The organism is Dyadobacter sp. SG02 (genome assembly GCF_900109045.1).
In the GTDB taxonomy this organism is placed as follows: Bacteria; Bacteroidota; Bacteroidia; order Cytophagales; family Spirosomataceae; genus Dyadobacter.
This window is the reverse complement of record NZ_FNYL01000007.1, coordinates 57672-115342: the sequence shown is the minus strand read 5'-3', so window position 1 is coordinate 115342 and position 57671 is coordinate 57672. Positions and strand designations below refer to the sequence as shown.

General features: G+C 51.5%; 47 protein-coding genes (2 of these 47 cut by a window edge). 17 read left to right on the top strand and 30 right to left on the bottom strand.

Annotation, left to right across the window (positions count from 1 at the left end; genetic code table 11):
• Both BMW93_RS17820 and BMW93_RS17815 read left to right on the top strand, forming a co-directional pair.
• A protein-coding gene (locus BMW93_RS17820) for a cytochrome P450 (protein WP_090379168.1) crosses the window boundary here: on the top strand, nt 1-1275 show its 3' portion. The gene continues 51 nt to the left of window position 1, outside the view; 1275 of the gene's 1326 nt are visible here — the last part of the coding sequence; the start codon falls outside the window, past its left edge; it ends in the stop codon at nt 1273-1275.
• A 20-nt stretch (nt 1276-1295) separates the two neighbouring features.
• On the top strand, nt 1296-2909 hold the full coding sequence (locus BMW93_RS17815) for a Na+/H+ antiporter (RefSeq protein ID WP_090379165.1): 1614 nt from the start codon (nt 1296-1298) through the stop codon (nt 2907-2909).
• Between the two features lie 11 nt (nt 2910-2920).
• On the opposite strand, the gene BMW93_RS17810 is transcribed toward BMW93_RS17815, so the two are convergent.
• From BMW93_RS17810 to BMW93_RS17795, 4 genes are read right to left on the bottom strand one after another with little or no spacing between them, the layout of a single operon-like run.
• A complete protein-coding gene (locus BMW93_RS17810) occupies nt 2921-3862 on the bottom strand; it encodes a metallophosphoesterase (protein WP_090379162.1) in 942 nt (313 codons plus the stop codon).
• Complete coding sequence (locus tag BMW93_RS17805; protein ID WP_090379159.1) at nt 3837-4589, bottom strand: 5'-nucleotidase C-terminal domain-containing protein; 753 nt, start codon at nt 4587-4589, stop codon at nt 3837-3839. The genes BMW93_RS17810 and BMW93_RS17805 overlap by 26 nt, the downstream gene beginning before the upstream one ends.
• A gap of 48 nt (nt 4590-4637) precedes the next feature.
• A complete protein-coding gene (locus BMW93_RS17800) occupies nt 4638-6227 on the bottom strand; it encodes a RagB/SusD family nutrient uptake outer membrane protein (RefSeq protein ID WP_090379156.1) in 1590 nt (529 codons plus the stop codon).
• A gap of 24 nt (nt 6228-6251) precedes the next feature.
• Nucleotides 6252-9815, bottom strand: coding sequence for a TonB-dependent receptor (locus tag BMW93_RS17795; protein ID WP_090379846.1), 3564 nt, complete (start codon nt 9813-9815; stop codon nt 6252-6254).
• A 365-nt stretch (nt 9816-10180) separates the two neighbouring features.
• Here BMW93_RS17795 and BMW93_RS17790 point away from each other — a divergent pair, with 365 nt between their 5' ends.
• Nucleotides 10181-10576 (top strand): hypothetical protein, encoded by a 396-nt coding sequence (locus BMW93_RS17790; RefSeq protein ID WP_090379153.1) that lies wholly within the window; start codon nt 10181-10183, stop codon nt 10574-10576.
• Between the two features lie 170 nt (nt 10577-10746).
• Here the strand turns inward: BMW93_RS17790 and BMW93_RS17785 are convergent, their stop codons facing one another.
• Nucleotides 10747-12888: a M43 family zinc metalloprotease gene (locus BMW93_RS17785; RefSeq protein WP_229240551.1), complete on the bottom strand. Its 2142-nt coding sequence runs from the start codon at nt 12886-12888 to the stop codon at nt 10747-10749.
• Between the two features lie 166 nt (nt 12889-13054).
• Here BMW93_RS17785 and dinB point away from each other — a divergent pair, with 166 nt between their 5' ends.
• Nucleotides 13055-14173, top strand: a complete 1119-nt coding sequence (dinB, locus tag BMW93_RS17780) for a DNA polymerase IV (protein WP_090379150.1) — start codon at nt 13055-13057, stop codon at nt 14171-14173.
• Here dinB and BMW93_RS17775 read toward each other — a convergent pair.
• Complete coding sequence (locus BMW93_RS17775; RefSeq protein ID WP_090379147.1) at nt 14168-15352, bottom strand: putative sensor domain DACNV-containing protein; 1185 nt, start codon at nt 15350-15352, stop codon at nt 14168-14170. The two genes, dinB and BMW93_RS17775, sit on opposite strands and share 6 nt — an antisense overlap.
• 263 nt (nt 15353-15615) lie before the next feature.
• On the opposite strand from BMW93_RS17775, the gene BMW93_RS17770 reads away from it, so the two are divergent.
• From BMW93_RS17770 to BMW93_RS17760, 3 genes are read left to right on the top strand one after another with little or no spacing between them, the layout of a single operon-like run.
• Entirely contained in the window at nt 15616-17439 is a 1824-nt protein-coding gene (locus BMW93_RS17770) for an ABC transporter ATP-binding protein (protein WP_090379143.1), read from the top strand.
• Nucleotides 17440-18375, top strand: a complete 936-nt coding sequence (locus tag BMW93_RS17765; protein WP_090379141.1) for a glycosyltransferase family 2 protein — start codon at nt 17440-17442, stop codon at nt 18373-18375. It abuts the gene before it with no gap.
• Complete coding sequence (locus tag BMW93_RS17760; RefSeq protein ID WP_090379138.1) at nt 18372-19418, top strand: glycosyltransferase family 2 protein; 1047 nt, start codon at nt 18372-18374, stop codon at nt 19416-19418. Before BMW93_RS17765 ends, BMW93_RS17760 begins: the two co-directional genes overlap by 4 nt.
• On the opposite strand, the gene BMW93_RS17755 is transcribed toward BMW93_RS17760, so the two are convergent.
• Nucleotides 19348-20262, bottom strand: a complete 915-nt coding sequence (locus BMW93_RS17755; protein ID WP_090379135.1) for a glycosyltransferase — start codon at nt 20260-20262, stop codon at nt 19348-19350. The genes BMW93_RS17760 and BMW93_RS17755 overlap by 71 nt on opposite strands.
• 127 nt (nt 20263-20389) lie before the next feature.
• On the opposite strand from BMW93_RS17755, the gene BMW93_RS17750 reads away from it, so the two are divergent.
• Entirely contained in the window at nt 20390-22345 is a 1956-nt protein-coding gene (locus tag BMW93_RS17750) for a sialate O-acetylesterase (RefSeq protein WP_090379131.1), read from the top strand.
• 30 nt (nt 22346-22375) lie between these two features.
• Nucleotides 22376-24505: a PQQ-binding-like beta-propeller repeat protein gene (locus tag BMW93_RS17745; protein WP_090379127.1), complete on the top strand. Its 2130-nt coding sequence runs from the start codon at nt 22376-22378 to the stop codon at nt 24503-24505.
• On the opposite strand, the gene BMW93_RS17740 is transcribed toward BMW93_RS17745, so the two are convergent.
• Both BMW93_RS17740 and BMW93_RS17735 read right to left on the bottom strand, forming a co-directional pair.
• Complete coding sequence (locus BMW93_RS17740) at nt 24506-25438, bottom strand: aldo/keto reductase (RefSeq protein WP_090379124.1); 933 nt, start codon at nt 25436-25438, stop codon at nt 24506-24508. It abuts the gene before it with no gap.
• A gap of 136 nt (nt 25439-25574) precedes the next feature.
• Nucleotides 25575-25997: a hypothetical protein gene (locus tag BMW93_RS17735; RefSeq protein WP_090379123.1), complete on the bottom strand. Its 423-nt coding sequence runs from the start codon at nt 25995-25997 to the stop codon at nt 25575-25577.
• Nucleotides 25998-26220: 223 nt separating this feature from the next.
• Between BMW93_RS17735 and BMW93_RS17730 the strand changes: the two genes are divergently transcribed.
• Both BMW93_RS17730 and BMW93_RS17725 read left to right on the top strand, forming a co-directional pair.
• The gene (locus BMW93_RS17730; RefSeq protein WP_090379119.1) at nt 26221-26838 is read left to right on the top strand and encodes a GDSL-type esterase/lipase family protein; all 618 of its coding nucleotides are present in this window, start codon (nt 26221-26223) and stop codon (nt 26836-26838) included.
• Between the two features lie 15 nt (nt 26839-26853).
• Entirely contained in the window at nt 26854-27579 is a 726-nt protein-coding gene (locus BMW93_RS17725) for an esterase family protein (protein WP_090379116.1), read from the top strand.
• On the opposite strand, the gene BMW93_RS17720 is transcribed toward BMW93_RS17725, so the two are convergent.
• From BMW93_RS17720 to BMW93_RS17675, 10 genes are all read right to left on the bottom strand, one after another.
• Nucleotides 27580-28485, bottom strand: a complete 906-nt coding sequence (locus tag BMW93_RS17720; protein ID WP_090379113.1) for a hypothetical protein — start codon at nt 28483-28485, stop codon at nt 27580-27582.
• Nucleotides 28486-28502: 17 nt separating this feature from the next.
• Nucleotides 28503-29207 carry a hypothetical protein gene (locus BMW93_RS17715; RefSeq protein WP_090379110.1) on the bottom strand — a complete coding sequence of 235 codons (705 nt, stop codon included), beginning with the start codon at nt 29205-29207 and terminating at the stop codon, nt 28503-28505.
• 34 nt (nt 29208-29241) lie between these two features.
• Nucleotides 29242-29604, bottom strand: a complete 363-nt coding sequence (locus BMW93_RS17710) for a hypothetical protein (RefSeq protein ID WP_090379107.1) — start codon at nt 29602-29604, stop codon at nt 29242-29244.
• 112 nt (nt 29605-29716) lie between these two features.
• Nucleotides 29717-31429, bottom strand: a complete 1713-nt coding sequence (locus BMW93_RS17705) for a PQQ-dependent sugar dehydrogenase (protein ID WP_090379104.1) — start codon at nt 31427-31429, stop codon at nt 29717-29719.
• Nucleotides 31430-31541: 112 nt separating this feature from the next.
• Nucleotides 31542-31886 (bottom strand): hypothetical protein, encoded by a 345-nt coding sequence (locus BMW93_RS17700; protein WP_090379100.1) that lies wholly within the window; start codon nt 31884-31886, stop codon nt 31542-31544.
• Between the two features lie 249 nt (nt 31887-32135).
• Nucleotides 32136-34016 (bottom strand): RagB/SusD family nutrient uptake outer membrane protein, encoded by a 1881-nt coding sequence (locus BMW93_RS17695; RefSeq protein ID WP_090379098.1) that lies wholly within the window; start codon nt 34014-34016, stop codon nt 32136-32138.
• A 10-nt stretch (nt 34017-34026) separates the two neighbouring features.
• A complete protein-coding gene (locus BMW93_RS17690; protein WP_090379840.1) occupies nt 34027-37191 on the bottom strand; it encodes a TonB-dependent receptor in 3165 nt (1054 codons plus the stop codon).
• Between the two features lie 643 nt (nt 37192-37834).
• Complete coding sequence (locus BMW93_RS17685) at nt 37835-38620, bottom strand: SDR family NAD(P)-dependent oxidoreductase (RefSeq protein ID WP_090379095.1); 786 nt, start codon at nt 38618-38620, stop codon at nt 37835-37837.
• Between the two features lie 5 nt (nt 38621-38625).
• On the bottom strand, nt 38626-39486 hold the full coding sequence (locus tag BMW93_RS17680; protein ID WP_090379091.1) for an esterase family protein: 861 nt from the start codon (nt 39484-39486) through the stop codon (nt 38626-38628).
• A 76-nt stretch (nt 39487-39562) separates the two neighbouring features.
• Entirely contained in the window at nt 39563-40942 is a 1380-nt protein-coding gene (locus BMW93_RS17675; RefSeq protein ID WP_090379088.1) for a Gfo/Idh/MocA family protein, read from the bottom strand.
• Between the two features lie 128 nt (nt 40943-41070).
• Here BMW93_RS17675 and BMW93_RS17670 point away from each other — a divergent pair, with 128 nt between their 5' ends.
• Complete coding sequence (locus tag BMW93_RS17670) at nt 41071-41553, top strand: DinB family protein (RefSeq protein ID WP_090379085.1); 483 nt, start codon at nt 41071-41073, stop codon at nt 41551-41553.
• A gap of 80 nt (nt 41554-41633) precedes the next feature.
• Here the strand turns inward: BMW93_RS17670 and BMW93_RS17665 are convergent, their stop codons facing one another.
• Complete coding sequence (locus tag BMW93_RS17665; protein WP_090379082.1) at nt 41634-42272, bottom strand: DUF1080 domain-containing protein; 639 nt, start codon at nt 42270-42272, stop codon at nt 41634-41636.
• Nucleotides 42273-42498: 226 nt separating this feature from the next.
• Here BMW93_RS17665 and BMW93_RS17660 point away from each other — a divergent pair, with 226 nt between their 5' ends.
• On the top strand, nt 42499-44901 hold the full coding sequence (locus tag BMW93_RS17660) for a PAS domain-containing protein (RefSeq protein WP_090379079.1): 2403 nt from the start codon (nt 42499-42501) through the stop codon (nt 44899-44901).
• Between the two features lie 11 nt (nt 44902-44912).
• Here BMW93_RS17660 and BMW93_RS17655 read toward each other — a convergent pair whose 3' ends face one another.
• On the bottom strand, nt 44913-45248 hold the full coding sequence (locus BMW93_RS17655) for a GNAT family N-acetyltransferase (protein WP_090379076.1): 336 nt from the start codon (nt 45246-45248) through the stop codon (nt 44913-44915).
• Between the two features lie 28 nt (nt 45249-45276).
• On the opposite strand from BMW93_RS17655, the gene BMW93_RS17650 reads away from it, so the two are divergent.
• Both BMW93_RS17650 and BMW93_RS17645 read left to right on the top strand, forming a co-directional pair.
• On the top strand, nt 45277-46278 hold the full coding sequence (locus BMW93_RS17650; RefSeq protein ID WP_090379073.1) for a phosphotransferase enzyme family protein: 1002 nt from the start codon (nt 45277-45279) through the stop codon (nt 46276-46278).
• 32 nt (nt 46279-46310) lie between these two features.
• Nucleotides 46311-46829: a hypothetical protein gene (locus BMW93_RS17645; RefSeq protein ID WP_090379070.1), complete on the top strand. Its 519-nt coding sequence runs from the start codon at nt 46311-46313 to the stop codon at nt 46827-46829.
• A 33-nt stretch (nt 46830-46862) separates the two neighbouring features.
• Here the strand turns inward: BMW93_RS17645 and BMW93_RS17640 are convergent, their stop codons facing one another.
• Nucleotides 46863-47780: a sugar phosphate isomerase/epimerase gene (locus BMW93_RS17640; protein ID WP_090379067.1), complete on the bottom strand. Its 918-nt coding sequence runs from the start codon at nt 47778-47780 to the stop codon at nt 46863-46865.
• Nucleotides 47781-47886: 106 nt separating this feature from the next.
• Between BMW93_RS17640 and BMW93_RS17635 the strand changes: the two genes are divergently transcribed.
• Nucleotides 47887-48384, top strand: coding sequence for a VOC family protein (locus tag BMW93_RS17635; protein WP_090379065.1), 498 nt, complete (start codon nt 47887-47889; stop codon nt 48382-48384).
• 4 nt (nt 48385-48388) lie between these two features.
• Here the strand turns inward: BMW93_RS17635 and BMW93_RS17630 are convergent, their stop codons facing one another.
• The 5 genes from BMW93_RS17630 to BMW93_RS17610 all read right to left on the bottom strand — a co-directional run bounded on the left by BMW93_RS17630 (nt 48389) and on the right by BMW93_RS17610 (nt 52665).
• The gene (locus BMW93_RS17630) at nt 48389-48724 is read right to left on the bottom strand and encodes a type II toxin-antitoxin system PemK/MazF family toxin (RefSeq protein ID WP_090379061.1); all 336 of its coding nucleotides are present in this window, start codon (nt 48722-48724) and stop codon (nt 48389-48391) included.
• Nucleotides 48724-48945 (bottom strand): hypothetical protein, encoded by a 222-nt coding sequence (locus BMW93_RS17625; RefSeq protein WP_090379057.1) that lies wholly within the window; start codon nt 48943-48945, stop codon nt 48724-48726. The genes BMW93_RS17630 and BMW93_RS17625 overlap by 1 nt, the downstream gene beginning before the upstream one ends.
• Before the next feature lie 56 nt (nt 48946-49001).
• Nucleotides 49002-50144 carry a glycoside hydrolase family 5 protein gene (locus BMW93_RS17620; protein ID WP_090379054.1) on the bottom strand — a complete coding sequence of 381 codons (1143 nt, stop codon included), beginning with the start codon at nt 50142-50144 and terminating at the stop codon, nt 49002-49004.
• 61 nt (nt 50145-50205) lie between these two features.
• Nucleotides 50206-52272, bottom strand: a complete 2067-nt coding sequence (locus BMW93_RS17615; RefSeq protein ID WP_090379051.1) for a M56 family metallopeptidase — start codon at nt 52270-52272, stop codon at nt 50206-50208.
• Between the two features lie 27 nt (nt 52273-52299).
• Complete coding sequence (locus BMW93_RS17610) at nt 52300-52665, bottom strand: BlaI/MecI/CopY family transcriptional regulator (RefSeq protein WP_090379048.1); 366 nt, start codon at nt 52663-52665, stop codon at nt 52300-52302.
• Between the two features lie 260 nt (nt 52666-52925).
• Here BMW93_RS17610 and BMW93_RS17605 point away from each other — a divergent pair, with 260 nt between their 5' ends.
• Complete coding sequence (locus tag BMW93_RS17605; RefSeq protein ID WP_090379045.1) at nt 52926-53933, top strand: T9SS type A sorting domain-containing protein; 1008 nt, start codon at nt 52926-52928, stop codon at nt 53931-53933.
• Between the two features lie 85 nt (nt 53934-54018).
• Here the strand turns inward: BMW93_RS17605 and BMW93_RS17600 are convergent, their stop codons facing one another.
• The 3 genes from BMW93_RS17600 to BMW93_RS17590 all read right to left on the bottom strand — a co-directional run.
• Complete coding sequence (locus BMW93_RS17600; RefSeq protein WP_090379837.1) at nt 54019-55026, bottom strand: sugar phosphate isomerase/epimerase; 1008 nt, start codon at nt 55024-55026, stop codon at nt 54019-54021.
• Between the two features lie 28 nt (nt 55027-55054).
• Nucleotides 55055-56179, bottom strand: a complete 1125-nt coding sequence (locus BMW93_RS17595; RefSeq protein WP_090379044.1) for a redoxin domain-containing protein — start codon at nt 56177-56179, stop codon at nt 55055-55057.
• Between the two features lie 139 nt (nt 56180-56318).
• On the bottom strand, nt 56319-57671 hold the 3' portion of the coding sequence (locus BMW93_RS17590; protein ID WP_090379042.1) for a SusD/RagB family nutrient-binding outer membrane lipoprotein. It continues 231 nt past the right edge of the window; 1353 of the gene's 1584 nt are visible here — the last part of the coding sequence; its start codon lies beyond the right edge, outside the window — the gene reads right to left on this strand; it ends in the stop codon at nt 56319-56321.

The following is a 57671-nucleotide window of genomic DNA, read 5'->3' as shown; positions in this document are numbered from 1 at the left end:
ATCCGTTTCGCACGCGATCCGCTGCGGTTCCTGCGGCAGGGTTTCGACGAATGTGGGGATACGTTCAAAATCAAGTTGTTCAGGGAATTCATTGTCACGCGTGACCCGGCCTTTTTCCGGCACGTGTTGCAACAACACCATAAAAATTTCAAGAAAGGCAACTCCGTCAAGCTCCTCCGTCCTGTATTAGGTAATGGTCTGGTAATCAGCGATGGCGATTTTTGGTTAAGACAAAGAAGGCTCGTACAACCGGCATTCCACCGCGAGCGGCTTCTGGACCTGTTTCTTACAATGGGCGGGCTTACGGCCGCATTTATCGAAGAACTGGAACAATTCCGGGGCAAAGCGGCCATTGATATCGATGCCAAAATGATGGGCATTACCTCCGACATTGCGCTGAAAACGCTGTTCGGGAACATGAATACCGAGGATAAGGAGCAGATTTACCAGCAGGTAAGTCGCACGCAGACCTACCTCGTCACCCGCGTACGCAAGCCCTACCGCCTGCCGCTGATGGCGATCAATGGCGAGGACCGGCGTTTCAAATCCGACCTGGCCTATTTCAACAGCCTGGTTTACGATTTTATACGAAAACGACGCTTGTCCGGCGAGACGCCCAACGACCTGCTCCAACTCCTGCTCGACAGTACGGACGAGGAAACCGGCGAGCAAATGAACGACGAACAGATCCGCGACGAGGCCATTACCATGTTCGCGGCAGGCCACGAAACCTCCGCAACCGGACTGAGCTGGCTGCTATGGGAGCTTTCCGCACAGCCGGAGATTGTGGCGCGCATCCGCAAGGAGAGTGAAATTTTTGAAACAGTACCCGGTTTCGAACAGCTCATTCAAATGCCTTATACCCGGCAAGTTGTGGAGGAAGGCCTTCGCCTGTACCCGCCCGCGTGGACGATGACGCGCGAGAGCACCGTCGACCAGGAGATTGAAGGTTATGGTATTCCAAAAGGCAGTTCGGTATTCATGTCGATCTTCGAACTGCACCGGAACCCCAACCTCTGGGAAAATCCCTCTGCATTCAATCCTGAAAACTTTCAGGCGGAAACCGTGAAAAACCGGGCGAAATTCAACTACCTGCCATTTGGCGCCGGGCCGAGGATATGCATCGGGCAGCAGTTTGCATTGATGGAAATGCAGCTGGTACTGGCCGCGCTGGTGAAGCGCTTCGACTTCGTGCGCGAGCCGGGTTCCACCGTGGGAATGCACCCCCAGATTGTTTTAAAATCGACCAACGGTATTAAATTGTACATCCGATAAGCCGATACTGAACGAATTTTATGCACGAATCCATAATCCTCTACCTTTCGCTGGTGATGGTGATCATGTTCCTGGTCATGCTGGCGCAAAGGATCAAAATCGCCTACCCGATCATGCTCGTACTGGGCGGGCTCGCATTGAGCCTGGTTCCAGGCCTGCCGTCGGTAGAGATCGATCACCAGCTGATCTTCCTGATATTCCTGCCGCCGTTGTTGTATGAAGCGGCCTGGCAGACTTCCTGGAAAGATTTCTGGAAATGGCGGCGCGTGATCGGCTCCTTCGCATTCATTATCGTGATCCTCACCTCGTGCGTGATCGCGTACGTATCGCGGGCGGTTATACCCGGGTTCACGCTCGCGCTCGGCTTCCTGCTGGGCGGGATCATCTCGCCGCCCGATGCCGTGGCCACCAGTTCGATTCTCAAGAATGTAAAAGTCCCGAAGCGGCTGATCACCATTACCGAGGGCGAAAGCCTGCTGAACGACGCGTCGTCGCTGATCGTCTTCCGTTTCGCATTGATAGCGGTGGCGTCCGGCAGTTTCGTGCTTACCGACGCGATCGGCAGCTTTTTCCTCGTGATTATCATGGGTTTCGCCGTCGGACTAGGCGTGGCAATGCTGTTTTACGCCATTCACCGATGGTTGCCCACTACCCCCAGCATCGACACGATCCTGACATTCGTGGCGCCCTACGCGATGTACATCACCGCGGAAGAATTTCACTTTTCGGGCGTCATTGCCGTTGTTACAGGAGGGTTGTTCCTCTCCCGGAACCAGCATAGTATTCTAAGCCATTTAAGCCGCATTCAGGGAATTAATGTATGGTCGACCGTCGGGTTTGTGCTCAACGGCATCGTTTTCATGCTGATAGGCCTGGAACTCCCCGTGATCATACAAGGGTTTGGGGAAGCCTCCCTGGCGGAAGCGATCAAATACGGGCTCATCATTTCCCTGGTCGTGATCATTACGCGTATTGCGAGCACGTTGGGGGCATCCATTTTCACGGTATTTATCAGTCGCTTCATCAAAACTGCCGACAGGAGTCCCGGGTTTCGGATGCCGTTCGTCTTCGGTTGGGCCGGTATGCGCGGGGTGGTTTCGCTGGCTTCGGCATTGTCCATTCCCCTGTTGCTGGATAACGGACAGCCCTTTCCGCAACGTAGCATGATCCTCTTCATCACTTTTGTAGTCATTCTGGTAACCCTCGTGTTCCAGGGCCTTACGCTACCGCTGGTTGCGAAATGGATGAATGTCGAAGAGCGGGATTATGCCGTTTCCTCGCACGAACAGGACGCTAACATCCGTCGAAAGCTCACCGCCGCTTCGCTGGATTTGATCCAAAAGAAATATGCGGATGAAATCGGTCACCACGAGTTGCTTCAAGGGCTGAAACACCGGCTGGAAAGCGATATCGGTTTTATGGACCACGTCAGGGAACTCGACGCAGCCGACTCCGAGCACGAATATATCGCACGTTACCAACACATTACCAAGGAAATACTCGAACACAAACGCCACATCCTCCACGAGTTCAACAAAAAGGAAACCTACGAGGAAGAAATCGTACGCCAGCACCTGGCGCAAATAGACCTGGAAGAAGAGAAGTTACGACAGCAGTTTTTGCATATGGAGTGAGGGGTGGTCATTCAAGCATTACTGATAACCGGCAACACCGCCGCCACCATCCTCTGCTTCCCGCCACGTTCCCGGTCAAAGAAATAATCCAGTCTACCCAGGTTAATGCCGGCAAAACCGACCTGGTTGATCGTGGTAACCTTGCCGTCCAGGTTCAAAATGTTTTCAGGCTCTTTCATAAATGTATGCGTGTGCCCGCCGATGATGAGGTCGATGTTGCGGGTGGATTTCGCCAGGACCTGGTCGGAGACTTTATTTTCCTTGTATTTGTATCCCAGATGCGAGAGGCAGATCACGAAGTCGCAATGCTGCTCGTTTTTGAGTAATGAGGCTATTTCATTGGCCTTGGCGATCGGGTCGAGGTAAACGGTTTCGAGGTAGTTCTTTTTATTAACCAAACCTTCCAGTTCGATACAAACCCCGAAAATGCCGATTTTCAGGCCCTGCTTTTTAAATATTTTGTAGGGCTGTGTTTTGCCTTTCAGTTCGGTATTGCTGAAATCGTAGTTACCGACCAGGAAGGGGAAGTTTGCATGCGGAAGCTGCTTCACGAAGCCGGCAATGCTGTTGTCGAAATCGTGGTTGCCCATGGTGGAGGCATCGTATCCCATCTGGCTCATGATCGTAAATTCCAGCTCGCCGCCGTACAAATTGAAATAGGGCGTTCCCTGAAAAACGTCGCCAGCGTCCAGCAAAAGCACATTTGTTTGCTCCGCACGGATTTGCTTTACCAATGCCGCACGACGCGCCACGCCCCCGAGCCCCTGGTTACGCGAGCCGTCCATCGGGAATGGATCGATGCGGCTGTGGACGTCGTTCGTATGCAGGATGGTAAGTTGGACCACCGAATCACGTCTGGCAAATGCCGGTAGCGTGCCAAAACCCAATGCGGCAGCAGCCAGGCCGCCCTTTTTGAGGAAATCCTTCCTATTTATCTGAAACAATTCTTCCATCGAGTTGAGCGGTTATTTTCTTGCCCTGGCGCGTCAGGTCACCGATATTTTCAAACAATGCTTCCCTTACTTTCTGGCCGATCTCCCTGCGTTCGAGCGGGTTGCGAAGGCATTCGAGCTCGTCGCCCCCGTCGGCGAGGTAGTCGTAGGTGAGCAGATTATAGGTTTTATTAATGTCAAAAGGCTGGCCTCCGATCGTGATGTCGTAGGCCTTGTTATCCCTGATTTTCATACGGATACCCGCCACCGGTTCGCCATCTTTTTTGGCAATAAAATCGATGACCTGCTGCACGTTCGGCCCCGAGAGTTTGAGCACAACCATTTCATTTTCAAACGGCATGAGCTCGAAAACGTGGGAAACCGTGATATTGCCTTTGGGAAAAGTGGTACGCAGCCCGCCTTTGGTCGCGAGCGTGAATTGAATGGCGGGATCTTTCTTCAACCCCTCTTTGAGCATGGCATCGGCGAAGAAGTTGCCCATGAGGGTTTCGGGATTGGACGGCTTGGTAAGCGCCTGTTCGGTCTGGCCCACTACCCGGTTCATTTCGGCCTGCATTTTGTCTTTGAAAGGCTGATAGTACCGGATTATAGCAGAATCGGCACCGACCTGCTGGTCGATGCCGTACTGTTTGTATTCGCTTTTGGAAACGGTGAGGTGTTTTTGGCAGGAGGCCAGCAGGCCGAGGCCCGCGAGAAGTACCGTACCGAGTCTGACAGGAGTTTTCATAGTGTATTTCAAAAACCTGAAATTACATCTGAAACTCCGGATTTCCTGCTACCAGCCGTCATTCTGGCGCAGATTCGGGTTCGCATCGATCTGCGATTGCGGAATCGGATAGAGTTCGAGGCGCGGCGTGTAAGGGATCAGCACATTGTCGATGATCTGATCGTCGGACATGGCCGCGATTTCTTCCTGCAAAGTCCCCCAGCGGCGGATATCAAATACCGTATTGAATTCCCCGCTCAGTTCCAGCCTTCGTTCGGTGCGGATAGCCGCGCGCAATGCCGCAGCACCGGCGGCTTTCGAAGGAGCGGCTTTCGCACGGGCACGAACGCGGTTCAGCAACGGGAGCGCATCCGCGGGCTTGCCGGTTTCCACCAATGCTTCCGCGAGCGAAAGCAGCACGTCCGAAAACCGCATTTCGATCAGGTCGGCGCTGTAACCCTGCACAGGTGCTCCCGCCGGCCGCGCTGCCCGCGCGAGTTTCCCAAATGCAATACCATATTTGAAATCGTCGTGCGAAAACGGCTGTTTGGTCCGCTGGTTCAGGTAATGCGAGGTCGTTGGGTCATAGATAATGCTATCGCCCGGCTCGGCGCCCGCGCGGGCGCCGCCCGTGAATGCATACCTGGATACGAGCGTGTAATCACGACGCGTGTCGGTTTTATCGAACAGTTTGTAATAGTCGTAGGTCAAACCGTAGTTGGTCTGTTCATCGCCATTTACCAGCCCCGAGGGGAATAAATGGAACGGCAATATATTCCCATTCTGGTTCGAAGGATTGACAAAATAACCGAACGACAACACGATCTCGCGGTTGCGTTCATTGGCCAATGCGAACACATCGGCAAAATTTGGCAGCAGCTCCATATCATACTTTTCCTCATTCACCGCGCCTACCAACTCGCTTAGTTTTTCGATCGCTTTCTGGTAGTTTTCAGTTCTATTTAAAGGCTTCCCGGCCATTGTCAGGTACACTTTGCCCATTAATGCCTTGACAGTGCCCGCCGAAACGCGGCCGAGTTCCGCGCCGCCGCGCGAATCCGGCAGAATAGTTTCCGCAAATGCCAGATCGGCCAGGATGGCCTCGTACACCTCCGCGTCCGTCGCACGAGGCGCAAAAATCAGGTCTTTTTCTTCGAACGACCCAATTTCTTTCAATATCAACGGCACGCCGCCAAACAGCCTTACGAGGTTGAAATAGGCATAAGCCCGCAGCACCCGCGCTTCGGCAATGTAGGGATCGGCTTCCTCTTCTTCCCCGGGAACGGCCATTTTAGCATTGTCGATCACCGTATTAGCACGGTAAATGATCTTGTAAAACCTCGCCCAGACCGATTCGAATGCGCCGGAAGCAGAGGTATGCGCGAACCGGTAATACGGATCGGCGCCTGAGCCGAGAATACCGGCGGTAGCATAGCGGTGACCGGATTCGGTGAGGACGAAACGATTATAAATGTCGGAATGATCGGTGGTGGTCCAGGCCTGGTAAACGCCGATCGTCGCCTGATTCAGGCCATCCTCGTCCTTGAAGGCCACATCTTTGCCCAGCGAGGAATAAGGCGATTCTTCCAGGTTATCCTTGCAGGACGCAATGCCCAGCAAAGCCAGCAGCATTACGGATATCTTGATATGTATTTTCATATTTTTCAAATGCATTGGTCAACACTAAAAATTGCAGGAAAACCCGATGGTGTACGATCGCTGCGCCGGGTAGGCACCGTAATCGATGCCCTGTTGCAGCAGCGACTGTGCATAGGAGCTCACTTCGGGGTCGAAGCCGGAATAGTTGGTCAGGGTCCAGAGGTTGGTACCTGTCACAAAAAGCCGGGGACTCTGGATCGGGCCGAGTCTCGGGAACGTGTAGGAAACGGTGAGCATTTTCAGGCGGGCGAAACTGCCGTCTTCCAGCATCACAGAGTTGATATCTCCCGAGGCGATTCCACGCTGCACACCCGGATATTTCACATTATTATGCGGCCGGGCCTCGGTGTAGCGGTGCTGGTACCAATCTTCCGACTGGTTAAACCCTACCCCACCGTAATCGACCACGCCATTGCTGATGTAGAAGCGCGTGAGATTGAGCACATCGTTTCCGACCGATCCTGTAAATAATGCATTGATTGACAGATTTTTCCAGGTAATATCATGACTCCATCCGAAGGTAAAGTCGGGCGTGGATTTGCCGAGTACCACACGATCGTCGGCGGTGATGATCCCGTCGCCATTTACATCCGAATATTTCCATGCGCCATAAAGCGGGTTTCCTTTCGAACCGGCAGGCGCCGGGCCTTCGAACGTGGCGAATTTCGGGTTACCATTTGCGTCAAAATCGTCTTTCTGACTCAGGCCGTCTACCCGGTAGCCAAAAAACTTCCCGACTTCCTGCCCCGGTACCAATATCCCCGAAACGCCTCCGAGCAGGTTACCATTGATGCTCACATAATCGGGTTGGGTGCGGTCGCCGAGGTCGACGAGCGTATTCACGTTCCGCGAAATGTTCACACGCGTCGAGTACGTTACATTCTTTTTCTGGATGATATTCCCCTGAATGCTGAGCTCCACACCGCGGTTACGCATGGTGCCGTAGTTGTCGATGATCGTGCCCACACCCGATTGTGTGGGTACCTTGCGTTGTTGCAGCAGGTCGGACGTGACTTTGTTGTAATAATCGAAACTAAGCACGATCCGGTCTTTGACGGCATTGAAATCCACCCCGACATTGAATTGCTTCGTGCGCTCCCACGAGAGGTTCGGGTTAGCGATCGTATTCGGGAAAATACCGGTATTGATCACGGACCCGTCGCCTCCCGGCCCCATTTCGTAGAAACCCGCGCTATACAATGAAAGCGACGAGTAAGGCGAGATGGCCTGGCTGCCCGTTACACCATAAGAGGCGCGGAACTTGGTATTCGTAATGAACGTAACGCCTTTCATAAACTCCTCCTGATCGAGGTTCCAGGCGAGAGCCACCGCAGGAAATATGCCGTATTTTTTGTTCTCCGCGAAGGCCGAGGCGCCATCGGCACGCACCGAAGCATTTAATACATAGCGACCTTTGAAAGAGTAGTTCGCGCGCAGGAACCCGGATTGCAGAATGCGCTTTTCCTTGTACGAAGCGATCACCTGTGACGATGCAGTACCGATATTATCGACCCCGAAAAAAGGCACATCGAAGCCCGAAGAGTTGGTGTTGACGAATTCAACAGTCTGGTCGTTATATTCCACACCCAGCGTTGTATTGAGGTAATGGTTCTTTTTGAACGTCTTTTCGTATTGGAGGTATGAGTTGAAGTTATAGCTATACGTATTGGCCGTATTGTTGCTGCCCTTTCCTTTCACCTGGTTACCCTCGGCCGTCGATGGCGGCAGGAATACTTTCCGGCGTGTGAGGTTCTGGTTTCCGGCGAGGCTTACCACGAGTTGCAGGCCGTTCGCGATTTTGAAGTAGTTTTCAATATTTAAAATCGAATAATCGCTCTGGGTTACGTCGGTCTTCGCCATCAGCTCATTGTAGGGATTGGAAAAATAATACCCCTGGTAGTTTGGAATACCTAGACTATTATTGCCCAGATAATCTTTTTCCAGCGTAGGCGCGGCGCGCAGCCCGTCCATGAGCCCGCCCGAGCTTGGCCATGCGCGCGAGGCCGTTACGGCGCGGTTCGTTTTCTGGCGGCTGAATGACAATTGTCCTTTCACCGTGTACCAGTTATTGATCTCGTTGTTCAGGTTGACGCGCAAGCTTGCCCGGTCGTTATCCGAGTTGATGATCGTGCCCTTGTCTTTGAGATAATTGCCTGAAATGTAGTATGACGATTTGGGACTGCCTCCCGAAAGGCTCAATGTAATGTCCTGCCGGAAACTCGGCTGCGTAATGGCGTCCACCCAGTCGGTATTCGTCATCGCGCTGTCCAGGTTTTCGAACGGCGGGTTGCGATCCGTCACGCGGAAACTTTCGTTGATCACCTCCGCATATTGCCGTGAATTCATCATCCGGATCGGGTTGGCTACCCGGCCGAAGGAAGTCTTGTTGACCAGCTCCACGCGGCCCTCGCCACGTTTGCCGGATTTAGTCGTGATCAGGATTACCCCATTCGAGCCCCGTGAACCGTAAATAGCCGTTGCGGAGGCATCTTTAAGGATTTCCATACTTTCAATATCGTTCGGATTGATACCGTACAGTCCATTTTGAGTGTAGGAGCCGTAGAAATTTGCCCCCGCTTCACGGTGAGGCGGCATCGGGAACCCGTCGATCACGTAGAGTGGCTCGTTGTTCCCGCTCAGCGAGTTGTTACCACGTATCCTGACCACCGCCGAAGCACCGGGTTCACCCGAGCTTTCGACCACCTGCACCCCGGTCGCCCGCCCCTGAATAGCCTGGTCGATGGTATTGATCACCGCCGACTTATATTCCTGCGCAGCTACCCGGGAAGTCGAACTTGCGAGGTCGCGCTTGCTCTGCGCACCGTAACCTACTACTACCACTTCTTTCAATGCCTTGGCTTCGGGTGTTAGCTGGGCGTCGTATGTGCTCAGGCCGGTAATGGCTACTTCTTTCGTCGTGAAACCTACAAAACTGTACACCAATATGCCGCCCTTCGCGGGTACCTTCATCTGGAAGGCACCGTCGGGTTCGGTAATGGCCTGGATCTGTGTTCCTTTCACCAAAACCGCCACACCAGGCATTCCCACGCCTTTTTCGTCCTTCACCACGCCTTTGATATCCCGTGCATCGGGGCCGGCGTCGGTAATGCCGCCGGGAGCAGGCTTTTGCGCAGTGGCCGAGTCGGGCGTTTGCGTCGCATTCTGCGCCGGCTGCGCTATTTTGGGATTGCCCGGTTGCGCGGGCTGCGCAGTGCTGTCGGGCTTGCCTGCCGGCGTTACCGCTTCCTGTTTATTCAATGAATCTTTCTGAGGGGCTGGCTTGGCCAGCGGATCAAAATTCTGCGAGGGTTTCACCAGTGGTGAGGAGGAGGATTTGGAGGCAGAATCTGTTGTATTTTGAGGCTTGGGGAGGGTGTCGGAGGCCGGTCGGGCTGATGCGGGATCAGGTTTCGGGACCGGGGTAGTGAGCGTATCGGGCTTGGTCTTTCGGGTGGAATCCGGCCCTGCCTGCTGTGCGCTACTTCGGGATATGGGGCCGGAGAACAGTAACAGAAAGAAACCGATCCTCAGGAAAATGAGCGGGACCGAACAAGGCACAGGCTCATTGACTCGTTGAGTTTTTCTCATATCAATCTTGGCTAAGTGACGGGACAGCGTCCCGGAAATAAAGTTGGTTAGCCCGTAACAGACAAAAACCATACCGCTATGTTTCTCCGGGTGATAAATCAGGCACTCAGCGCAACCACATAAGTTCGACAAAATGCATTAGAAATACATTTACATTACTAACCTATGCATCTATATGAGCGGGGTGTTGGTAATGCCCCGCGGCACGGCCAATGTCCGCATGATCGTAATTTTTCAAATATCTATGAAACGCGTCCTATTATTTTTGGAAACATCATGCTTCCGATTACATTTGTCAAAACGCCCGTAGGGGGCGGGTTTGAATTTTGCCAAGTTTTAAGGAGTGTAAAAAACCAACTTCGACCATGCGCCAGGAACAACTGCTAACCGCCGACTACATTGAGTCTCAGATCGGAAACGTAATCGAATACTACATCCGGTGGGAATTTGAAGAGGATCCTTTTTACGGTAAAGCCCGCATCAAAGGTCTGGTAGAAGACGAGACAGGCGGGTTGAAGATCATCTGCGATGTGATTGAAGGAAGCGACCTCGAACTGGCTTACGAACAGGAAGAAGTATTCATGTACTCCGACCATCACCCGATCTACGCCGGCCAGTTTCCGGAAATCTATTCAGCCAACTGGGTGAATACCGATGGCAAGAAGAAAAGACAGATTTTTATCGCCCCAGCCAATGAAAACGCCAAAGAATTCGCCATTTCACAGACGAATAGCAAGGTGGTGGTGAAGCGGATATATTAATTTTGAATGAGTGAATGATTGAATTTTGAATGAGCCGCTGTGGAACAGTGAATGGTCACTTATAGTCAGGTGTTGTGCTGTAATGAGAATACTATTAATGACTACATGTGACAACAAATGACGATTCTTGACAACAAATGACTATACCTGACTATTCACTCATTCAAAATTCAGTTCTTCACAATCCTCTTCGTCAGCACCCGATCCTCAAACTCTGCTTTCACAACGTACAGTCCTGACGGATAGGTCGTCAAGTCGAAGTTATAGACATTGGATGCTACCTCACCGGTAATGACCGTTTCCCTTATTTTCTGCCCTGCCACATTGTAAATCGAGACGGATTTCAGCTTTTCGGGATGCGGGTAAAACTGCACGGACACCTGCCCGTTCGTCGGGTTGGGCGTTACGAGGAATCCCGCTTCTTTCAGGTTCTGATTCACGGTAACGGTACGGATATTTATATCGTCGAGGTAAATATCGTTTTCGTTGCCGTTGGTATTCAGGAACGCAACGAGGATTTCGCCCTGACCGATGAAGCTGCCAATATTGATTTCCTCTGCCCGCCATTCGTTCACGCCCGGCGTAAATGCGGTACGCGTAGCCGCGCTGCGGGTAATGAGGCTTGATCCCCATTTTTTGTAGACACTTGTGTAAGTCTGTCCGCAATCTGTACTAATAAGCACCTGCAAGGTATCCCACACATTACCCTGGGCCGAAGCGTTGTTATACGTCGCGGCAGCCACCTGGAACGACACAAATGCGGAGTCGACACCGGTGATATTGACTGTCGGAGAGCGCAGGTAATCACGCTGGCCTACTACCTGGTTATCAAAGTTCCCGATTTTCACCGAAGCACTGCCGGTTTTGGATGCGGAAGTAGTTTTCTCCCAGGTCGAACCACCGTCTTCGTTCACAATATCCCAGCCCTGCGGCGGGAACAGCCCTTCGAAACCTTCTTTCACAGGCGCGGCAAACGGTTCGTAGTAAATGAAGTCGAGGCTCAGCGCGTCATTGGATGTATCCTCGTCCGCGCCTCCGTTCGGGTTCGAGGTCGAAATGCTGAGGACGTGGTTGCCTTCCACTGTTGTGAGGGCCGATAATGTCACAGTCGCTTCGGCGTAGGTGGCCAGCGAGCCGGTCCAGTTATAGGTTTGCACGGTACCATTGTCGATCACCGCGCGGATCGTCAGCGAAGTAAGCGTTTCGCTTCCCCTGTTCACGAGCGTGATCTGCGGCGTAAGCGAGTTGGTACAAATCCGCTGCGCGGGCTGACGGATCGCTTTCAGGGACGCGTCTTTTTTCTTCACATCCACCGGTGTACAGCCATTGGACATCGCCAGCAGCGAACGATAAGTATTGAACGCCGTTTCCATTCTCGCAACCTGCATTTTGGTAAACATGAATAAACAGGCGTCCGGCGTGTAATCCATATAGTTCTGGTACATAATGCCCGGCGAAGTGGTCGTACAACGGTCGGTAACGACGCCCGTCTGGCAGGTAGTGGTGCTGTTGCTTTGGTTGGGGGTATCGTCCACCTCGTCCGTGCCTGCGCAGGAGCCGTTGTCGTCGCCCCAAATGTGGTATAGATTGAAATAATGCCCTATTTCGTGGGTCAATGTCTTTCCCTGGTTGAAACCCGTGGCAGCTCCATTGGGCAGCGAAGCATAGTCGACGGCTACTCCCTGCTCGTCTTTCACGCCGTCGTCGGGGAAAGTGGCATAGCCTAATGTAGTGCCTGAAAGGTCGCAAATCCAGATATTGAGATACTTATCGGTGTCCCAGGCATCTGCCCCGCCTGATTCGGCGTGCTTTACCTGGTTGGTAGTATAGTCAAAAGAATTGCGCGTGGTGGTATAGCGCACGATCCCGGTCGAAGGCGCATCGTTCGGCGTGCGTTGCGCGAGGCAAAACTGAATGCCCGACTGCCCGAAAAGCGATTTGAAATAGGAAGGGACTTTATCCGCGCCCGCATTGGTGCCGGCGTAATCTTTATTGATGGTATCGAGCTGCGCCATGATCTGCGCTTCGGTTACCATCGACTGGCGGCTAAGCACGACGTGGAATACGACGGGAATAGTAACCAGGCCTGTGGTCCGCATGGTTTTACCCGAGGCAATTCTTTCGCTGATGAGCTGTTTGAGGCGCAGCTCCCGCTGATCGAACATCAGTTTGAGCGCGGGCTTGTCGGTGAACCGTTTTTGAAGCAATTCCATCGACGCGCAACGATCCTGCGCCTGCGCGGCGCCCGAGCTGATGCGGAGCAGAAGGAGAAAGACAAAAAAAGATTTGAGCAGAAGTATAGTATGTCGCATCGAAGTTTTCCAAGGAACTGAGTAAACAAATGACCGGCTAGTTACAGATAGCTTGCGGATTTATTCACCTACTACGAAAAAAAAGTACCTCCTGATGCGAATGCAATATTATTTAATTTGTTTTTAATTGAAACAAACCTCTTTTGGGGGAAAATTTGCCTTTTTCATGCAGGAAACGCCCGATACCAAAACCGTTCGCAAGATTATCCATATCGATATGGACGCATTCTACGCGTCGGTAGAGCAGCGCGATTTTCCGGAGTACCGTGGTAAGCCGCTGGCGGTGGGCGGCTCGCCTACCGGCCGGGGCGTGGTGGCAACGGCCAGTTACGAGGCGCGGAAATTCGGGGTACGGTCGGCGATGCCTTCGCGGCAGGCCATCCAGCTTTGCCCCCAGATCATATTTGTGCATCCGAGGTTTGAAGTGTATAAATCCGTTTCAAGAAGTATCCGGGAGATTTTCTCGCGTTACACCGACCTGATCGAACCCCTCTCGCTGGACGAGGCTTACCTGGATGTGACAGAGGACAAAATGGGCATCGGCTCGGCGATGGAAATTGCGAACCAGATTAAGAAATCCATTAAGGAAGAGCTTAATCTCACCGCGTCGGCGGGCGTGTCGATCAACAAGTTTGTGGCTAAAATTGCTTCGGACATTAATAAACCCGACGGGCTGACATTCATCGGTCCTTCCAAAATTGAAAGTTTCATGGACCAGCTGCCGGTGGAGAAGTTTCACGGCGTGGGGAAGGTTACAGCCGATAAAATGAAGGGAATGCAGCTTTTCACCGGTTCAGACCTCAAAAAACTGTCGGAGGATGAGCTGGTCAGCCGTTTTGGAAAGACCGGGCATTTCTTTTACAAGATCGTGCGCGGGCTGGATGACCGTGCAGTACAAACGCACCGCGAAACCAAGTCGCTCGGGGCCGAGGATACATTTACCTACGACCTCACCACGCTCGACGAAATGAACAAGGAGCTCGACCGCATTGGCGTTACCGTCGCCAACCGGCTCGAAAAGAACCAGTTGAAGGGCCGGACGGTTACATTGAAGGTTAAATTCAGCGATTTTACCCAAATAACCCGCAACCACTCTTTCGCCCATCCCATTGGCGACCTCGATACCATTACCGACACCGCGAAGCAACTGCTCGAAAAGCTCGATCTCGAAGATAAGGCCGTACGGCTGCTCGGTATCTCACTGTCCAACTTCCATGAACCGGAAGTCAAATCCCGGAAATACAAAGATCCCGAGCAGCTCGAACTCTTCCCGTTCGGCTCATAGCAGCAATGCGTCCACCCGGTGCGCCTGCACCATATTCTCACATTTTGACCAGGAAAATATCGTAAAGCGGCCGTCCTGCGAAGCTACCAATGCAATCGAATCGCGCTGGTCGTACACAAACTGCGCCGCCGACAAATGCCGCGTGCCCCCGTTTTGTACCGGATGCACCACCATCGCCGTGTTACCGATGACCGGTTCGGTGATCAGGATTTCCTCGACAGGCTTCGCTCCCTGTGCCCGGCCGATCTTCGCACCGAATGCGAGCAGCTCGTAACGGTCGTTTATGATCGTGGCTCCGTCCACGGCGGTCAATCCCGCCATATTGTGCACTGCCGAACTGAACTGGTTCTGCCAGGTAATGGGATTGGGATCTTCCACGTATTTGCGGTGCAGTTCGGCCAGTTCGGAGAACGGCGGCTGCACGTCGTAGGTAATCGGGTGTATGATCGAATCGCGCCAGCGTTCCTTCCCTTTTGGTACTACCAGCAATATACCACCGCGCTCATGGCTGCGCATGGACGCGGCCAGCTGCACGAGCAGATTGGGATAGTCACTCCATAATGTCGTGGATGAAAAGCCCATCAGCGAATTGATCAACGAAGGGCAGTCTTTCACCTTACGGCTTTCCTCGTTGACGATCTTCACCTGGTCGCCTTTCAGCACTGCCACATTCACGAATTTGCCGAAACCTTCCACCCGGCGGTGTTTCACGACCAGCATGCCCGGCTCGATCACTTCGAGCACGAAACATAACCCCGGAATCACCCGTGTGGTACCCCAGATGCGCAGTTCGCCGTCTTCGAGCCACACGCCCAGGTGTATGCCCGAGCGCTCTACCGCGGGCGCGAGCTTGGTGAGCACATTGGCGGTCAATGCGAGTTTTTCGGCGAAAACCAGCGGATGTTCGGCAGCTTCCGGCGGCAGGTAGGCGATCGAAACTTTCGGCGAACGCCCTTCTTCCCGGCGCAGGCTCGCCCAGAACGTCGTGTCGATGATCGTTTCAATGGTCCGGGCATCCGGACGCGGTGCGAGTTCCTGCTCGTAATATTTGGATACCGCCTCGTGGTGCCGCGCGAAATGGCTGGCGACGAGCCCGGCAACGGACCGGGCTGCCTTGTAAGTGGTTACAGGTACGGAATCGCCTGTTTCAAGCGAAAATATATCGGAATTCGTAATCATTGTCTGGCGGTTTACTTTTGAACAACGACTTGTTTTAAAAAGTTGGGTTCGGCGCCGATTGTCCTCTTTTTTCGTCTTTCTGCTCATTCGTTCCAACCTTTCATACGGCCCGGACATCGTACTTACCAGCGACCTGCCGGGAATTAATTAACGTCACGGACAGTTGTTTCGCCAGATAAGCGTTAATTTGCGCGTTAATCCGAAAAACCCGGTTTCGGCTTTTTTTACTTCCGGCATGCGGTGAGTATGCCATATATCCAAGAATGAAAACGTACTTCAGATTATTATCTTTTGCACAACCGATTGCCCGTTTTGCTGTCCCATACATTATTTGTACCCTGCTGGGAGTCGTATTCAATACATTGAACCTGGCCCTGTTGGCGCCACTGCTGAATACGCTGTTTCTTAACCAGGGCGGAGAGCTGGACCCAAGGCCTGAAAACGGCTGGCTCGATCCTACGGGCATGCTCAACTATTACGCGCAGCAGGCTAACCTGCATTTCGGGCCGCATGGTGCATTGCAGGTCGTATGCGCCGTAATCGTCAGCTCCGTACTACTTTCGAATGTCTTCAAATATTTCTCGCAGCGGATCATGGAAAACCTCCGTATCCACACCCTGCTGAACCTCCGCAAGCAAGTTTTTGACAACGTAATGGGCCTCCACGTGGGCTATTTCAGCAACCAGCGGAAAGGAGATATCATTGCGAAGATCGCATCCGACGTCGGCGTTGTACAATTCTCAGTTACCAGCACTTTGCAGGTGGTTTTCAAGGAACCGATGCAATTGCTTGCCTACGTGTTCATGCTGTTCGCTACTTCGGCCAAGCTGACGTTTTTTGCCATCCTCGTTATCCCTGTTTCCGCATTTCTTATTTCGAAGATCGTAAAAAGGCTGAAAGAACAGGCCGCGCTGGCGCAGCATTACTTCGGGTTGATGATCAGCTACCTCGACGAGGCGCTTACGGGAATCAAAATCATCAAAGCATTCAATGCCACCGAGGCTATTAAGGAAAAATTTCATTCGGAAAACATCCGCTATTCCGACCTCGGACGCAAAATGGCCAAACGCCAGCAACTCGGCTCACCGGTATCGGAATTCCTGGGTGTTACCATGGTCGCGATCATCGTCTTGTACGGCGGCTCGCTCATTATCGATAACAATTCGGACCTCGACGTGTCCAAATTCGTAGCCTACATCGGTATTTTCTCTCAGGTAATGCGCCCTGCCAAAGCATTGACCGAGTCATTCAGTACTATTCACGCGGGTATTGCCGCAGGCGAGCGCGTACTCGACCTCATCGACGAAAAACCTGAGATACAGGATGCCCCGAATGCGGTCGATATGCGGGATTTCAAAGAATCGATCCGATTGGAAAATGTGTCATTCTCTTACCCGTCGCGGCCGGTCCTCAAATCCATTAGTGTGACCATTCCAAAAGGGAAGACGGTGGCATTGGTTGGACCTTCCGGTGGCGGTAAATCGACTTTCATGGATCTGCTACCGCGGTTTATCGATACGGCAGAGGGCCAGGTGCTGATTGACGGCGTGGATGTGCGGCAGATCAAACAGGAATCGCTCTGGTCGATGTTCGGGCTCGTGAACCAGGAATCGATGCTTTTCAATGATACTATTTTTCAGAATATCGCATTCGGAAGCCCGGACGCTACGATGGAACAAGTGGAAGCGGCAGCGCGCATTGCGAATGCACACGAGTTTATCATGGAAACCGAAGACGGCTATTACAGCAACATCGGCGACCGCGGTATGAAGCTTTCAGGCGGACAAAAACAGCGTATCTGCATTGCCAGGGCAGTTTTGAAAAACCCGCCGATCATGCTCCTCGACGAAGCGACCTCCGCATTGGATACCGAATCGGAAAAACTGGTGCAGGAAGCGTTGAACAACCTGATGAAAAACCGGACTTCGCTTGTGATCGCGCACCGCCTGAGCACCATCCAGAGTGCGGACACGATTTTGGTACTGGAAGAAGGCAGGATCATCGAACAAGGCAACCACGCAGAGCTCATCGCACGCGACGGGCTGTACAAGCGCCTGATCGATATGCAGCAATTCACCGATGTTTAAATGGAAAACCGGCCGCTGATATCCATTGCCCTGTGCACGTACAATGGCAGCGCATTTCTCCGGGAGCAGCTGGATTCGGTCTTTGCACAGCGCTATACCCATTGGGAGCTGGTAGTGGTAGATGATCGCTCCACGGATTCGACACGGGCTATTTTGGAAGAATATGCGGGAAAGGATGCGCGCATCAGCCTGCATTTCAACGAGCAGAATCTCGGTTATAACAAGAATTTCGAAAAGGCATTGGGCCTTTGCAAAAGCGAGTTGATCGCCATTTGCGACCAGGACGATATCTGGCACCCCGAAAAGCTCGAAAAGCAGGCCCGGCTGATCGGCGACCACGCATTGGTTTACCATGATTCCGAGTTTGTGAATGCCGAAGGCCAATCCATGAACCGCCGCATTTCGGACAAGCTGAATTTTTACCGGGGCAGTGCGCCCGAGGTATTCCTGTTTTTGAACTGCGTGTCGGGCCACAGTATCTTGCTAAAAAAGGCGGTACTGCAAAAATCACTGCCGTTTCCGGAGGATTTTCACTACGACCAGTGGCTTGCATTCAACGCCGCCTGCCTGGGCTCCATCGATTTTGTACCGGAAACCCTGGTCCAATACAGGCAGCATTCGAGCAACAATACCGATATGCTTGCATTGAAAACGGCGGAGAAAAGCGTGGATCAGAAAGTGGCGGCATTGGAACAGGAAAGCAACTGGCTAGGGTTATGCGCACGGAAATGCACAGGCAAGGCGCACGGGCTGATCCATACACTATACAACCAGAGCCTCCGGCGCAACGATCGCTTTTTCGACGCGGCGTTTGGGATACTCATCTGGAAACACCGCGATACGTTGCTCCGGCTGCTAAAAAAGTCGGACACCAGCAAGTTTTTTTACGCGCTCCGAAAAGCATGGGGCGCAAAAGCTAAAATGACAGGAAAGTGAACAACCAACCCGAATCTGATATTCATCATACATCCTACCCGCTCGTTTCGATTGCATTGTGTGTTTACAACGGCGAGAAATACCTCGGTGAACAGCTCGATTCGCTTGTAAACCAGACATACCCGAACATCGAGATCGTCGTTTTGGACGACGGTAGCAAGGATCGCTCGCGCGAGCTCCTGCGCACCTACGCGGAGCAATACCCGATTTTCAGGATTTTTGAAAACGAGGTAAACCTGGGGTACGTAAAGAATTTCGAAAAGGCGATTAGCCTCTGCGAGGGCGAATACATTGCGTTATGCGACCAGGACGATATCTGGGACCTGGAAAAAATCAGTAAGCAAGTGGCCGGTATCGGCGATAACCTGCTGATTTACCACGATTCCGCATTCATGGACGAGCAGGGCCGGCAGATGACCTGGAAACGTAAGATGTCGGACATTATCCACCTCTACCGCGGCAATGATCCAAAGGTTTTTCTGTATTTCAATTGCGTATCGGGGCATAGCATTCTTTTCAAACGTGACCTGCGCGACGACTTCCTGCCATTCAATCCCGACCATTTCCACGATCACTGGATTGCCTACGTGGCTGCCAACCTCGGAAGCATTGAAGTAATCCCCGAAACCCTGGTGAGGTATCGCCAGCATACGACGGCTTCGACGGACATTCTCAACAAGCGGAAGAAGATCCGGAAAAATTACCACGAAAACAGGGACATTAAGAAGCTGAAAAAGGACCTGAAATGGGTACAGCAATGTGCTATGTTCGATAAAAACCGGGACCAATCATTTCTCGACCGCCTCCGTTCGCTGTTTGAAGAGCGGCTCGAATCGTTCTTTTCGTTTGAATACGCGGGTATCATCCGCGACAACTATGAGCTGCTATACTACATTCCGGTTTATAAAAAATCCAGCAAGCTGAGCTTCGTATACCGGCAAATCTGGGGTTTGCGCGCCAAACTGCTCTGGGCTAGGTTCTTTGCTCGTCCGGAAACGGAAGAATATGTAGATGAAGCTTCAAAAGGTAACGAAAAGCCTTGAAAACCACTTTATTGGACATTTGCTTCGTTTTGGCGGCGTGCCAGAGCATCGCCTGGATTTGCCAATAGCTGTATTTCCAGCGCATCATTTGCTCGATGAGCTTTTTGAATGACCTTTTTTCGATGTCGTACATTTCGTTTCCGCGCATCACGGAGGTTGTCAGCGGCAATGCGTAGCTCCATTTTTTGTGCAGTTTCAGGATCTGGTCCAGCCACTGCTTATTGAAATTCCCCTCCGAGGCGTGCTTCATCAGCACGTCGTAGGTTACCATGATCTTGTAATGGGGAAATACATTCAGGCAGAAATCGAGATCGTACCCGTGAAAGGCCCTTAGTACTTCGCTATCGAAGGGAAACCGGAGGGCGATATCCCGGCGCGTGCAAAACCAGAGGCCATCCACGCAAACCACCCGGCTAAGCCGCTCATTGCGTGGGTTATGATAGGCATGGATTTCCTCCTTCTCATTAAACTTATAGCCTTGAAGTACATTCTGGTAGGATCTTTCTTCGGAATGAAATTCCAGCTGGTACCAGCCCTCGGGCGCCAGTGACTTATAACCACCTCCGGCCACACCTACAATGCCGATACCCGGGTCCTGCTCAAAGATTTGCGCGACGACGCCGCCCCAATTTTCAGTCCGGATTTCGATGTCCTCGTGCATGAAACATACGAGGTCGAACCTGGCCCTTTGTGCTCCTTCGTTGTAAACGTCGCAAATCCCGCGATGTGCTTCGCGGTTGTCAATGGCGATTATTTCGTGAGGAATGCCAACGGTACTGCGGATATTTTCAGAAACTTTGGATAACTCGGTCTGATCAGCCGAGCAAATAATGATGGAGATCATGGCTTGTACTTGATTGCGGCCAAAAATAAGGCCAAAATCAGTAATAAGGGCGTCGCCGGCTTATTATTCCAGTAGAATATCACCACTTCCGGCATTTATAGGTAACCAAAATTAACTTTGCCTTTCCATGAAACGCGTATTCCTCCTGCTCCTGCTCGCCTGCGCAACGCCTTCGTTTGCGCAAGTCAAGTTTGCCCGGCTGTTCTCCGACCACGTCGTGCTGCAACGCCAAAAGCCGATTCCCGTGTGGGGATGGGCCAAACCGGGGGAAAAGGTGAAAGTGACTTTGGCGGGACAAACGATGGATGTGAAAGCCGATCCCGCCGGAAAGTGGCAGGTGAATTTCAAAGCATTGGAAGCGGGCGGGCCACATTCGTTGCAGGTAAGCGCCAAATCGGGTAATGCGACCGTCAACGATGTCCTGATCGGCGAAGTATGGCTTTGTTCCGGGCAATCGAATATGGAATGGCCCGTATCGGCCGCTAAAAATTATGAAGAAGAGCGTAAAAACGCCGAATTCCCGCAAATCCGTCATTTCCGCGTCGACCATGTGGTGACGCTCCAACCGGAGCAGGACCTGAAAGCCGGTAACTGGGAAATTGCCAATGCAAAATCAGTTGGCGGTTTTTCGGCCGTAGGCTTCTTTTTTGCCCGAGAAATCTATCAAAAACTGAATGTACCGATCGGGATCCTGCATTCGTCGTGGGGCGGCTCGCAAATAGAGGGATGGATCAGCAAAGAAGCGATGCTGGGCAATGACGAATTGCGTTCCTATGCCCAAAATCTGCCCAAAACCTGGGAAGAAGCAGACGCGATCATGGACAAGAAGCTTAAAAAACAGCTCTTCAAGAATGCATCCTACGACCCGACCTGGGAAGACGAAAAGAAATACCTTTCGCCGGATGTGGATCTCACAAGCTGGCAAAAAACCGCCGATGCCGTAGGGCAATGGGACTGGAAAGGGCTTATGGGCTTCCGTGGCAAGGGTTATATGGCCAAAGAGGTAGAGATAGCTTCCGATTGGGCAGCAAAGCAGACTACCCTTTCGCTCGCCGAGAACGACGGGCCTGTGGAAGTATATATCAATGGCAAACCGGTGTATGAAGGTGCCGCAAAAGGCCCGCGCAAAATCCAGCTTCCAGCCAATACCTGGAAGGACGGCAAGAATATCCTCATTTTGAAAACCGGAAACATGGTGAGTGCCGCATGGTTTGGGCCAGGACTAATGGGCTCTGCCAATGACCTTTATGTAGAAGACGGGAGCCGCAAAACGAACCTGGCCAAAGATTGGCACCTCATGCCCGCATTTGCAGAGAAGCACGAGTACGCGCACCTGATGAACAATGTAGGCACTTCTATTTACAATGCGATGATCGTTCCGCTGCTCCCGTTCGGCATTCGTGGCGCGCTGTGGTACCAGGGCGAAAGCAATGCAGGCCGCGCTTACCAGTACCGGCAGTCGTTCCCGCTCATGATCAACGATTGGCGTAAACTTTGGAACGACGAATTTTCGTTTTACTGGGTCCAGCTATCGAGTTTCGGCTCCGATAACGACAGTAACAAGGGCGCCAGCTGGGCCGAGCTCCGCGAAGCGCAAAATATGACATTGAGCCTTCCCAAAACCGGTATGGCCGTTACCACGGACGTGGGTAACCCTCTCGACATTCACCCGACCAACAAGCAGGATGTGGCACATCGCCTGGCTACCAATGCATTGAAACTCGACTACGGCCAGACTATCCCCTACGCCTCCCCGCTTTACGACCAAATGCAGGTAGACGATTCCAAAGCCATCATTTCATTCAAAAATGCGGAAAACGGGCTGCTTGTGAAAGACCGGTTTGGTTATCTGAAAGGCTTCGAAATCGCGGGCGACGACAAGGTTTTCTATTATGCCAAAGCGGAAATACAAGGTAACAAAGTCGTAGTTTCACACCCGAAAGTGAGCAAACCGGCATCGGTGCGCTACGCCTGGTCGGACGCGCCGGTGGATGCCAACCTGTACAATGCCGACGGCTTTCCTGCCAGCGCATTCCGTACCGACAGTTGGCCGGGCAAAACCGTGAATGCCCGTTTTGAATAACCTCCTTTTTTAATCTGATTTAAAGTCTTTATGTTAAAACCCTTATCGTGGTGTATCGGCGGCCTTGCATTGTTGCTGGCTGGCGCACAAACCGTTTCGAACCAAAACGACGACCAACGCGAATGGCGGGAATACCTCGGCGGCCCGGACCGCAACCACTACTCGCCGTTGACGCAGATTAATAAGGAGAATGTCAAAAACCTGAAAGTGGCCTGGACCTGGTCGATGCCCGATTCGGGACAAACGCAGGTGAACCCGATCGTGGTGAACGGCGTGCTCTATGGCGTCACAGCCACAGTACAGGCATTCGCGCTCGACGCGGCGACCGGCAAGCAGCTTTGGATATTTGGTGATAAATCCAAAAACGGCTCGAATACCAGTCGTGGCCTTACCTATTGGGAAGACGGCGAAGACAAGCGCATTATGCACGCGATGGGCTCCTACCTGTACGCACTTGACGCGCGCACGGGGAAGGTCATCGAAAGCTTTGGCGAAAACGGCCGCATCGACCTGCACACCGGTCTTCCCGAAGCCGCGAAAAACAAATACATGGTTTCCAACACGCCGGGCACCATCTTCGAAGACCTGATCATCATGCCATTAAGGCTTTCGGAGGATTCGGACGCTGCCCCGGGAGATCTCAGGGCATTCAATGTGCGCACGGGTAAGCTCGTGTGGACCTTCCATACCATTCCCTACCCGGGAGAATTCGGCTATGAAACATTCCCACCCGACGCGTACAAAAACACTTTCACTGGTGCCGCCAACAACTGGGCAGGAACAGCCATCGACCGTAAGCGCGGCATTCTCTACGTCCCGACCGGCTCGGCGGGTTATGATTTTTACGGAGGCAAACGCAAGGGAGCTAACTTGTTCTCGAACTGCCTCCTCGCACTCGACGCCCGCACCGGCAAGCGACTCTGGCATTACCAGACCATGCACCACGACCTCTGGGACCGCGACCTGCCCGCGCCGCCTAACCTCATCACCGTCACCCAAACCGGCACCGACGGCAAACGACGCAAAATCGACGCGGTGGCGCAGGTCAGCAAGCAGGGTTACGTATTCATTTTCGACCGGGTAACGGGCAAACCGCTGTTTCCGATCAAGGAAGTCGCCGCACCCAAAGGTGCATTACCCGGCGAATATCCATGGCCTACCCAGCCGGTACCCAGCAAACCCGCACCTTATGCGCGGCAAGCCTACACCTTAACCGAGAACGACATCAGCATTCACGCACCCGACCGTGATTCGTTGAAAATCAAATTCAAAGGCTATAAAAAAGCACTTTTCGCAGCACCGAGTAAGGAAGGCACAGTGATCCTCCCTGGCTTCGACGGCGGTGCGGAATGGGGAGGTGCGGCAGCCGATCCGAACGAAGGCATTTTGTATGTGAATAGTAATGAAATGGCATGGATACTGACCATGAAGGACACGCCGAAAGCGAGCGAGCTTTCTAATCTCAGCCCCGGTGAAAAAGTTTATACGACCTACTGCGTAACCTGCCACGGCGCGCAGCGGAAAGGTAATGCAAAAAGCGGCTACCCGTCGCTCGTGGATATCGGTACGCGCCGCGACAAAGCATTCGTGAACCAGCTGCTCACGACCGGAAAAGGTATGATGCCGGGTTTCACCATGCTCACAGCCGCCGAAAAGCAGTCGCTCGTATCATTCCTGTTTGGTGATGAAAAAGTGGAGGCGGTTTCTGAGACGCCGGCATCGAAGAAAGTTTACCTGCCTTACCAAAGCACAGGCTACAATAAATTCCTCGACGCCAACGGTCTCCCGGCCATTTCACCACCCTGGGGCACGCTCAATGCGATCGATCTGAATACCGGCAAGTTCCTTTGGAAAATACCATTCGGGGAAGTGGAATCATTAAAAGCGAAAGGTGTTCCCACAACGGGTACCGAAAACTACGGTGGCCCGGTAGTAACCGCCAGCGGGTTGCTTTTCATTGCTGCGACCAAGGACGGAAAATTCAGGGCATTTGATAAAAAAACCGGCAAATTGCTGTGGGAAACGCAATTGCCGGCTGCCGGGTTTGCTACGCCCGCTACGTATGAAGTCAATGGAAAACAATATGTGGTAATTGCCTGCGGCGGTACCAAGCTGGGGACCAGGAAGGGCAACCAATATGTCGCATTCGCATTGGAATAATCAAATTCCTGCGATCCATTCGCGCATCTTTTTGCGGCCTGTTTCATCGGGCAGGCGGCCTTCACCGGCGCCGAGATTGTCGACCAGGTGCTTCACATCAGAAGTGCCTGGTATGACACAGGTCACGGCGTCGTTGCTGATAATGTATTTCAGGAAAAACTGCGCCCAACTTTTGATGTCGTAATCTCCGGCCCAGCCGGGTAGTTCCTTGCCTTTCACCGCCCGAAACAACGCGCCCTGCTCGAAAGGCTCGTTAATAATGACTGCTACACCTTTATCTTTTGCCGCTTTCAGCAGGCTTTTCTCCGCATTGCGCGAACGGATCGAGTAATTGAATTGTACAAAATCAATATCTTCCGATTTCACGATCTGTTCCAGGCGCGCATGGGAAGCATCGGTGTAATGGGTAATGCCCATGTAGCGGATTGTTCCAGCTGCTTTCCAGTCTTTGAGCGTTTTGAGGTGCGTTTCCCAATCCTGCAAGTTGTGCACCTGCATCAGGTCGATCTTTTTCCGCTTCATTTTTTGCAAAGAGGCATTCATCTGGTCGATTCCCTCCTGCTTCCCGGTTGTCCAGACTTTCGTGGCAAAGAAAAAACGGTCGTTCAGTTTCAGATCGGTGGTGAGGTCGCCGATCACCTGCTCCGCGCGCCCGTACATGGGCGAGGCGTCGATGAGCTTGCCCCCCATTTCCTGCATTTTTTTCAAAACGTCCTTCAACGGCGTACGCTCGGCAGCACCGGCACCCACATCGAACTGTTGCCACGAACCCAGGCCCACCACGGGCAGGCGCTCGCCTGTGGACGGAATTTTTCTTTCCAGTATCATTTTGACATCGTTGTTTGCGGAGGAAGAAAACGGGCTTAATGCCAGTCCGGCACCGGCGGCAGCGAGTCCGGCCAGAGCCTCCCGTCTTGTAAAAATATGCTTCATTGGCTGGTTAATGGGTTTTTGGAATGTTCAAGTTACGAACAAAATGCGTTGGGCGCACCGGAAAGGCCAAAAATGAGAAAAGGAGCCAGGACAATCCTGGCTCCTTTTGCTGCACTTCACACCAAATCTGAATCTATTACTTTTTTTCGATGGACACTGCGATCTTGTAATCTTCCAGCTTGGGTGATTTTGGGAGTTCCGGGTAAGGAAGTACCTCCGATACGGTCAGTACATACTCCGTTCCACCCAGCTTGAACACCTGCTCGTTTTTGGAATCACCCTTGAATTCGAAATTCACATTAAGCTGATTCGAGGCGTCGGATACCGAGAATACCAACTTCGCGCTTCCCATCGATACGCAATTGGCGTTGATTGGGCAGCGGCTGTCGTTCACTTCTTTGAGTTCCACTTTCAAATCGGTTCCGGAAGTGCGGACAGTGGTAGCCTTTTGGTACGACAAACTGGTCGGATTCAAGTCAGGCTGCGGTGCTCCGTTCTCCTTTTTGTCACAGGAAATGGCTGCGATACAGATTAATGCGAGTAAAATCGTCTTTTTCATTGCCAATAGTAGTTTTGAATATAAAGCAGAGAAACGGAACGCCGGTTGATGGTTGTAACCGATTTATAAAAAATTACATTTCTCGTAGTCCGCCGGCAACTATTTGCCTGATTTTGTGATAATTCTCATTCCGATGACTATTATTTAACTGTATGTTAATGTGGCATACTTATTTTTACGAATAATCACCCAAAATCAGCGGGATACCGAAAATCAGTAAAATATGGTCTGGTACGAAGAGGAAGTACAAAGAGTCGCAAAAGAACGATCCACGTTAAACTATGAACCCGATACGATCTTCTACGGAAGTTCGAGTTTCACACTTTGGAGCGGCATGTACCAGGATTTTGCGGAATTGAAGCCCATTAACCTCGGTTTCGGCGGCTCAACGCTGGCAGCCTGCGTCTGGTTCTTCGAACGTATCATGGCTACCGTGAATGCCCCGACGCGCATCGTTATTTACGCCGGCGACAACGACCTGGGCGACGGGCGCCACCCTACGGAAGTGCTGCTGTTCTACCGCCAGCTCATCGCATTGGTCCGCGGACGTTACGGGAACATTCCATGCTTTTTTGTATCGATCAAACCGAGCTTGCAGCGGTTCGAGATCATCGGTTCGATCCGCACGGCCAATGAGCTCATTCGCGAGGAAATTGCCAAGGACCCCAATCAGCACTATATCGATATTTTCCCGCTCATGGTGAATTACCAGGGTTATCCCCGCAAATCACTTTTCGAAGCGGACGGGCTGCATATGAGTGCAGATGGCTATGCCATATGGAAGAAGGTGATCAGTGAAAACATTTACGCCGTTATCGGGGCACTTCAAAAAACTTCTTAAACAAACCGCTTTGTCATGGAAAGGGCGTATCACAAATGGTTTAGTCCAACTTTGGACCGTTATATGGAGATACTCGTATTCGGCCGCGAGGGCACTCCCGTGATATTTTTCCCGACCCGGTCGGCGCATTTTTACGACTTTGAAAACTGGCGTGTCATCGATGCGATGAAACACAAGATCGAAGCGGGCCACATCCAGGTTTACTGCGTCGACAGCATCGATAGCGAAAGCTTTTATTCGGATGCTCCCCCGCCCTCGCGCATTGCACGCCATATCCAGTACGAAAAGTACATTCTGAATGAAGTGGTGCCTTTCATACGCATTCAGAACAAGCAGCGGGAACTGATAGCGGCCGGGTGCAGTCTCGGGGGATACCATGCGGTGAATATTGCATTCAAACACCCTGCCCTTTTTACCAAAGTAGTGGGCATGAGCGCTCGCTACGATCTCACGCAGCCGCTACCCTATTTCGCCGATTTGTTCGACGGGTATTTTGACGAGAATATCTATTTCAATATGCCCAACCAATTCGTACCGCGTATTTCTGACCCCTGCTTGCTGCAACAGCTAAGGAAAATGGACATTACGCTTGTGATCGGGCGCGAAGATACTTTTCTGGACAATAACCGCCATTTGAGCGATTCTTTGAATCAGCTCGATGTGCCGCATCAATTTTATATCTGGGATGACGAGGCACACCGGCCGAGGTATTGGCGCGAGATGGTGAAGATTTATTTGTGATTATTCAGACCAGTCGAGCAACGCCCACTCGTTGGTAGCACTGGAAGTGAGCAGGAAGGTCTTTTGGCGCGCGAGGTAAAACATTTTATCGATCGCGAAAGGCAAATCCAGCGAACTGACGCGTTGCAGCTTATCCCCAACCTTAATGACATCGATCCCGTGCATTCCTTTATTGAGCACCAGGTGATCTTCGACCAGCGCGAAAGATCTGAGTGCGGAGGAAATGGAAGCTGTCTCGGTAAAAATCTTGCCGTCGTAATCAAACACCTTCACGTAACCCAGGCCTCCAACGAACATTTTCTGACCATCGCCGGCAAACGTTATCTGGTAACAAGTATTGGGCAGCTGATCGATTTTGACAGTTTTCCCGAATTGGTCCTGGTCAAATGGCTGCGCGAATAATTCGCCATGATTAGTACCATAAATGATCAGGTTTTGATGCGTATGCAATGCTTGACAAATCAAGTCCCTTCCCTTGGTTTTGATCGTGACGCGTTCACGGACATTTTCTTCGAGCGTAAGAATGGAGATTTTTTTTCCTGCAAAAGAAAGAATTGTCTGGTCGTGACCTTGAAATACAATCGGATTCGTTCTTGCGGATTGATAAAAGTCGGATGTCTCGATTCGCTGGTACAATTCCTTTGAAAGTAGTTGAAAGCCATTCGGCAGTTGCCTGATTTCGTCGAATATCGCGTCGGCGGGCCTGTCATCATAGAGCCCTCTCCATTTGCAGGCGATGTCTTCGTCGGTGGTCTGCCAGATCAGTTCCGAAGTCCCATCCGGGTACAGAAGCAATATCCTCCACTGATCACCAAGCATAAAAGCGCCTCTGCTTTCGAGCGGATATGCCAGCTGTAAATGCACATTGAGGGGCGAGGCGACCGTTTTTGATAAAGTTAGTTTCATGGGAATTAAATCAGGTTTCAGAATACACCGTTTGTGTAGAGACTATCTGCTTTCAGCCGCCTTACCTCCGCCTGAAACGCCTCGGAGTTCTTCTCTCCATCGATCGCGATGAGGTAATCTTTCACCTGAAAATCTTCAATTGCGATATCGCGGTATTGCATGCATGGCTGGACTTCCCGAACGAACGAATAGCCGTTTCCCGATTGCTCTAAACATTCGAAGAACACGAGCCTGACGAATGCGGATTTGGCGGAAAGCAGCTGCGCATCGTAATCGGAAAGCATGTGCTGATCGACGGCGAGCGGTTTTGAAGTAAATTCGAGTGTTTTGTACAGAGATTGCTGCTCACCTTCCTTCTCCCCGAACCAGCATTCAAGCTTCACGTTTACGAGTGCTTGCGTATTGTTGGCGATGTGCAATGTAAGCGGGCTGCGTTTTTGAGTGGGAAACCAGGCGTATAAATCTCTGGCCCCGCCTTTAATGGCCGGCAACAGGAGAAATAACAATGGAATGCAGAGGATTGCCAGGCCGATGGTTTTGTTTTTCCAGAATAGCACTGCCAAAAGCAGTATCGCCAGAAGCCCGGCCAGGTAGAAGATCCCAAGCGCCCACCCCACCGAGCTGTCGCCGGACGGGGTGGGTTTTACGAGGTAGTATACCACCGCTACCAGAAGAATAACAGAAAAGATACCCAGCAGTATGAGGTAGGTAAACTTGATCATTGGCGTAAATAGGTGTGTATGGTGCAGATTCCGGTCAAACTTCGAATGGGAGGTCGTACTCCCGTGTATTAGGCTTTGAGCTACGCGTTTTCACGATGATCCGTGCTTTGAGAGGGCTGCCCAATACCAGGAAGTATTTGACATATTGATCTTCGTGATAAGTCCAGGATTTGTCTTCCAGTAAATACTCCGAAATCCCCTGCTTACCGGCTTTGTAGGCCCATTGTTCTACGATATTGGGCTCGTAAGTAACGAAATGCCCCATGCACATGATCTGTACGCCGGGCTGCGCATTGTTGCCGAGCTCGGTACAACCTTCCACGAGTACATTAATGCTGGAATTGTCTTCGAGGTCTTTCACCGACCATTGGTCGAGTACTGTTTTAACATTGGCCATAATAGATTTACTGATTTTCGTTTAATGAGGGCTGCAAAGAAACAACCCCCATTGAGAATCAGGACAATTCTATTATTTAGCGGCCGCCAAAAACTATTTAGCGATCCGACTGCTACTTTATGGTATAAGCCTTACTAATGCGCCGGATTTTGCCGTCGCTTTTCGTCATGATGTACATTTCCTTCGTAAAGCGGTTGTATTCGACACGGATATCGACCCGCTTGGAGCCCGACATTTCGACCAGGTTCGTTTCCTTTCCGTCGCGGGCAATCATCAGTTCGTATACCGACCGGTCGCTGAGCGTCGCGTCGATGTTGGCATAGAAAATACGACCGTTGACAATGTCCCCGAAAATGTATTTGTCTTTCAAAGCCGCTATCGGCCCTTCGTAGACGTATCCGCCGCTGATCGCATTGCCGTCGATGTGATCGTATTGCAAATAGGGTTTTTCAAACTTCCCGGCTTCGGTTTCGGGTACGGGATAAACGTTTTTCAGGTCTTTGGAAGAAATCCCGAAATTGCCTTCCCGCACATTCCAGCCGTAATCGCCGCCTTTGACTATCACATTCACCTCCTCGAAGTTCGATTCGCCCACCTCAGCGCTGAATAACCTGCCATTATGCCACGACAGCCGGTGCGGGTTACGGAAACCGTAGGCATATATTTCTTTGTAAACATTATCCTTTTCCTTCACAAACGGGTTGTCCGAGGGGATACCATAATGTCCGTTTTTACTATTGGTTCCTAATGGATCAATGCGAATGATAGTACCAAGCAGCGATTGGAGGCTGTGGCATAGCTGAGGATATTTACTGATCGTCGAGCCACCGTCGCCGGTACCTATATACAGCAAACCATAATCTTTGTCGCCCTTGCCTGCTTCGGGGTTAAAACCGATGTCCTGGGTACCGTGCACGACGTTGGGCACATTGATCCGCAGCAATTCTCTCCTTTTTCCCTTAAATACAGGGCTTTTGACATCATCGATCTTCCATTCCGAAACTACCCATTGCAAAGCCACTTTGATAGAGTCATTGTAAGCATAATCGGCCGGCTTTCCTTTGAACGATTCTGTGTGGGTAATGTAGATCAAACCATTTTGAAGGTAATCGGGATGGAATGCGAAGCTACCGAGGCCGGTTCCCAGGCCAGGTTCGTTCACATAATCCTGCACCTCGTTTCTGAGGTCTACGAATGTTGTCACGGCATTTCCATCGATCCTGTAAATAATTCCGCGCTGGTCGCTCACGTATAGCGTGCCGTCCTGCGACGGGTGCGGGCGCATGTTCGCGATGCGCGTGCGAGGCATTTTATCGCTGGATGGCGGGATTGTAACGAAGTCTTCCAACTCGATCCGCAGTCCGGTTTTGGCGACGGGTCGGGCCAGGCGCGCATTCGACGCCGTATCGATCTTCACCGCGAGGGGGGCGATATTATGTAGTTTCGTCTCCGAGGCAATGTAGCCGAGGATCGAACGGATTTCTTCGTCCTTCAAAAAATCGAATGGCGGCATAATCATCTTGTACCGCTTCGATAGGCTCACCGCCCGCGCATTACCGGATTCTATCGCGTGATTTGGGTTCTTGATGAATGCGATCAGTTCCTTCTCCGAAAGCAGGCTGGTAACGCCGCCCAAACGCGGGCCTATTTCCTCTTGTTCCATGGTATGGCACGAAACACAATGGGTGGTAAAAAGCGCTTTGCCCTGCGAATTGCTGCCGGCAAGCTGGCTTCCGGCGGGAGTAGATTGCTTCCGGCCCACACAATTGAGCAAAATGAGTGAAATGGCGACGAGGGCGTAGAAGTAACGGAGAGATAAGGTCATTCAATAATGGGTTAGGAATTGCTAATGTGACGTTAAAGTTAGCAACCGACCCGCAAACAAAAAAAGCCGGATCGCTCCGGCTTAATCACTGAATAATGAAGGAATACTATGGTTATCCTACATTTCTTCCGTCCTTATCGAGTTTCACCAGGGCGTTTTCCTTGCCGTTGGCTACCTGTAACTCATAATATTGGGCTTTATCGGGCTCGGTTACGAGAAATGCCTTCTTAACCGTCCACCCCTTAAAGTCGTCGCTCTTAATCGTTTTCTGAATACCATCCGGCAGATCTTCCGGTTTTACAGCCACTTTGTCTTTTTGGTCCGCTTTGGTGGTTTTCTGAGCCACCGCTTCCTGATGCGCCGAATGGTCGGCGGTCGTCTGATTGGCCGTCTGTGCTTGAACAGAAGCAAACGAAATGAGCGTCAGGGCCAATGCCGATATTACTAGCTTTTTCATAATCCTTGTTTTTTAGACAACTATTAATGTTTTGGTCTCGTGCATTCGCACTGTTGCCTTTTATTCCAACAGGATTATGCCAAAACATTTAATTGGCTGATTTTTAACAGATTATGAATATTCTACCAATTTAATAGTGTTTACCTAAATCCACGTTTTGTGGGAATTTGTCTTCAAAAAACCTCAAAAACAGCAAGTGCCCGTACTGTACAGCACGGGCACTTGTCTGAATAGTATGCTCAAATTCTGTTACTTGTCGTAACCAGGGTTTTGAACCAATTTCGCGTTACGGTTCATTTCGTCGCGGCTGAATGGGCGGAAGTACATTTTATCCACCCATGTACGGTTTTCGTGCGACTTATCCTCGGTCGGCGTGTAGGTGTAGTCGTAAACGGTCGGATCGTAGTGATACGGCTCTTTCATCGACTTGCCTGCCTTGAACTTACCTAGCACGGTAATGAACTGCAACGAACGGCCCAAAGTAGTAGGCGCGATCATCCAGCGGCGTGCATCGTGGTAACGCTGCTCCTCGTAAGCCATTTCAATGCGCTTTTCATGACGATAAGCCTCTTTCAAAGCCGCTCCCGACACTTTCAACGCAGGCATACCTGCGCGGAAACGTATCTTGTTCAGCAAATCCAGCGCTATCGCGTCCTGGCCCAGTTCGATGCTCGCCTCAATGTAGTTGAACGCTACCTCGGTCACGCGGATGAACGGCCACGGGATATTCTGACGGTCGGTGTTATCGTACAATGCAGGGTTCGGATCGATGAACTTGCGCATGTAGTAACCCGTGCGGCTTCCGTTCCAGTCTTCGATGCTGCTGCTGCGGGTATCCAATCCTTTGCGGTTGAACAATACACCCTTTTCGTCGAGCAAATCGTAAGAACCGGTTTGAAGCTGGTTAGCAGGGTCTTTCGCATCGGAAGGACGTGGTTTCCAGGTCGCACCGTCGTACATCACGGTTGCATAGAAGCGCGGGTCGCGGTTCACGTAAGGGTTAGCCTTGTGGGTAGGATTGGTCCATGAGAATGAAGTTCCGTCCATCATTTCGTAATCGTCCACCAGCAAACCGATCGGCGTGTTACCAGCCCAGTTGTGGTATCCGTTAGGACCGTTGTTCAAACCGGTCTGACGTGCACCGTCCGAAGTCTGGCTCGCCGTGAAATAGCGACCGAAGATAATATCATCACCACCGGAAGCATCCAAAGTTTTATCAGCGCTATATCCGGCCATTGCGATCGAAATATAGTTGATCTTGCCCTGCGCACCGGTAACCGGAGCGGACAGGTTGAGCTTGTAACCTGCTTTCGCATCCAATGCAGCTTTCGCAGCGGCTTGTGCGGCCGTCCAGCGAGCCTTGCGGTCACCCGCAGTGTAGCCCAGAAATTCAGGATTCGGATAAGCCGCGATCACGGCCGATTTCGCTTTGGCAGTAGCAACATCATGCAGGTCGCTTGCAGCATACAGCAAAATTCGTGATTTCAGTGCCAACGCAGCCGCTTCCGAAGCACGGCCTTTCTGATCGGCTTTGCCTTTCAGCAGGGCAGCAGCGCTGTCGCAATCCGCTACGATAAATTTCACGCATTCTTCGAAAGTATTACGCGCTACGGAATAGTCTTCATTCAACGCATACACTTTCGTGATCAGCGGTGCCGAACCGTAGTAGCGAACCAACTGCTGGTAGTAGTAAGCACGCAGGAAGTGCGCCTCGCCTTTCAAACGGTCCTTCAATGTCTGATCCGTGAAAGTAGAAGTCGGCAATTCCTGGATCGCCTGGTTGGTAGCGCGGATACGGGTATACATAGGTCCCCATCCGTACGTATCGTCCACCCAGCCCAGGTTGGAAGGGCTCAAACTGCCTTCGTTGATCGTGTTAATGTTACGGCCTGTGTGAGTAAAAACCGCTTCGTCAGTAAGCGATGCCAGCATTTGCTCGCTGAAACCGCCCTGCTGCAATCCCTGGTAAATACCTGTTACAAAACCTTCGGCCAATGCACCGTCCTTCCAGACCTCCTCGGTAGGGATTTCGGTGGGCGGCGTTACATCCAGAAAGTCAGTGTCGCACGACACCAGCCCGGTTGTAGCCAGCGCCGCCAGAAAAATCCAATTTTTATAACTCAGTTTCATTTTTTTAGTCTTAGAAAGTTACACGTACACCTGCATTAAGAACTCGCGACTGCGGATAGTATTGTCCGTTGGTAGAAGTCGCTTCCGGGTCCCAGATCTTGATCTTGTCGATCGTGAACAGGTTCAAAGCGTTCACATACACACGCAGGTTGCCCACACCGATCTTCGAACCCAGTTCGGAAGGCAGGTTGTAGCCCAGCTCGATGTTTTTCAGACGCAGGTAGTTATTGCTTTTGAGGTAATAAGTGTTTGCACCTGGTGAATCCGGGTTCGTGAGGTTGGTATAGTAAGTGTTGTTACGGTTAGCGAGGCGCGGATCTGTCGAGCTTGGGTTGTCGATCGTCCAGCGGTGGTCGTAAGCGTATTTCAGATAGTTACCAATGTCACCCGATTCTGTCTGGCCCACGTATTGCAAACCACCCGCAGCACCCTGGAACAGGATAGACAGATCGAATGCTTTGTAGCCAAGGTTGATGCTTACACCACCGGTGAATTGCGGACGGTTGGTTTTTTCCGAACGAACCATGTCATCCTTGGTGATTTTACCATCGCCGCTCACATCTTTGAACTTCATGTCACCCGGACGAAGCGTACCTGTGATACCGCTGTAATCGATCGTATTGGCATCGATATCAGACTGATCGCGGAAAACGCCGTCATATTGGTAAGCGAGGAACGCCTGGTAAGGACGGCCGGTAGTTGTCTGGTAAGAAGGAATTCCCGGTGTCTCGTTCCAGTATTTGATGGTGTTTTTCGCATAACCACCATTCACGCCCACCGAGTAGGTAAAGTTGTCGACAGAACCGTCGTAGCTCACCTTGAATTCAAAACCTTTGTTTTGCAGTTTACCCAGGTTCACAGGAGGAAGCTTTCCGTCAATACCGGCCGTAGAAGGAGTTGAACCCGTCATCGGGATCAGGATTTTCGAACGGTTATTGACAAAGTAGTCGATTTCGAATGCGATACGGTCTTTCCACAAGGTACCTTCGATACCGAAGTTGGTATTGTTGGCAACTTCCCAGGTGAAGTTTTTGTTGGCCACACGCGATTCAAGCAGCGTTTTAACAACCTGGTCGTTCACGATGTAAGTACCAAAGCCCATGGTATTGAGATACTGGTATTCGGCAAGGGTTTCGGTACCGAGCAAATATGGCTCCGCCCCCATTTGTCCCCACGAAGCACGCAGTTTCACGTTGTTCATGAAGTGGATGTTGTTTTTCCAGAATCCTTCTTCGGAAACACGCCAACCGGCTGATACCCCCGGGAAGAAGCCCGAGCGGCCGTTTTTTGGGAACACCCATGAATAATCATTACGCCAAAGGAATTCGGCGAGGTATTTCTCTTTGTAGTTGTAACCTACACGACCGAAGTAGCTCAAACGTGCACGTTTGTACAAATCGCCATTGTTGGTACCCGAGTTACCGATGTTCTGCTCAGGCGTGCCACCCGCGAAAAGCTGGTCAACCACCGGCGAGATGAAGTAACGGCGGTACGCGAAGAAACCATCGGCGTCTACCGTTTCGCGCTGCACACCCACCATGGCATTGAAATTATGCGAACCGAACGACTTCTCGTAGGAAGCCTGGCCCATCAGCTGGATCGAAAGCTCTTGTGAAGAAGTTTCCGTCAAACGCGGGTCGTTGAACGTCGAACGTACGGTCCCGGTCAACAGAGGCGTTGTGCCATCCGCTTCGTAAGTCTTTTTATCCCAGTAATAAAGCGTCCACGGCTTCTGGAACGACTTCTGGCGACGCATTTGCTTATCAACCGCAGCCATTGCCGATACTTTCAAACCCGGTACCCCAGGGATGTCGATATCCAGCTGACCGTTGGTCTGGATGTAATCGCGTTTGTCGTTGTTGTAACCTGTTGTATTGGTTGTGATAACGGCAGGATTCTGTCCGTTCTCGATATCCGGACCAGGACGACCGTCCGGCCAGATCGCGATTTCGGTAGGCTTACCGCGCATCAGCATACGGAAGATATCGCCCGCGCCACCACCATTCGGGAAGCGACGGAACTCTTCGCGCAATACTACGCCCAGCTTCGCGGTCACGTACTTGTTGATTTTCGTGTCGAGGTTCACACGCATGTCGTACTGTTTGTAACCCGTTGCCGAATTCACATAGTTACCATCCTGGTTGATATAACCCAATGAAGCCAGGTATTTGATATTCTCGCTACCGCCGGTCAATTGCAGGTTGTGGCGCTGCTGCGGCGACCAGTTGCGGATCACCGAGCCGTACCAGTCGGTATTCGGGTGGGTCAGCGGGTCGGAACCGTCGCGGAATTTTTGCAGATCGGTCGGCGTAAACACCGCGCTCAGCACGTTACCGTTGTCGGTGCGGGTGTACGAACCGTTGGTATTAAACCCTTGATATGCACCTTGCCACTGGTTCACGGGCAAGTTGTCGTAAATCTGCAATTCGTTACGGATTGTCCCGTATTCTGCTGCATTCGACATTTGCGGTGTGCGCGTAGGCTGGGCAATACCGAGGTTCAGGTCATACGAAAGTTGTGGCTTACCGCTCTTTCCTCGTTTAGTAGTAATGAGGATAACCCCGTTACCCGCACGTGAACCGTAAATCGCCGCAGCCGCATCTTTCAGTACCGAAATACTCTCGATGTCGGCGGGGTTCAAACGGTCGAGACCACCGGAACGGTTAGGCACACCATCCACGACGATCAGCGCATTGCTGTTACCGAGGGAGTTGGTACCGCGGATACGGATAGCCGATCCATCATAACCAGGCTCACCGCTCGCTTGTACCGCCGAAACACCCGGCAGACGACCACCCAATGTATTCGAAAGGTTGGTTGAAGGCGCTTTTTGCAGTTCAGTACCTTTCACGGCCGTCACCGAACCGGTTAGGGTCGCTTTCTTGGCAGTACCATAACCTACCACCACGACTTCGTCCAGCGCTTTGGTATCCGTTGCCATCTTCACGTCCAGACTGGTTTTGTTGCCCAGCGGTATCTCCTGCGTAATATACCCGATGAAAGAAAACACGAGGGTTGCCGTACCCGGCGCATTCACTGTGTAATTACCTTCGACGTCCGTCACCGTACCCGCCGATGTCCCTTTAACCAGGACACTCACGCCGGGCAGCCCCTGCCCCTGCTCATCATTCACTTTTCCCTTCACCGTTACATCCTGAGCGTATGCACCGGTCATGACCAACAGGGTCAACAGAAGGGAGTAAAAATACCGCGTTAGGCTACGGTACTTTTCCCGTTCAGAAATCCTCATAGATTAAGTATAGATAGATAGTAAATAGTTAAAAAAATTATAAAAAAATGAAAGGATATTACAACTTGGATTACATGCATAAGCCCTTGTTTTTCAACAAGTCAGAGAAGTGTCTACCATACACAATTTATCTTACTAAAAATCTTTTAAATCCTATTTCAAAAATACCGTTCGTAACCGATGGGCTATTTATTTAAACTTAAAAGGGGAGCTAAACTCGAAAATGTTATATTTTGTGATCCGGCAGTACCGAGGTGAACAGTTGGAGTAACCGGATGTACAAAAAGATATGAAATTATTTACATAAACAAGTATTCCTGCTTTCTGACTATGTTTTCTTGGAAAATAACCACTAGTTACTTGACGTATACTATAAACCGGTCTCTATACGCAGCAACTAGTTGGATGGGCAATAAAAAACCGCTTCCATTGCATGGAAACGGCATTTAGTGGGATAGTAATAGCAAATTTGCAGGAACTTACCGTATTTTTGCAGCTATCTATTGGAAAGTAGCTGCGCAAACGTTTGAATCTTTTAAAAATTATATTTTACGAGATTAAAAAACGATTAACGGGCCGTCCATCCGCCATCGACGGCGAGTATCGAACCCACCATGTAACTCGCCGCGCTACTGGCCAGAAAAATGGCGGCACCCTGAATTTCATGCAGATGCCCCCAGCGTCGCAGCGCAGTCGCGCCGAGGATAATATCGCGGGCATCGTCACTTTCGGCAATGGGGATATTCATTTCGGTCAGGAACGGTCCGGGGCATATGGCATTTACCATAATGTCGAACGGGGCAAGTTCCAATGCGAGTGCACGGGTCATTTGCACGATGGCACCCTTGCTAGCCGTGTAAGGCGTACGATTGGCCAACCCCACCAGCCCCAGTGTGCTCGCCAGGTTGATAATGCGGCCGCTGTGCTGTGCCTTCATATGTGGCGCCACCGCGCGGCAAGCCAGCCAGGTACCGGTTACGTTCACGTCCATGACGTGCTTGAAATCGGCCGGCGACAGTTCGTCGATAGGCCCGCGGATGTTGATCCCGGCGCTGTTGATGAGGATGTCGATCTTCCCGAAACTTTCCAGGGCAAAGGCCACCATGGCGTTCACATGCTCTTCGTTGGTAATGTCGGCCGCATAAGACAGCACGCGCGTCCCGAATGAAATGCACAGCTCGGCAGCACTGCGCTCGCCATCGACCGCACTCCGGTTGACCAGCAGAATATCACAGCCTGCGGAAGCCAGGCCGGCCGCCATTGCCAGCCCGAGGCCTTTGGAGCCCCCCGTGACAATGGCGACCTTCCCGGTGAGGTCAAATTGTTTGATACCCGGTAAAACGTCCTGTACCATGGCGATCAGAACTGATGAAATGCTTTGGAAACAAATGCGAGCACCTCCGGCAGCGACTCGCGCCAGTAGGTCCAGGTGTGCCCGCCCTCGCGTACGCGGAACTCGTGCGGCACCTCTTTTTTTCGTAATGCAATGTGAACGAGACTATTGCCTTCGTACAGAAAATCGTCGTCGCCACAATCGATATACCAGCGAACAGCCTTTTTCTGGTCTTCGGCAATGCTATTGATCAATGCCAATGCACTGTGACGGTTATAGTACCTTTCGACGGTGGAATCCGCGATATTCGGGTTGTTCCTAATCAGGTTCTTTCTGGCATCGTCGAGGGTAATCGGGCCGGTGGATGCGCTGAGCGGACAGGCCGACGAAAACAGCTCGGGGTGGTGCAAGGCGTACATGAAGCTCCCCCCGCCACCCATCGATAGTCCGGCAATAGCCCTGAACCGTTTTTCGCTTTTAATGCGAAATTTCTTCTCGACGTACGGCATCAGCTCGGTGAAAAAGAAGTCCTCGTAGTTCCAGTCGCCCTTCACGTCATTGAAATACCCTCTCCTGCCCGTATTCGCGTCCGGCATAACGATGATCATCGGTGTGGCTGTTCCCTCGCGGATCGCCTTATCGGCAATGTGCAGTACCTCACCGAACTGCACCCAGCCGGTGTGGTCGTCGCCCGCGCCGTGCAGCAGATACATGACCGGGTAGCTCCGCTCGGATGTGGCGTAATCGGGTGGGAGGTAAATGGCGAATTTCCTTTCGGATTTGAGCACCTTGGAGGGTAGCGACAGGTTGTCGAGCACCTTCCCCGTCTGGGCAAGCGCCGGGATGGCCAGCATGGCGGCCAATGCGATCGTAACTATGATCTTCATACCAGGAACAGTCGGGTTTGGGTTGAAACAAGAAAAGCGGGAGACGCTGTGCATCTCCCGCTTGGTATGAAGGTTTTTATTTCTTCTTCATTTTCATGGCCACCGGGTCCCATTGGACAATTTTCTTACTGAAATAGCTTTCGTTGCAGGCCAACACCGGCGCGGCCGCACGGAACCCGAATACCGGATCTTCCACCGTCCCCACACTACCCTTTTTCACATTCTCGAAGAAATCCCTGAAATGGTTGGCGTGCGCATCGTCCTCTTTGGGCGCTTCGAACTTCACTTCTTTGACAGGCTCCGCTTTCCGGGTGTCGTCGGGATACTGCGCGTCGTATTGCTTTTTGAATTCCTTTTGCTGTGCTTCCGAGAAGGTATTGAAACTGTCGTAGCCTCCCATTCCGGGGGCTTTGGGCAGTTTCTTCTTGGTGAGTACCAGGTTGTTTTCCGTAAATTCGATCTGCCCTTCCGTACCGATAATGCGGGTATTGTTCGCAATGGCGCCCGCATTGGCGAAGTTCACGCGGAGTACCATCTGGAAATTGGCATGAATGTCGGTTTTGGGGTAATCCAGGATCGATACGAGTACATCAGGCACGTCGCGGCCGTCTTTCCAGTAGCTGAGCTCCCCGGACGACATGACGCGCTCGGGACCAAGTGAATTCGTCACGAAATGCACGCCGGTAATGAGGTGTACAAAAAGGTCGCCGCCCACGCCCGTGCCGTAATCCTGGTAGTTTCTCCAACGGAAAAACCGTTTCGCATCGAATGCGCGCTTGGGCGCGTCGCCGAGGTAGGTATCCCAATCGACGGTGCTGGGCGACGCGTCGGTCGGGATCGAGTAGTTCCACGCGCCGATGGCATTGAAACGGTCGTTATTCGATTCGACATAATTGATCTCACCGATATCGCCTGCCTGGAACATTTTCTTGGCCTCTTTAAAAGAAGCCGAACTGATCCGCTGGCTGCCGACCTGCATTGTTTTGCCCGATTTCTTCCAGGCATCAATTACCGACAATCCTTCATTGATATGGTGTACCATCGGCTTTTCGCAATACACGTTCTTTCCGGCCTGCAATGCAGCTTTGGTAATGTGGTCGTGCCAATGGTCGGGTGTAACGATGAGTACCGCGTCGATATCCTTTCTTTCAAGGATCTGGCGGTAGTCTCTGGTGGTGAAAATATCCTTTCCGTAAAGCTCCTTCACGCGGGTAAGGCGGCCATCGTACAAATCGGCGGCGGCCACAAACTCCACATCCTGCGAGCTGCGCAGCGCCGCCTTGGTATCGCTGTGCCCCTGGATACCCATCCCTATCGTGGCGAATCGGATCTTGTCGTTAGGACTGATTTTTTTGAGGTCCTTGATGATGTTAAAAGGTTTGGCAATGCTTTCCGTGGCTAACAGTGCAGACGCGGCAGTTACGTTTTTGATGAAATTACGACGGTCGGGCTTCATTTGAAGTATTTCAAAGGTTTAAGAAGATGATCCCCTAATTTAAACAATTCAGGATTTGTTGCGCCCGTAAATCAAAAATATGTACATTTTGCCACCTTATTCCCCACCCTACTAATAACTAACGTTCCATGCACGCCGACCAGCGAAAAAAACTGATTAACGAACTCACCGACCTCATCAGGGGCGGAAACGCACACGTCACACTCGAAGAAGCGATCACCGGTATCCCTTCCAACCAGCGCGCCGTGATCCCGGATAACCTGCCGTACAGCATCTGGCAGCTAATGGAACACATCCGCATCGCCCAGAAGGATATCGTCGATTTTTCGATTTCGAAAGATTACAAAACGCTCGTCTGGCCCGACGAATACTGGCCTCAACCGACCGATAATGTCACTGACGAGGAATGGGAAGCCAGCGTGAAAGAAATCCAGGAGGACCAGCAGCGTTTTTTCCAACTTTTACAAAATGAAGAGAACGATCTGTTTAGTCCGTTGCCCTGGGGTAGCGGGCAGAATATCGTTCGTGAAGCGATGCTGATCGCCGACCACAACTCCTACCACATCGCGGAAATCATCGTAGCCCGGCGCTTGCTGGGGATTTGGAAGTAATACCGCCAGTCGGCGTAATCGAAGACATTTACATAAGCGCCTTCGACTACGCCGACTGACGATGTACCGCCCGTTTTGTATTAAAGCTCTTCAATCATCAAATCCTTATAAAACACCTTGGCCTTTCCACCGCCGTGGATTTGGAGGCCTATGAGCCCTTTTTGCGGAATGGATTTGTCAGGCTCGGTGTAATCGACCGTTTGGGTGCCGTTCAGGAAAAGCTGGATGCGGCCGTTCCGACTGTGCACCTCGTAGTTATTCCAATCATTCCGTTTCACGATTTTTTCGACCAATCCGGAGTCGGGCGCGATCAATGTCTTGTTACGCCTCGATTCATCGTACAAACTTGCCCAGTATTTATCGCCCAGATCGGCCTGGTAACCCGTCATTTCGTAAGGCGGATTTTGCAAACGCTTGCTATGGAATTGAACGCCCGTATTGATAAATCCCTCATTACCGGTCAGTTTGAATTTAACCTTTAATATAAAATTACCATATTCCTTGCGCGTACACAGGAACTCGTTATGTGGCACGTTTTCCACCAGCGACCCGCCGGCAATGGCGCCGTCTTCAATTTTCCAGGTCTTGACGGTGTCGCCCTCCCATCCCCGGAATGTCTTCCCGTCGAAAAGAGCAACCGGTTTTTGGGGCTGGATCATGATACATCCGGCAAATGCCAGGGCAGCGGTGCAAGCGAAATAGAACGGGAGTTTCCTCATGGCACAGTCGGTTTGTGGCTAGTATACTTTTTTCTAATGTTGGTTAAAGTGGTTTCAGAAGGATTTTTACTTGAATGGGCATTCGCGGGAAAATCGGGAGACGCATTTTCTTCACGGGTATCCGCAGCAAGTAACCCAACATTGCTTTTAGCCTAATATGCGTATTTTTACAACGTATGCCGGCCATACAATGGCGCAAACGTAAACCTGAGGAAGTTTTTAACCAATGACTGATACAACCCTTAATGAGCCTGAAAACGACCTGCTGCTGGCGATCGAACGGTTTAAACTTGTGGCAAAAGCTACCCATGACGTGATCTGGGACTGGGATTTGACACGGGGGACCGTTTGGTGGAACGAGGGTATGCAGGAAATTTTCGGATACCGCCCCGAAGAGATCGAAAGCGGGCCCAATTCCTGGTTCGACCGCATTCACCCCGACGACCAGGAGCAAGTCGTGAAAAAGATTTACGGGATTATCGAAAAAGGGGAAAGCAACTGGTCGGATTTTTACCGGTTCCGGCGGGCCGACGGCTCGTACGCACACGTACACGACCGTGGCTACACGATCCAGAGCGAGGGCAAGCCCGTGCGCATAGTGGGTTCCATGATGGACATTTCCCGGCAGCTGCATTCCGATAAAGCCCGCGAAGAAAGCGAAGAAAACCTCACGTTCGCTATCCAGGCCGCCCAGCTGGGTACCTGGAATTTGAATCCCGCAGATCAATCCGCGCTCTTCAACGATCGCTGTAAAGAACTCTATGGCTATCCGGCAGAGGCCGATATGTACTATGAGCGCCTGGTACAATTTATCCACCCCGACGACCGCGCCCGGGTAATTGAGGCCATCGAACGAACGCTCGATCCTTCGCTGCGGGTACCTTATGATGTGCGGTACAGGGTTATCGGCGCCAATGACCGCAAACTCCGGTGGCTGCATTGCACCGGTCAGGCCTATTTCGATCCATCCGGAAAGCCTAACCGCTTTTCCGGAATTTCCCGCGAAATCACCTCGGAGATCACCAGCCAGGAAAAAATTGCCTGGGCCGACCAGCAAGCAGCGATGACCATCGAGGGCTCCGGCGCGGGATCGTTCATGGTGACGCTCGCCACGAACGAGATCATCTACTCCCCTACCATGGCGCGAATCATTACCGGAAGCGAGGTCGCTAATATGACAAGGGATATTCTCCTAGCAAGTCTTCACCCGGATGACGTACATATCCGGAACCAGGCTTATGCCGAAGCGGCGGACAACGGGGAGTTGCGCTACGAAGCGCGGTTTGTCTGGAACGACGGTTCCGTACATTGGGTACGCGTGCTCGGACGCTACCTGTACGACAGCATGGGAAAAGCCGTCTCGCTATCCGGCATCGTGATGGATATTACCGACCGTATCGAGTCGGAGCAGCAACTGAAAGTAAATGAAGAGCATTTGCGGACGCTGATCGAGCAGGCGCCCGTTGCTACGGCATTGTTTGTAGGAAAAGAAATGGTGATCGACATTCCCAATGAGGCCATGCTGAAAGTGTGGGGAAAAGGGCGATCTGTCGTGGGGAAACCACTTCACGAGGCATTGCCGGAGCTCAAAGGCCAGCCGTTTGAAGCTATTCTGCAACGCATTTACCAAACCGGCGAAGCCCATTCCGAACAAGGCGCAAGGACGGAACTGGTGATAGACGGTACGCTCCAAACCTTTTATTACGATTATACCTACAAACCTCTGAAAAACACGAGGGGTGAAGTATATGCTATCCTCGATATGGCGGTGGACGTGACCGAGCAGGTAATGTCCCGCCAGGAACTGGAACAAAGCGAGGAACGCTACCGCCAACTCGCCAGCGAGCTGGAAAGGCGCGTAGGTCAGCGGACGGACGAGCTGCACCAGGCCAATATCGAGCTGGTGAATTCCAATAATAATCTGCAACAATTCGCCTACGCCGCCAGCCATGATATGCAGGAGCCGCTTCGGAAAATCCAGTCGTTTGGCTCACGCCTGCTCTCGACTTATTCCGACAAGCTCGATGACAATGGCAAGTATATGCTGAACCGCATCCAGGACGCGTCGAAGAGAATGTCGGCGATGATCGACGACCTGCTCGCCTACTCGCGCCTGACCACCCGCGAGGGCGAATTCGATGAAGTACGGATCAGGGACATTGTCCAATCGGTGCTGGCCGATCTCGAAATATCAATTCAGGAGCAAAAGACCGATGTTATTGTGGAAGACCTGCCGGTTGTCTGGGGCAATGTGTCGCAACTGACGCAGTTAATGCAAAACCTGATCAGCAATGCGGTCAAATACCGGTTGCCCGACCAGGAATCGGTCATCAGGCTATCGTACCGGGAAGTGGAGGAAGCGGAGAAAAAGACATTACCGAAACTGCTGCCCGACCACCGCTACATCCGCCTCGAAGTGAGCGACAATGGCATCGGCTTCGACGAAATTTACCTCGACCGCATTTTCCAGATGTTCCAGCGGCTGCACGGGCGCAGCGAATACTCGGGCTCGGGTATTGGATTGGCCTTGTGTAAAAAGGTCGTTCAGAACCACCACGGCTACATTACCGCGCAAAGCAAGCCCGGCGAAGGCGCCACTTTCATCGTTTACCTGCCGCAGCCGCTCTGAGGCGGCAGGGGTTATTTTTTCCAGACGTCCGAAAACTCTTCGGGATGGCGGCGGAATTGCCCGTGTACATACTCGCACAGGGGCATTACCTGCAATCCTTGCTCACGTGCGTAAGCGACCATCGCGTCGAGCATTTTGCGTGCGAGCCCGCGGCCTTCCATCTCCGGGTCTACTTCCGTATGGTAAACGGTCAAGGTGGTTTCACTCAACCCGATGACCATTTCGCCCACTTGCTTGCCATCCTCTTCGATGTAAAATGCCCCGCGGCGGCGGTTATCGAGCTTGAATTTGATCTCTGCCATAAATTTTTGCTTAAAGTGCGTTGCGTTCGGGGCAAATATATCCATAATTTTGCCGCCCCAATCTCCTTACGCCATGAACGTCTTCCCTGTTTCGAATTCCAACCTTTCGCCTCTTCACCTGGGCATTTTTGTCCAAAAGCATTATTTCCCTGAGCAACAGGTTGAATGCCGGATATTAAAAACCGGGATCAGCGATACCTATCTGATCACAACGCCCGGCAAACGTTACATTTTCCGCGTTTACAGTTTCGGATGGAGGACACTTTCGGAGATTTCCGAAGAGCTGCGCCTGCTACGGCATTTGCGGGAGAACGGCATTTCGGTGTCGTATGCGGTTCCGGATTTGGGAAATACATTCATACATTCCTTCGCCGCGCCGGAAGGGGAGCGTTTTGGGGTATTGTTCACGTTTGCAGAAGGTGAAAAAGTACTCAATTTCGATGCGGAGACACATTATAGGGTCGGCAAGCTCATGGCCGAAATGCATTTGCAGACGAAAGGTTTCGCATTACAGCGCATTTCCTACACCGAAAAAGAGCTCCTCATCGATTCACTCGCGCAATTGAGCAGGTTTCTGCCGGCCGATACGGAAGAAATGCGGTATATGAAAACGGTGCAGGAGTACCTCATCGACGAGCTGCGTAATGCCGATCAAACCCAAATCCGAACAGGCGCCGTTCACCTCGACCTTTGGTTTGATAATATGAATGTTACTACCGAGGGCGACATCACTTTCTTCGATTTCGATTTTTGCGGAAACGGCTGGCTTTGTTTGGATATGGCTTATTATATGCTGCAAATCCACTCCACGGAAAAGGACGACGATGAACGCGAAGTTAAAACCGCGCAATTTTTGCAAGGTTATGAGTCCGTCACGCCCGTGAGCGACGAAGAAAAGCGGCTGGTCCCGATCCTGGGTATTTGCCTGTATTTCTTCTACCTGGGCATCCAGTCGCAGCGTTACGACAACTGGTCAAACGTGTTTCTGAATGAAATATACCTGAAAAGGTTCATCAACCTTTTACTCAAAAAATACTTTGATTATCACCAGCTTGGACAGAAGCTGACTTCATAATTGCTTACATTCAGTGCATTGTAAGCGATATTATGATGCTAAAAATCCTTTTCCCGCTGGTATTCGTCGCCGGGCTGTGGTTCCTGATCCGCAGTATCGGCAGGATCATTGAAATTTACGGAGGCAAGAAAGTAAGCCTGCCACTGGACCGCCCGCTTCCGGATTTTCAGCTCTCCGAACCCGGAGCGTACGAAATCGCCTATCGCCGCCCGGCCATGCTGGGCATTATGCCTACCAAAGTGCTGTACAGGCTAACCTCTCTGTCCGATGGAAAGCATTTCGAAGCAACGAACGTTGTTAACCACCTCGGATCGCGAAAAGACATGACCGGCAGCCGCATCGTGCCGGTAGCGGAATTCAGCATTACGGAAACCGGCACTTACCGTTTAATCGTTGAACAACTTCCGGAAATCAAAAAGGGAGATGGTTTGATTATCATGAAGAAAACCGGTTCAAAAGGCTTCCTGATGATATTTGCCATCCTCGCTTCCGCGATAGCCACCATTGGCGGATTGGTACTGAGCATTCTCGCGTTTTTAGGTAAAATATAAAAAAGACCGGCATTACTACCGGTCCGTTATCTGCTAAACTGCTGCTTCGACAATCTTCTTCATTTTTGTAAGACTCGTCTTCGCCACCTCCAACGCATCCTGCGCCCAATAATCCTTGTTAAACACTTCAAACGACAGGATAATAGGCATATCAGGGTTTTTAAGGCTTTGAATCACATTTTTCCAGGGGGCAATACCGTCACCCACATACACGCGGTCCGCGTCCGTGATCTGCTCGCGCGGGGGTGTTTTGGGATAATCGTTGACGTGGAAAATTTCGATCAATGGCTTCCCTACATCTTTAATGGCATCCATTCCCGAGCCGCCTTTGTGTAAATGGTAAACATCCATGAGCAAGCGCGCCGAAGGATGCCCCGATTCGACGGCCACATACAATATCTCTCCTACCCGGCTGAGATTTTTGGAAAAACCCCAGAGTTCCAGATGCGGAACGACGCCGGTTTTGTCCCCGAGTTCGAGGATTGCACGGTAGCGCTCGGCTACGCGGGCAAGATCGAGGGAGGCGCCTGTGGTAGCGCCCATGGGTGGGGCGGCTACGCGCGGGCATCCTATTGCCGCCAATTGCTCCATTTCGCCTTTCAACTGGTCCAATGCCTTGGCGCGCGCGGTTTCATCGTCCACGATCCAGGTCGCGAATCCGATTGCGTCCTCCACTTTCAATCCGAGGTCGCCGATGATGCGTTTGGCCTCCTGCAAGGTACCTCCGCCTTTGAGGTAGTCCTGCAAAGTACTGATCCAGATTTCCACCGAGCCATAACCAGCCTTCGCAGCTACTTCCAGCTCCTTGCGAAAGCCGAGCTTCTGGCCGCGCAGGGTACTCATATTGAGCGAATAAATAAATGGCTGAACTTTGGGTTTGGCGGCTTCGGCGGGAACAATGCCTGCTGCACTCACGGCAGCGATCGAGGATAATGCTTCTCGGCGGTTCATTAATATGTCCTGAATGGTTAACTGATTTAACTGTAAAGCCGCTTCCCGGAATTTTTTACCTCAAATCGATGTAAATTGATTGTTTACAACCCGCATCAAACCTCCCATGGAATCAGATAACTATATCATACCCGCGCAGACGAAGATCGGCCACGTCCATCTTAAAGTTGCCGACCTCGACCGCGCCGTCGATTTCTACTGCGGCCTGCTCGGCTTTGAAATCACGACTCGCTACGGCTCCCAGGCGGTGTTCATTTCCGCCGGCGGCTACCACCACCACATTGGTTTGAACACCTGGTACAGCAAAGGCGCACCTCCGGCCCAGCCCCAGGGCGTAGGCCTGTTCCACACGGCGATCCTCTACCCGACCCGGAAAGACCTGGCCGTTGCATTAAACCGTCTTTTGAAAGCCAACTACCCGCTCACAGGTGCCAGCGACCACGGCGTTTCGGAAGCATTATACCTGAACGACCCCGACGGCAACGGCGTCGAGCTCTATTGGGACCGCCCGCAGGATCAATGGGAATACTTGCCGGACGGGTCTATTGAAATGTATACCAGAAGTCTGAATATCCCCGGGTTGCTGAGCGAGTTGAGTAAATAAGCAGCTAGAAAATATCCAAATGTATTAATATGGCCAGTTCGACAGCCTTCATTTTCGAGCTGTCTAACTGGCCTATTTTATTGCCTATTCTGGACTTATCAATCGTCCGGATCTGATTCGCCTTAACCTTGGATTCATTGCGCAGGCCGCCTTCATTTGCTTCGAGCGGAACTTCGAAAGGATAAATTTTAGCTGTGCTGGAAGTAACCGGCAACACTGTTACAGTGGAACCGTACTGGTTGTTAATATCATTGGAAACAATCAGCACCGGCCGCGTTTTGGCTATCTCGCTGCCCATCACGGGATCGAGCTTAGCCCAGAAGATTTCCCCTTTCTGCATTACAGATTTTCCAAATCAGCGTGTCGAAAATCATGTGTAATGGAAAGGTCCTCCTCCCGTGTGGCCTGGTAACCCTCTTTCAAAAGTTCTGCGAGCGAATTACGTCGCTCACGGGCTATTTTCTCTTCGATAGCCTCTTTTGTAAACCCTGCCTCTCCTTTTTGAAGCGAATGGATGAAATTGACGTCGGTGTCGGAAAGCTCTATTTTTACCGTCTTCATGTGTGTCGTTTTTTCAAATATAACATTTATCGAAGCCCGATCCAACAGTCTCCTTCCTAGTACTTCATCAGCAACGTCAGCAGCTTCCGGTCTAGCTTGTGCCCGTGCCAGTCCTCATACGCGACATCCTCGCGCCGCGAATCGAGTACGCCGAAATCTCCGGCGAATTCCCATAGCGAGAAACCGATGCCGTTGGATGAAAGAATGTCCAGTACGTCGTTGAACCAGGCCAGGAAAACGTCGTGGGGCGTTTTGTTCCAGCAACCGCACTCGCCGCAATGCACGCCTACGCCCTTGTTGACGAGCTCGATCCAGGGTTTATAGAATTTTTCAAGCATCGCGCGGCTGAGGTATTGATCTCCTACCTGCCCCGGCCATTTGGGTTCGGGCGCATTGTCGGGGTCCTTCATGGCCCAGGGTGCTTTGTAATGCGAGATAATACCCGGATGGTAACCGCGGCAGCTTTGGGCAATGTCGAGGTCGGCGAGCTCGGGGATGACGGATGTGCCTACGTCGTTGCCGTCGGCGATGATCAAATGCCCCGGATTTTCCTTTCTGATCGCCTCCGATGCCGCAATCGCAACTTTCCGGTAAACGTCGCCTGGCACCGAAGACCGTTTGGAATGCTGGTCGTTCATATCGGCTCTCATACTCGGCTCGTTGAGCAGATCGAAGCTGATGCGCTTCGACGAGGTTTGCTTGTGTCTTTTGGCCCACATATTCCAGTGGAAACAGAATGCGTCGAGCGCCTTCTGATCGGTCCAGAGATTATACGGTTCATTGAAACCCGCATTCACACAATACCCCGGCGCGCGGTGGAGGTTCAGGCTCACGTGGATGTTGTGCTTGTGCGCCGCGGCCACGAGCTTATCGATGCGGTCGACAGCCTGCTCGTCGATCTGGTAAACTTCTTCGGGCGTGATGTTGCGGCTGCGGTCGAATTTGACATAGGCCGGATAGGCCATCGGGATGCGCACGAAGTCGAAACCCCAGTCGGCCATCCATTTGATTTGTTCCTCGGTAGTGGCCTTGCGGCCCTTTGCCGGATCGGGCGAGAAGAAATCGAGGAGATTGAAGCCTTTCCATTTGGGAAGCTTGTTCTGCGCAACCTGGCGAGGGTCTGACACAGCAAAGCCGGGGGCTAATGCGCCTCCGGCTACTGCTATGGATGTATTTTTAATGAATGTCCTGCGATGCATGGCGTTCGGAAGTTATTCGTGGTAACTTCCTACTAAACACAGACGAACGGCGGTTTTACTGCTATTTTTCTCCCGAACGACTAATCCCCGTTCTGATAAAGCCGTTCTGATTACGGTAGTTGTACAACAATTCAAACTTCTTGTTACCCAACTCTTTCAGGTATTTGGCTTTCAATTTCTGATGAAGATCGGCGGATTGTTTTGCCCCATTCACCACCAGTTCCTCGTCTGACAGTTTGTATGACAGGTTATCTTTATCTTTCACAATTCCTTCGCGGGTTAGCTCTTCGATAACGCCATCCTGGATTTTAATATAAGCCTCTCTTTCCTTCTCGGCAATCTTGCGCTGTTCTTCGGCCTTCTCCCGCTGAACCTCCGCGTGCCCCCGCTGAACTTCCGCCTCCTTGCGCTGCTTTTCCGCATCCAGGCGCATTTTGTCCGCCTCTTTCCGCATATCCTCGGCTGCCTCTCGCTGCTTTTCCGCATCCAAACGCATTTTGGCGGCCTGATCGCGGTTTGCATTGGTATTCAGCCGTAACTGCTCCGCATGTTCCCGTTGTTTTTCAGCATCCAGCCGCATGGCACTGGCTAGTTCGCGCTGCTTTTCTGCATCACGGCGTTGCTCCTCGGCCATTTTCCGCATTTCCTGGGCTTCCTCGCGCTGTTTCTCCGCCAGTTCACGTTGCTTTTCCGCTTGCTTGCGTTGTATCTCCGCTTGCTCACGCTGTTTCTCAGCCAGTTCATGCTGGACTTTGATTTCCTCCATGATCTTATCGATCTCGGGCTGATATTTGGCGTAATCGCTACCTGCTATTTCCTGGTCATCGATAAAAAGCGAGATAATCCTGCCGTTGCGCTTCACAATTTCGTATTGCTTGTTGTTACGCGTCACATTATACGTACTGACCCCTTCCTGCGCCGAGTAGATGTTGGCGGAATGTACCTGCATCTCCCCTGTTTTTAGTTTCTTCCTGGGAAGCGTATCTGCTTCGGAGATCGGGCCAGCGTGTTCTTTTGGTGATGTGATTTTTTCAATCGGATCGTTTGCTGTCACTACCGGCAATGATTGCTGCTTTACCGGTTTCTCCGGTGCAGTTGCTGCCGACAGCGCAATCGCCGCCGCCAGACTGAATGTTACAAATAGTTTTTCCATGGCATCAAGTGGTTTATTATTGTTATTAACAATGCGTTTGATCCTGTCCAGCAAATGGTTGCGCTTTTTGGAAAAAGCCACTTCAAAAACCGGCCGCGACTGGTTGTACTCCTGGAACGAGACGAGCGCGTGAATGAACGAGGTTTTGTTCTGCATTACACTGATAGCCAGATCGTCGCAGCAATGTTCGCGTTCCTCGCGGATCAGTTTGGAAATCCACCACACTGCCGGATTGAAGAAGAAGACATTCTCGCAGAATATCTGCACGAGGTTGATCAGGTAATCACGGCGGCGGATGTGGGCCAGTTCGTGCAGTAAAATAGCTTCTACCTGCGCTGCGGGAAGATTGGCCAGCATACCGAGCGGCACCAGCACGACCGGCTTCAAAAATCCGATCACCATCGGCACCGTTACCTGCTCCGATTCATGAAGTGCTACTTCCTGCCCGATCCGCATCCTTCCGGCGAGCTCGCAAAACCGGACTATCCACTTCATTTCCGGCATTGAAACCTGCTGCGCGACCTTTCTCAGATAGAGTAACCCGCTCACTGCCAGCAATGATTTTACCGCAAAAACAAGGAACCAGCCAGCTACGATCACCTGGGCATGTTCACTGAAAAAGGCCATTATCCGAATCATCCAATCGGTTTCCGCCACCTCAATCGCCGCATGACCCGCATTTTGAAAAGCGGTCTGCACCATCCATTCCTGGGAAAAAACCAGTACCGAAGCCGACATCTCACCAATATCCCGCATCGTCAGATTGAATGTCAGTACCGTCCCGGAAACGAACAGTAGTAGCACCAATGCAAGCATATTGTAGCGGAATGCGGGCCTGCTCCTGCGGGTACAAAGTAAAATGATCCCGGCTGCGATAGCAGCCACAAGGCCCTGCCAGAGCGAATGCATCAGTGTCAGGCAAAGTGCGCGGACCCACTCATGGGCTGTCGGCTGGTCAATGATATTCCAATTCATGGCTAACGGATTGAAACGGTTTAATGATTACTGATCCAGTTTTTTCAGGAAATCCTTGATCTCGCTGAGCTCCTCAGAAGAGGTATTTTTGTTGCCAAAAAGCTGCATGACCAGGCTCGACGCCGAACCTCTGTACATCGAATCCACAAAGCGTTCCAGCAGTGCCGATTTCGTTTTGTCCTCCGGCTCCGCGGGGCTGTAAATGTGCTTCATACTACTCTCATCGCGGATCACGATGCCCTTCTCAGCCATGATCTGCATAAGTTTCAATGTCGAAGAATACTGCACCGCGCGCTTTTCTTCATTGAGTTTATCATTCACAAACCGGACGGTCGACGGACCGTATTCCCAAAGCACTTGCAGTATTTCCAGTTCTGATTTTGTAGGTTCCATCGGTATGTTATTCAATCACTTTTCAAAGGTAGGAAAAATTTCGTACGAAAAAATTTTTAGCCAAAAATTTTCTACCAATAACTAATTGAGATCGCCGCAGGTTCATCGCATTTGGCTGGCGCTCGCGTTCAAGCAACTTTTGCTTTGCAATTGCAGCTAACCAGGGTTTCAATTTAAACACATACTATATGAGATAAGAAAAGAACACGTAGCCTTCGAAGATTCTAATTCAAAAATTAACATTTAATCAAGATCATTTTATGAAAAAAATATTTCTATCTATTGCGCTTGCAATCACCGGCCTCGTGGCTCAGGCACAGAATACAGGGGCAAAACCAGCTCCGCAAGGATTTTGCCAGCCTATCAACAAACAAATGTCTCATGCGGGGATTGGTGGACTGGTGAGTAAATGCCCGGGTACCGATGCAGACCTGTCCATAATCCTACCTTCATTCCACTCAAAACCTAGCCCTGGTTACATGCAATTACCGGTTGGTTGGAAGTATGTATTTTTTACAAATAATACACACACCGGACAGCCAATCCCTTCACTTAAAGTGGGCGTCGGCAAATATTACCTGTTTGGTTATAATCCTGCCACGGGCTGCTACAATACTGATTTATCTACGGTGTCTGTCGATGTTTATTGTTGCAACGTCCCTAACGCTAGCGTCCCGCTTTTGACTGACAACGCGCAGATTCCTTGCAACGCTTCCACAATTCCGAATCTGAATGCATATCTCGCTCCTTACAACTTGCCTCCCGATGTCAAAGTTACCTGGTCTAAATATCCAACCGCTGGAGTTCAAGGAATGAATATGAAGCCAGACGAGGTAAGCCCTCTAAATGCACCTCCGGGAAAATACTACGCATTTTTCGAATCCACCTCCGGTGGCCTGTGTTACTACCAGAATGCATCCAATATCGGAACACCGCTTACCATTACGAAGTTAAATTGTGCAACTGACGCACAACTTGTTCCCGAAAACTCCGACCTCTGGATCAACAAGGTAGAATTTGATAACAACGCACAGTTTACTTTGTTCCCCAACCCTGTTTCCGATGAGTTGAGCTTTAAGAATTCAGAGAGCCTGAAAAACATTGTGAAGACGACGCTTTACAATAACCAGGGAACGGAAGTGTATCAGTCTGGTGCGGATCCTTTGCAGAAGATCAATGTGAAGCATTTGCCAACCGGTGTATATGTGCTCAAAGTTGTTGAAAAAAGCAACAAGGCTTCAAATCACCGCATTCTGATCGCGAGATAGGCATAAGCCTGATTTTGTTAAACAAAAAGAGGTTTCTACGGTCAGGTCAAACTGCCATAGAAACCTCTTTTTCAATGAATATAAATTACGCGCCCAGCGCCTTACGCGCAAATTCCACGCATTTCGCAGTTTCCTTCAACGGGTCGGAACCTGCCGGGATCTCGTATTCCAACTCGATCGTCGCCGGGAATTTGTATTTCTTCGCACGCATTGTTTCGAGTACGGCCACGATCGGCGTGTCGCCCTGGCCCCAGACTACGTTTGCACCGCCGTGTTCCTTGTTTTTGCGATCCTTCACGTGCATGCTCACGATGTGATCGTGCTTTGCTTCCAGCAGCGGGAATGGATCGAATCCTGCCGCTACATAATGCCCCATATCGAAGTTCATTGCATTGTATTTCGACTGGCTCAATGCAGTGTCCCACCACGTCGGCGTTTGCTGCGTGTGGCCGTGGTAGCCGCAATAGACCTTGTTTTTAGCCGCAATATCACCGAGGCGCTTCGTTTGCGCGGGGTCGTTGGGCAACTCTACATTCGCCTGGTTCGCGCCCAGCGCTTTCGCTGCGCGGAAGGCGTAATCCACTTCGGCATCGGTACTGTTCGCGTTCAATGCATTGGGTTTGAAACCGTAAATGCTCACACCGGCATCATTGTACATTTTGCGCAGCTGCACAAATTTGTCCATCGACACTTTTGCACGCCATTCGGCCATTTTAGTGGCATATTCCTTCTGAACCGCCTTTTGCTCGTCCGTCATTTCCGGGCGTTTGCCATCCGGGCCAGGTGCCAGGTTCGGGCGTGGCGGTGCTTCCGGCGCGCCTGCGAACGACTCGCCGGTGGGGCCCATGAGCTCGATTGCGCTGATATTGGTTTCAATACAGTATTTCAAAATGTCCTCGGCGCTGCCGGGAAGGCTCCGCCACGAATAGGTAATGGCGCCTACCTGCACGCCATTGAAAAGCGAATTCGGTTTGCCGAGTCTCTTAATATAAGCCGGTGCGCCGAAAATAGGCGTACGCGCCATCACAAAGCCCGCAGCCGCCAGGGCCGAAGCGCCCAGAAAACGGCGTCTTGAAATGTCCAGGTCTTCCATAAAGTCAGGTTGGTTGTTTGAATATGGGTTAGTAGTACCGTCCGACATACTTGTTTTCAACGATCAGCTTCTTCATTTTCGCGGGGTCGATCGGCCCTTGCTGCGAATAGACGATCTTGCCGCCCGGTTCTACAAGTATGGTATACGGTAAAGCGCCCTGCCATTTCGAATCTACCGCTTCGATGAGCTTGTATTTGTCTTCGATATTGAAAATGTAGTTTTTATTGGATGCAAATTTGCCTCGCAGGAATTTCAGCGCCTTGTCCTTCTTGTCGGGATTGTCCGCGCTGATCGAAATAAATTCAAAGTCGCGGCGGCGGTACATGTGGTGCATGACCATAAAATCGGGGAACTCCGTGACGCAAGGCCCGCACCAGGTTGCCCACACATTAATGAGCCGCAATTTGTCCGACTTATTTTGGATTAATTCTTTCAAACCTGCCTCATCGATAGTTTCCAGCGTCACCGGCTCTTTGGCCCAGGCCGTTTGCTCTTTTTTTACATTATCTTCTTTCGCAGCCCATTTCATCGAGCAGCCAAAAGTCTTTGTAGCGGGTGCCGGAACGGGTTTGCCCGCCAGCAATGCTTCAATAGCGTTACGGGCGTCAATGTTTTTGGGCGTCCCGGTCGGTTTTTCTACGTCGTCGATCCGGCCGTTGTATTGGAGCTTCCGGGCTTTGTCAAAAATAAAAATATGAGGAGTAGCCACCGGGCCATATGCCAACGCGATCTTCTGGTCATCGCCATCGTAGAGATAAGGAAAATTATAGGCCATATCCTTCGCCCTGAGCTTCATTTCATCGTACGTATCGCTCATGTCGGTATAACCCAATTCATCGAGCAATATCGCTTTCGGGTCATTGGAGGAAATAGCGACAACCGCGACCTTTTTGGCCTTATAATCCGAAGTCAGCTTTTTGATCCGCTCCTCGTACGCCTGCGCGGTCGGGCAATGGTTGCAGGTGAACACGATCGCGAGAATATCTGCGCCGGCAAAGCTTTTGAGCGAATACCGCTTGCCATCAACACCCAGCAGGTTGAAGTCCGGAGCCTGGGCACCTGTTTTCAAAGTCTCGGGCTGGTCGGCGGCAAATAAATGCAATGCATTGACGACCAATGCGAAAACAAAAATCAGTTTATGAAATGCGCGCATATTTCTGGTTTTTGGTTGAGTTATGAATTTAAACCAAAAGCGGGCGCGGTACAACAAAATACTGGTTTTGTTCTATCTGATTTTGCTCACTAAAAAGGGAGGAAGGGGCCATCCTCCTTCCTCCCTTTCTCCCTTCTAACTATTTATCCCACCAAATCCGCGTCGTGAACAAATCTGCTCCTTGCTTACTCACCGCAGCGGCGTACGCCTCGCGGTTCAGACTGGCTTCGGATTCGGGGTAACGCAACCGCCTCGGAATAGCGCCGCCTGTTTCATTACCTGCATAATTGGTCGGTGTAAGCGCGGGGTAGCCGGTTCGCCGCCAATTGGCATATACCTCGATATTGTTCATGAAATGCGATGCCCAGAATTGCGTATGGATCTGCTTCATACCGGCCTCCAATGTGGTGGCATTGTACGGGTTCGCGGTCAGGTAGGCCTGTATCTGTGCGGGCGTGACGGTCACATTACCCGGGTACAAGGTTTGTGATTCCATGGAGGCCTTCACGGCATTATCGTAATACGTTTTCACGTCGCCGGTCGTCCATTTGCGCAATGCGGCCTCGGCGAGCAGGAGCGATACTTCCGAATAGGCCTGGAAGATGCTCGGGGCTGCCAGCGCGGCGATGGTGTTGATATTGATCTCCGAATACTCGGCTTGCATATTGTCGGTCCAGTTCGGGATCAGGTCTTTGATGGTGGTATAATCATACCCACCGGGGAGGCCTTTCTGTGCCTCCGGCGCGCTGGTTTGCGGCAGTTTGGCGGGATCGGCATTACCCTGCCATAATGTGGAATAGAAAGGAAGCCGCGGGTCCCTGGTGGTTTTGAGGTAGTCGATAAAGGTCTTGTTCAGTTTGGAATAACCCTTACCCTGTGCCGACGGTGGTACTCCTTCCCCACCCTGCAAGAGATAGCTGTTCACGTTCCAGTTGTTGGCCGAGCCGCCGGTGTGGTTCAGCTTCGCGATATCGGCATTGCTTTCCATCACGCCGCCTGCAATGGCTTTTTTTACCCAGGTTTCAGCCATCGCGATGTCCACTTTGGTCAACCGCATGCCCAGCCGCAGCATGAGCGAATACGCGAATTTCTTCCAATTCACAGCATCGCCGCCATACAGAAAATCCGCGCCGCCGAATGAAGCTTTTGAAGCGTCCAGGGCTTTGGCGCTTGTTTCCAGATCGCCCAGCATCGAAGCGTAAATCTGGTCCTGCGTATCATATTCCGGCTTATACACCGATTCAATGTAACCCAAACCCGCCTGCGAATACGGGATATCGCCGTACATATCCGTCACGCGATGGAGGATAAATACCCGCCAGATGCGTGCGATGTGGTACATATTGCTCATTTCCGGCTTGTCTTTCAGGAGCGCGATGATCTGCGCGGTCTCTTTCAATTCGCTGCTGTATGCCGTTTCGAACAGGCCTTTGTTATAATCCTGCTTGTAAAGATATTTGTCGCCTGTCCATTGCCAGGCGTTCAGGGAAGC

Coding starts and splice junctions, on each gene's coding strand:
- BMW93_RS17790 (WP_090379153.1), top strand. CDS start 10,181: ATGCGCCAGGAACAACTGCTAACCGCCGACTACATTGAGTCTCAGATC.
- BMW93_RS17695 (WP_090379098.1), bottom strand. CDS start 34,016: ATGAAACTGAGTTATAAAAATTGGATTTTTCTGGCGGCGCTGGCTACA.
- BMW93_RS17785 (WP_229240551.1), bottom strand. CDS start 12,888: ATGCGACATACTATACTTCTGCTCAAATCTTTTTTTGTCTTTCTCCTT.
- BMW93_RS17675 (WP_090379088.1), bottom strand. CDS start 40,942: ATGAAGCCCGACCGTCGTAATTTCATCAAAAACGTAACTGCCGCGTCT.
- BMW93_RS17670 (WP_090379085.1), top strand. CDS start 41,071: ATGCACGCCGACCAGCGAAAAAAACTGATTAACGAACTCACCGACCTC.
- BMW93_RS17735 (WP_090379123.1), bottom strand. CDS start 25,997: ATGAAAAAGACGATTTTACTCGCATTAATCTGTATCGCAGCCATTTCC.
- BMW93_RS17715 (WP_090379110.1), bottom strand. CDS start 29,207: ATGATCAAGTTTACCTACCTCATACTGCTGGGTATCTTTTCTGTTATT.
- BMW93_RS17615 (WP_090379051.1), bottom strand. CDS start 52,272: ATGAATTGGAATATCATTGACCAGCCGACAGCCCATGAGTGGGTCCGC.
- BMW93_RS17750 (WP_090379131.1), top strand. CDS start 20,390: ATGAAACGCGTATTCCTCCTGCTCCTGCTCGCCTGCGCAACGCCTTCG.
- BMW93_RS17800 (WP_090379156.1), bottom strand. CDS start 6,227: ATGAAAATACATATCAAGATATCCGTAATGCTGCTGGCTTTGCTGGGC.
- BMW93_RS17805 (WP_090379159.1), bottom strand. CDS start 4,589: ATGAAAACTCCTGTCAGACTCGGTACGGTACTTCTCGCGGGCCTCGGC.
- BMW93_RS17660 (WP_090379079.1), top strand. CDS start 42,499: ATGACTGATACAACCCTTAATGAGCCTGAAAACGACCTGCTGCTGGCG.
- BMW93_RS17765 (WP_090379141.1), top strand. CDS start 17,440: ATGGAAAACCGGCCGCTGATATCCATTGCCCTGTGCACGTACAATGGC.
- BMW93_RS17710 (WP_090379107.1), bottom strand. CDS start 29,604: ATGGCCAATGTTAAAACAGTACTCGACCAATGGTCGGTGAAAGACCTC.
- BMW93_RS17635 (WP_090379065.1), top strand. CDS start 47,887: ATGGAATCAGATAACTATATCATACCCGCGCAGACGAAGATCGGCCAC.
- BMW93_RS17810 (WP_090379162.1), bottom strand. CDS start 3,862: ATGGAAGAATTGTTTCAGATAAATAGGAAGGATTTCCTCAAAAAGGGC.
- BMW93_RS17775 (WP_090379147.1), bottom strand. CDS start 15,352: ATGATTACGAATTCCGATATATTTTCGCTTGAAACAGGCGATTCCGTA.
- BMW93_RS17685 (WP_090379095.1), bottom strand. CDS start 38,620: ATGGTACAGGACGTTTTACCGGGTATCAAACAATTTGACCTCACCGGG.
- BMW93_RS17605 (WP_090379045.1), top strand. CDS start 52,926: ATGAAAAAAATATTTCTATCTATTGCGCTTGCAATCACCGGCCTCGTG.
- BMW93_RS17665 (WP_090379082.1), bottom strand. CDS start 42,272: ATGAGGAAACTCCCGTTCTATTTCGCTTGCACCGCTGCCCTGGCATTT.
- dinB (WP_090379150.1), top strand. CDS start 13,055: ATGCAGGAAACGCCCGATACCAAAACCGTTCGCAAGATTATCCATATC.
- BMW93_RS17725 (WP_090379116.1), top strand. CDS start 26,854: ATGGAAAGGGCGTATCACAAATGGTTTAGTCCAACTTTGGACCGTTAT.
- BMW93_RS17645 (WP_090379070.1), top strand. CDS start 46,311: ATGATGCTAAAAATCCTTTTCCCGCTGGTATTCGTCGCCGGGCTGTGG.
- BMW93_RS17815 (WP_090379165.1), top strand. CDS start 1,296: ATGCACGAATCCATAATCCTCTACCTTTCGCTGGTGATGGTGATCATG.
- BMW93_RS17655 (WP_090379076.1), bottom strand. CDS start 45,248: ATGGATATATTTGCCCCGAACGCAACGCACTTTAAGCAAAAATTTATG.
- BMW93_RS17625 (WP_090379057.1), bottom strand. CDS start 48,945: ATGAAGACGGTAAAAATAGAGCTTTCCGACACCGACGTCAATTTCATC.
- BMW93_RS17680 (WP_090379091.1), bottom strand. CDS start 39,486: ATGAAGATCATAGTTACGATCGCATTGGCCGCCATGCTGGCCATCCCG.
- BMW93_RS17730 (WP_090379119.1), top strand. CDS start 26,221: ATGGTCTGGTACGAAGAGGAAGTACAAAGAGTCGCAAAAGAACGATCC.
- BMW93_RS17795 (WP_090379846.1), bottom strand. CDS start 9,815: ATGAGAAAAACTCAACGAGTCAATGAGCCTGTGCCTTGTTCGGTCCCG.
- BMW93_RS17650 (WP_090379073.1), top strand. CDS start 45,277: ATGAACGTCTTCCCTGTTTCGAATTCCAACCTTTCGCCTCTTCACCTG.
- BMW93_RS17700 (WP_090379100.1), bottom strand. CDS start 31,886: ATGAAAAAGCTAGTAATATCGGCATTGGCCCTGACGCTCATTTCGTTT.
- BMW93_RS17610 (WP_090379048.1), bottom strand. CDS start 52,665: ATGGAACCTACAAAATCAGAACTGGAAATACTGCAAGTGCTTTGGGAA.
- BMW93_RS17745 (WP_090379127.1), top strand. CDS start 22,376: ATGTTAAAACCCTTATCGTGGTGTATCGGCGGCCTTGCATTGTTGCTG.
- BMW93_RS17595 (WP_090379044.1), bottom strand. CDS start 56,179: ATGCGCGCATTTCATAAACTGATTTTTGTTTTCGCATTGGTCGTCAAT.
- BMW93_RS17770 (WP_090379143.1), top strand. CDS start 15,616: ATGAAAACGTACTTCAGATTATTATCTTTTGCACAACCGATTGCCCGT.
- BMW93_RS17640 (WP_090379067.1), bottom strand. CDS start 47,780: ATGAACCGCCGAGAAGCATTATCCTCGATCGCTGCCGTGAGTGCAGCA.
- BMW93_RS17690 (WP_090379840.1), bottom strand. CDS start 37,191: ATGACCGGTGCATACGCTCAGGATGTAACGGTGAAGGGAAAAGTGAAT.
- BMW93_RS17740 (WP_090379124.1), bottom strand. CDS start 25,438: ATGAAGCATATTTTTACAAGACGGGAGGCTCTGGCCGGACTCGCTGCC.
- BMW93_RS17600 (WP_090379837.1), bottom strand. CDS start 55,026: ATGGAAGACCTGGACATTTCAAGACGCCGTTTTCTGGGCGCTTCGGCC.
- BMW93_RS17705 (WP_090379104.1), bottom strand. CDS start 31,429: ATGACCTTATCTCTCCGTTACTTCTACGCCCTCGTCGCCATTTCACTC.
- BMW93_RS17630 (WP_090379061.1), bottom strand. CDS start 48,724: ATGCAGAAAGGGGAAATCTTCTGGGCTAAGCTCGATCCCGTGATGGGC.
- BMW93_RS17720 (WP_090379113.1), bottom strand. CDS start 28,485: ATGAAACTAACTTTATCAAAAACGGTCGCCTCGCCCCTCAATGTGCAT.
- BMW93_RS17755 (WP_090379135.1), bottom strand. CDS start 20,262: ATGATCTCCATCATTATTTGCTCGGCTGATCAGACCGAGTTATCCAAA.
- BMW93_RS17620 (WP_090379054.1), bottom strand. CDS start 50,144: ATGCATCGCAGGACATTCATTAAAAATACATCCATAGCAGTAGCCGGA.